At 68.1% G+C, this 57,671-nt stretch carries 48 protein-coding genes, 1 tRNA gene and 1 pseudogene (1 of these 50 only partly in view); 29 read left to right on the top strand and 21 right to left on the bottom strand.

All coding sequences use genetic code 11. From position 1 onward, the window contains the following. Positions 1 to 140: the 3' end of a lipid A export permease/ATP-binding protein MsbA gene (msbA, locus tag BM252_RS00525; protein ID WP_093382169.1), read on the top strand. Its footprint begins 1,714 nt before the window's first position; only the last 140 of its 1,854 coding nucleotides appear in the window; its start codon lies beyond the left edge, outside the window; the stop codon is at positions 138 to 140. 280 nt (positions 141 to 420) lie between these two features. On the opposite strand, the gene BM252_RS00520 is transcribed toward msbA, so the two are convergent. After that, positions 421 to 1,167 carry a 2OG-Fe(II) oxygenase gene (locus BM252_RS00520; protein ID WP_425442246.1) on the bottom strand — a complete coding sequence of 249 codons (747 nt, stop codon included), beginning with the start codon at positions 1,165 to 1,167 and terminating at the stop codon, positions 421 to 423. Further along, positions 1,116 to 2,195, bottom strand: coding sequence for a bifunctional DNA-binding transcriptional regulator/O6-methylguanine-DNA methyltransferase Ada (ada, locus tag BM252_RS00515; protein ID WP_174900391.1), 1,080 nt, complete (start codon positions 2,193 to 2,195; stop codon positions 1,116 to 1,118). Before ada ends, BM252_RS00520 begins: the two co-directional genes overlap by 52 nt. Positions 2,196 to 2,401: 206 nt before the next feature. Between ada and hutC the strand changes: the two genes are divergently transcribed. The 8 genes from hutC (at position 2,402) to BM252_RS00475 (ending at position 13,882) form a co-directional block, all read left to right on the top strand. After that, positions 2,402 to 3,121 (top strand): histidine utilization transcriptional repressor HutC, encoded by a 720-nt coding sequence (gene hutC, locus BM252_RS00510; RefSeq protein ID WP_093382161.1) that lies wholly within the window; start codon positions 2,402 to 2,404, stop codon positions 3,119 to 3,121. A 313-nt stretch (positions 3,122 to 3,434) separates the two neighbouring features. Then, complete coding sequence (locus tag BM252_RS00505; protein WP_217429853.1) at positions 3,435 to 8,099, top strand: PAS domain S-box protein; 4,665 nt, start codon at positions 3,435 to 3,437, stop codon at positions 8,097 to 8,099. A 3-nt stretch (positions 8,100 to 8,102) separates the two neighbouring features. Beyond that, entirely contained in the window at positions 8,103 to 8,561 is a 459-nt protein-coding gene (locus BM252_RS00500) for a response regulator (RefSeq protein WP_093382155.1), read from the top strand. 361 nt (positions 8,562 to 8,922) lie between these two features. Next, complete coding sequence (gene trxA / locus BM252_RS00495) at positions 8,923 to 9,249, top strand: thioredoxin TrxA (protein WP_093382153.1); 327 nt, start codon at positions 8,923 to 8,925, stop codon at positions 9,247 to 9,249. 224 nt (positions 9,250 to 9,473) lie between these two features. Beyond that, positions 9,474 to 10,736, top strand: a complete 1,263-nt coding sequence (gene rho, locus BM252_RS00490; protein WP_093382150.1) for a transcription termination factor Rho — start codon at positions 9,474 to 9,476, stop codon at positions 10,734 to 10,736. A 263-nt stretch (positions 10,737 to 10,999) separates the two neighbouring features. Then, the gene (locus BM252_RS00485) at positions 11,000 to 11,269 is read left to right on the top strand and encodes a type B 50S ribosomal protein L31 (RefSeq protein WP_093382148.1); all 270 of its coding nucleotides are present in this window, start codon (positions 11,000 to 11,002) and stop codon (positions 11,267 to 11,269) included. 112 nt (positions 11,270 to 11,381) lie between these two features. Beyond that, complete coding sequence (locus BM252_RS00480; RefSeq protein ID WP_093382145.1) at positions 11,382 to 13,106, top strand: ArnT family glycosyltransferase; 1,725 nt, start codon at positions 11,382 to 11,384, stop codon at positions 13,104 to 13,106. A gap of 179 nt (positions 13,107 to 13,285) precedes the next feature. Further along, a complete protein-coding gene (locus BM252_RS00475) occupies positions 13,286 to 13,882 on the top strand; it encodes a porin family protein (RefSeq protein WP_093382142.1) in 597 nt (198 codons plus the stop codon). A 25-nt stretch (positions 13,883 to 13,907) separates the two neighbouring features. Here BM252_RS00475 and BM252_RS00470 read toward each other — a convergent pair whose 3' ends face one another. Further along, the gene (locus BM252_RS00470) at positions 13,908 to 15,869 is read right to left on the bottom strand and encodes an APC family permease (protein ID WP_093382139.1); all 1,962 of its coding nucleotides are present in this window, start codon (positions 15,867 to 15,869) and stop codon (positions 13,908 to 13,910) included. A 147-nt stretch (positions 15,870 to 16,016) separates the two neighbouring features. Here BM252_RS00470 and BM252_RS00465 point away from each other — a divergent pair. Continuing rightward, positions 16,017 to 16,101, top strand: a tRNA-Leu gene (locus BM252_RS00465). Positions 16,102 to 16,233: 132 nt separating this feature from the next. On the opposite strand, the gene BM252_RS00460 is transcribed toward BM252_RS00465, so the two are convergent. The 3 genes and pseudogenes from BM252_RS00460 to BM252_RS00450 form a co-directional block, all read right to left on the bottom strand. Then, positions 16,234 to 17,376, bottom strand: coding sequence for a DUF4172 domain-containing protein (locus BM252_RS00460; protein WP_093382137.1), 1,143 nt, complete (start codon positions 17,374 to 17,376; stop codon positions 16,234 to 16,236). Between the two features lie 83 nt (positions 17,377 to 17,459). Then, positions 17,460 to 19,259, bottom strand: coding sequence for an amidohydrolase (locus BM252_RS00455; protein WP_093382134.1), 1,800 nt, complete (start codon positions 19,257 to 19,259; stop codon positions 17,460 to 17,462). 199 nt (positions 19,260 to 19,458) lie between these two features. After that, positions 19,459 to 19,938 (bottom strand): annotated as a pseudogene (locus BM252_RS00450) (FxDxF family PEP-CTERM protein); the annotation flags it as partial. Between the two features lie 209 nt (positions 19,939 to 20,147). On the opposite strand from BM252_RS00450, the gene BM252_RS00445 reads away from it, so the two are divergent. The 5 genes from BM252_RS00445 to BM252_RS00425 all read left to right on the top strand — a co-directional run bounded on the left by BM252_RS00445 (position 20,148) and on the right by BM252_RS00425 (position 25,315). Further along, a complete protein-coding gene (locus tag BM252_RS00445; protein ID WP_245774013.1) occupies positions 20,148 to 20,759 on the top strand; it encodes a response regulator in 612 nt (203 codons plus the stop codon). Beyond that, complete coding sequence (locus BM252_RS00440) at positions 20,752 to 22,554, top strand: ATP-binding response regulator (protein ID WP_245774012.1); 1,803 nt, start codon at positions 20,752 to 20,754, stop codon at positions 22,552 to 22,554. Before BM252_RS00445 ends, BM252_RS00440 begins: the two co-directional genes overlap by 8 nt. Before the next feature lie 103 nt (positions 22,555 to 22,657). After that, positions 22,658 to 23,428, top strand: a complete 771-nt coding sequence (locus BM252_RS00435) for a tetratricopeptide repeat protein (RefSeq protein ID WP_093382124.1) — start codon at positions 22,658 to 22,660, stop codon at positions 23,426 to 23,428. Positions 23,429 to 23,471: 43 nt separating this feature from the next. After that, positions 23,472 to 24,611, top strand: coding sequence for a sensor histidine kinase (locus BM252_RS00430; protein WP_093382121.1), 1,140 nt, complete (start codon positions 23,472 to 23,474; stop codon positions 24,609 to 24,611). After that, complete coding sequence (locus tag BM252_RS00425; protein WP_093382118.1) at positions 24,608 to 25,315, top strand: response regulator transcription factor; 708 nt, start codon at positions 24,608 to 24,610, stop codon at positions 25,313 to 25,315. Before BM252_RS00430 ends, BM252_RS00425 begins: the two co-directional genes overlap by 4 nt. A 253-nt stretch (positions 25,316 to 25,568) precedes the next feature. Here BM252_RS00425 and BM252_RS00420 read toward each other — a convergent pair whose 3' ends face one another. From BM252_RS00420 to BM252_RS00400, 5 genes are all read right to left on the bottom strand, one after another. Continuing rightward, complete coding sequence (locus BM252_RS00420; protein ID WP_093382116.1) at positions 25,569 to 26,693, bottom strand: glycosyltransferase family 4 protein; 1,125 nt, start codon at positions 26,691 to 26,693, stop codon at positions 25,569 to 25,571. Positions 26,694 to 26,732: 39 nt separating this feature from the next. Next, positions 26,733 to 27,890: a glycosyltransferase family 4 protein gene (locus tag BM252_RS00415; protein WP_093382113.1), complete on the bottom strand. Its 1,158-nt coding sequence runs from the start codon at positions 27,888 to 27,890 to the stop codon at positions 26,733 to 26,735. Then, entirely contained in the window at positions 27,887 to 28,723 is an 837-nt protein-coding gene (locus BM252_RS00410) for a GDP-mannose 4,6-dehydratase (protein WP_245774051.1), read from the bottom strand. The genes BM252_RS00415 and BM252_RS00410 overlap by 4 nt, the downstream gene beginning before the upstream one ends. A gap of 109 nt (positions 28,724 to 28,832) precedes the next feature. Further along, positions 28,833 to 29,876 (bottom strand): GDP-mannose 4,6-dehydratase, encoded by a 1,044-nt coding sequence (gene gmd / locus BM252_RS00405; RefSeq protein WP_093383208.1) that lies wholly within the window; start codon positions 29,874 to 29,876, stop codon positions 28,833 to 28,835. A gap of 284 nt (positions 29,877 to 30,160) precedes the next feature. Next, positions 30,161 to 32,479 carry an NADP-dependent malic enzyme gene (locus BM252_RS00400; protein ID WP_093382108.1) on the bottom strand — a complete coding sequence of 773 codons (2,319 nt, stop codon included), beginning with the start codon at positions 32,477 to 32,479 and terminating at the stop codon, positions 30,161 to 30,163. A 304-nt stretch (positions 32,480 to 32,783) separates the two neighbouring features. Between BM252_RS00400 and BM252_RS00395 the strand changes: the two genes are divergently transcribed. Beyond that, positions 32,784 to 33,203 carry a hypothetical protein gene (locus BM252_RS00395; RefSeq protein ID WP_093382105.1) on the top strand — a complete coding sequence of 140 codons (420 nt, stop codon included), beginning with the start codon at positions 32,784 to 32,786 and terminating at the stop codon, positions 33,201 to 33,203. A gap of 52 nt (positions 33,204 to 33,255) precedes the next feature. Continuing rightward, the gene (thiL, locus tag BM252_RS00390; protein WP_093382102.1) at positions 33,256 to 34,224 is read left to right on the top strand and encodes a thiamine-phosphate kinase; all 969 of its coding nucleotides are present in this window, start codon (positions 33,256 to 33,258) and stop codon (positions 34,222 to 34,224) included. A gap of 21 nt (positions 34,225 to 34,245) precedes the next feature. Here thiL and BM252_RS00385 read toward each other — a convergent pair whose 3' ends face one another. The 3 genes from BM252_RS00385 to BM252_RS00375 are packed head-to-tail and all read right to left on the bottom strand — an operon-like array spanning position 34,246 to position 39,493. Continuing rightward, positions 34,246 to 36,840 (bottom strand): EAL domain-containing protein, encoded by a 2,595-nt coding sequence (locus BM252_RS00385; RefSeq protein WP_093382100.1) that lies wholly within the window; start codon positions 36,838 to 36,840, stop codon positions 34,246 to 34,248. Further along, a complete protein-coding gene (locus BM252_RS00380; protein WP_093382097.1) occupies positions 36,837 to 38,873 on the bottom strand; it encodes a sensor histidine kinase, YfiR-like protein-associated in 2,037 nt (678 codons plus the stop codon). The genes BM252_RS00385 and BM252_RS00380 overlap by 4 nt, the downstream gene beginning before the upstream one ends. Continuing rightward, positions 38,870 to 39,493, bottom strand: coding sequence for a TOL_0243 family YfiR-like periplasmic protein (locus BM252_RS00375; protein ID WP_174900371.1), 624 nt, complete (start codon positions 39,491 to 39,493; stop codon positions 38,870 to 38,872). Before BM252_RS00375 ends, BM252_RS00380 begins: the two co-directional genes overlap by 4 nt. A 305-nt stretch (positions 39,494 to 39,798) precedes the next feature. Between BM252_RS00375 and BM252_RS00370 the strand changes: the two genes are divergently transcribed. From BM252_RS00370 to BM252_RS00350, 5 genes are all read left to right on the top strand, one after another. Next, positions 39,799 to 40,281 (top strand): CinA family protein, encoded by a 483-nt coding sequence (locus BM252_RS00370; protein WP_093382092.1) that lies wholly within the window; start codon positions 39,799 to 39,801, stop codon positions 40,279 to 40,281. 208 nt (positions 40,282 to 40,489) lie between these two features. Continuing rightward, a complete protein-coding gene (locus BM252_RS00365) occupies positions 40,490 to 41,218 on the top strand; it encodes a P-loop NTPase family protein (RefSeq protein ID WP_093382089.1) in 729 nt (242 codons plus the stop codon). A 3-nt stretch (positions 41,219 to 41,221) separates the two neighbouring features. Next, positions 41,222 to 41,770 carry a hypothetical protein gene (locus BM252_RS00360; RefSeq protein ID WP_093382087.1) on the top strand — a complete coding sequence of 183 codons (549 nt, stop codon included), beginning with the start codon at positions 41,222 to 41,224 and terminating at the stop codon, positions 41,768 to 41,770. Between the two features lie 174 nt (positions 41,771 to 41,944). Further along, positions 41,945 to 42,262: an ArsR/SmtB family transcription factor gene (locus BM252_RS00355; protein ID WP_093382084.1), complete on the top strand. Its 318-nt coding sequence runs from the start codon at positions 41,945 to 41,947 to the stop codon at positions 42,260 to 42,262. Then, positions 42,259 to 43,344, top strand: a complete 1,086-nt coding sequence (locus BM252_RS00350; protein WP_093382081.1) for a cation diffusion facilitator family transporter — start codon at positions 42,259 to 42,261, stop codon at positions 43,342 to 43,344. Before BM252_RS00355 ends, BM252_RS00350 begins: the two co-directional genes overlap by 4 nt. 8 nt (positions 43,345 to 43,352) lie before the next feature. Here BM252_RS00350 and cysK read toward each other — a convergent pair whose 3' ends face one another. Together cysK and BM252_RS32085 are read right to left on the bottom strand one after the other, a co-directional pair. After that, on the bottom strand, positions 43,353 to 44,285 hold the full coding sequence (gene cysK / locus BM252_RS00345; protein ID WP_093382078.1) for a cysteine synthase A: 933 nt from the start codon (positions 44,283 to 44,285) through the stop codon (positions 43,353 to 43,355). A 109-nt stretch (positions 44,286 to 44,394) separates the two neighbouring features. Beyond that, entirely contained in the window at positions 44,395 to 45,012 is a 618-nt protein-coding gene (locus BM252_RS32085; RefSeq protein WP_093382075.1) for an FKBP-type peptidyl-prolyl cis-trans isomerase, read from the bottom strand. Between the two features lie 88 nt (positions 45,013 to 45,100). Here BM252_RS32085 and thpR point away from each other — a divergent pair, with 88 nt between their 5' ends. Next, positions 45,101 to 45,616, top strand: a complete 516-nt coding sequence (gene thpR, locus BM252_RS00335; RefSeq protein ID WP_093382072.1) for an RNA 2',3'-cyclic phosphodiesterase — start codon at positions 45,101 to 45,103, stop codon at positions 45,614 to 45,616. A gap of 78 nt (positions 45,617 to 45,694) precedes the next feature. On the opposite strand, the gene BM252_RS00330 is transcribed toward thpR, so the two are convergent. From BM252_RS00330 to tcdA, 3 genes are all read right to left on the bottom strand, one after another. Then, positions 45,695 to 46,897 (bottom strand): DNA-processing protein DprA, encoded by a 1,203-nt coding sequence (locus tag BM252_RS00330; protein WP_245774011.1) that lies wholly within the window; start codon positions 46,895 to 46,897, stop codon positions 45,695 to 45,697. A gap of 116 nt (positions 46,898 to 47,013) precedes the next feature. Then, positions 47,014 to 49,089: a RecQ family ATP-dependent DNA helicase gene (locus tag BM252_RS00325; protein WP_093382066.1), complete on the bottom strand. Its 2,076-nt coding sequence runs from the start codon at positions 49,087 to 49,089 to the stop codon at positions 47,014 to 47,016. A gap of 289 nt (positions 49,090 to 49,378) precedes the next feature. After that, complete coding sequence (gene tcdA / locus BM252_RS00320; protein ID WP_093382063.1) at positions 49,379 to 50,236, bottom strand: tRNA cyclic N6-threonylcarbamoyladenosine(37) synthase TcdA; 858 nt, start codon at positions 50,234 to 50,236, stop codon at positions 49,379 to 49,381. 132 nt (positions 50,237 to 50,368) lie between these two features. Here tcdA and pdxH point away from each other — a divergent pair, with 132 nt between their 5' ends. Then, positions 50,369 to 51,547: a pyridoxamine 5'-phosphate oxidase gene (pdxH, locus tag BM252_RS00315; protein ID WP_093382061.1), complete on the top strand. Its 1,179-nt coding sequence runs from the start codon at positions 50,369 to 50,371 to the stop codon at positions 51,545 to 51,547. 65 nt (positions 51,548 to 51,612) lie between these two features. Next, complete coding sequence (locus BM252_RS00310) at positions 51,613 to 52,860, top strand: SAM-dependent methyltransferase (protein WP_093383205.1); 1,248 nt, start codon at positions 51,613 to 51,615, stop codon at positions 52,858 to 52,860. On the opposite strand, the gene msrA is transcribed toward BM252_RS00310, so the two are convergent. Beyond that, entirely contained in the window at positions 52,838 to 53,404 is a 567-nt protein-coding gene (gene msrA, locus BM252_RS00305) for a peptide-methionine (S)-S-oxide reductase MsrA (protein WP_093382058.1), read from the bottom strand. The two genes, BM252_RS00310 and msrA, sit on opposite strands and share 23 nt — an antisense overlap. Before the next feature lie 302 nt (positions 53,405 to 53,706). Here msrA and BM252_RS29820 point away from each other — a divergent pair, with 302 nt between their 5' ends. Next, on the top strand, positions 53,707 to 54,276 hold the full coding sequence (locus BM252_RS29820) for a peptidoglycan-binding domain-containing protein (protein ID WP_139236231.1): 570 nt from the start codon (positions 53,707 to 53,709) through the stop codon (positions 54,274 to 54,276). A 16-nt stretch (positions 54,277 to 54,292) separates the two neighbouring features. Continuing rightward, complete coding sequence (locus BM252_RS29815; protein WP_139236230.1) at positions 54,293 to 54,598, top strand: hypothetical protein; 306 nt, start codon at positions 54,293 to 54,295, stop codon at positions 54,596 to 54,598. Positions 54,599 to 54,685: 87 nt separating this feature from the next. Here BM252_RS29815 and BM252_RS00300 read toward each other — a convergent pair whose 3' ends face one another. Next, entirely contained in the window at positions 54,686 to 55,552 is an 867-nt protein-coding gene (locus tag BM252_RS00300; protein ID WP_217429852.1) for an alpha/beta fold hydrolase, read from the bottom strand. 216 nt (positions 55,553 to 55,768) lie between these two features. On the opposite strand from BM252_RS00300, the gene BM252_RS00295 reads away from it, so the two are divergent. Continuing rightward, positions 55,769 to 56,272, top strand: a complete 504-nt coding sequence (locus tag BM252_RS00295) for a flavin reductase family protein (RefSeq protein ID WP_093382053.1) — start codon at positions 55,769 to 55,771, stop codon at positions 56,270 to 56,272. 144 nt (positions 56,273 to 56,416) lie between these two features. Next, entirely contained in the window at positions 56,417 to 57,601 is a 1,185-nt protein-coding gene (locus tag BM252_RS00290; RefSeq protein WP_093382051.1) for an acyl-CoA dehydrogenase, read from the top strand. Positions 57,602 to 57,671 lie beyond the last annotated feature (70 nt).

The following is a 57,671-nucleotide window of genomic DNA, read 5'->3' as shown; positions in this document are numbered from 1 at the left end:
ACGCCGACCGCATCGTCGTGCTCGACGGCGGCCGCATCGCCGAGATGGGCAGCCACACGGCCCTGCTGGCCAAGGGCGGCCTGTACGCGCGGCTGTACCAGACGCAGAAGAGCGTGCAGGGCGAGGCGCAGCCGGTCTGAGCCGCCGCGCTGGGCACCGGCCACGCAAAAACGCCGCACGGTAGCAATACTGTGCGGCGTTTTTGCATGCCGGGGTATGGGCTGCCTGGAAGGGGCCACACGCCCCTCTGGTAAACCTTCTCCTTTTACTTCTCTTTTTCTCTTTTTCCTTCTCTTTTCTTCTGCTTTTCCATTCACCGGAAAAAAGAGAAGAAAAAAGAAGGAAATAGTGGAAAGCAGTGGCAAAAAGAGAGGGTTTACCAGAGGGACTTGGCGCGGCGCCCGCCCGCCTCTCCTGCGCTCAGCTGGCGTCGTGGAAGATCAGGCCCAGCGTGTGGCGTCGGCCGGAAAGCAGCCGGCTGACGCCGTGCCGCATGTTGACGCGGTACACGCCGCGCCCGCCCGACACCGGCCGCTGCGCCACCGGGAAGACGACGGCGTCGCCGCGCGTCAGCGGCACCACCTCGGCGCGCGACTGCATGCGCGGACGCTGCTCGGTCAGCACGAACTGGCCGCCGTCGAAGTCCTCGCCCGGCTGCGACAATAGCACGGCGACCTGCAAGGGGAACACCTCGTCGCCGTACAGGTCCTGGTGCAGGCAGTTGTAGTCGCCGGCGCGGTATTGCAGCAGCAGCGGCGTGGGGCGCGGCTGGCCGGCGGCGTGGCACTGCGTCAGATAATCGGCGTGTTCGGCCGGGAAGCGCGGTGCCAGCCCCAAAGCCGCCTGCCAGCGGTTGGCAATGGCGGCCAGCGGCTGGTAGAAGGCGCGGCGCAGCGCCGCCACCGGCGCCGGCAGCGGATAGGCGAAGTACTGGTACTCGCCCCTGCCAAAGCCGTGCCGCTCCATCACCACCCGGCTGCGGAACAGCGCGGGCTCGGTGTAGCTGGCCGCCAGCCGGGCGCACTCGGCCGGCGACAACAGGCCGGGCAGCAGCGCGCAGCCGAATTCGTCCAGCTCCGCTTCGATCGCCGGCCAATCCAGCTCCGCCACCCGCCTCACTTGCCGGCCTCGCGTTCGAGCAGCGCGGCCTTGCGCTCGACGCCCCAGCGGTAGCCGGACAGGGCGCCGTCGTTGCGCACCACGCGGTGGCAGGGAATCGCCACCGCCAGCGCGTTGGCGGCGCAGGCGCCGGCCACGGCGCGCGCGCCCTTGGGCAGGCCGACCAGGGCGGCCAGCTCGGTGTAGCTGACGGTGCGGCCGGGCGGAATCTCGCGCAGCGCCTGCCAAACGCGCTGCTGGAAGGCGGTGCCGCGCACGTCGAGCGGCAGGTCGAGGCCGATGCCGGGCGCCTCGACCAGGCCCACCACGCGCGCCACCACCTGCTCGTAGTCGGCCTCGGCACCGAGCAGCTCGGCGCGCGGGAAGCGGTCCTGCAGGTCGCGCGCCAGCGCATCCGGGTCGTCGCCCAGCAGGATGGCGCAGATGCCCTTGTCGGTGCTGGCCACCAGGATCGCGCCGAGCGAGCAGGCGGCGATGGCGAAGCGGATCGCCGCGCCGCTGCCGCCGGCGCGGAAGGCGCTCGGCGTCATGCCCAGCGCGGCCGGCGAGGCGGCGTAGAAGCGGCCGCTGGAGTTGAAGCCGCTGGCGTAGATCGCCTCGGTGACGGAGGCCTCCTGGTTCAAACCGTCCTGCATGCGGCGGGCGCGCTGCGCCACCGCCCAGGCCTTCGGCGTCATGCCGGTGTGCTGCTTGAAGACGCGGTGGAAGTGGAAGCGGCTCAGGCCGACGGCGGCGGCCAGGCTGTCCAGGTCGGGCGCCTGCTCGGCCTGGTCGATCAGGCGGCAGGCCCGCGCCACCAGCGCCGCCTGGCGCTCGGCCAGCGGCGGCTGCTCCGGCTTGCAGCGCAGGCAGGGGCGGAAGCCGGCCAGCTCGGCGGCGGCGCCGCTGTCGTGGAAGGCGACGTTGCGGCGCAGCGCCGGCCGCGCCGCGCAGGACGGCCGGCAGTAGACGCCGGTGCTGCGCACGGAATAGTAGAACAGGCCGTCGGCGGCGGCGTCGCGCGCCTGCACGGCGGCCCAGCGCTGCTCCTCGCTGCGGTAGGCGGCCGTGTCGGCGGCCGGCGTCGCGCTTTTCATCAGGCTGTGCTTCATGCTGCTGCTCCCTTGGATGATGTTCAATGCTGCCATCTTAGCCAGCGGCGCGGCGCCCGCCACCCCGTTGCTTGCTTTCGAATTCGCCCCGCCCGGCCCGGCCCCGGGCCGTCCCGCCACTAGGACGGCCGCGCCGGCGATGCTAAAATGGCCGCAGCCGCCCAGCTCGGGCGCGCCTTCGGAGAAGCCGTTTGGACGACCATACAACGCAAGAGCACACCCCGATCTTCCAACGCATCAAGGACTACCTGCTGGCGCAAATCGCCGCCGGCACTTGGAAGGAGGGCGACGTGATCCCCTCCGAACAGGCGCTGGTCAAGCAGTTCGGCGTCTCGCGCATGACCGTCAACCGCGCCGTGCGCGAGCTCACCACCGAGCAGGTGTTGACGCGCCGCCAGGGCGCCGGCACCTACGTGGCGCAGCAAAAATACCAGGCCACGCTGCTCGAGATCAAGAGCATCGCCGACGAAATCCGCGCCCGCGGCCACGCCCACCGCTCCAGCCTGCAACTGCTCGAACGCGGCCGCGCCGGCGAGCTGTTGGCCAAGCAATTCGACCTGGCGCCGGCGCTGCCGCTGTTCCATTCGATCATCGTACACTACGAGAACGGCGTGCCGATCCAGGTCGAGGACCGCTGGGTCAACCCGCTGTGCGCGCCCGACTACATGCAGCAGGACTTCGCCAGCATCACCCCCAACGAGTACCTGATGGCGGCCGCGCCGTTGCAGGGCGCCACCTACAGCATCGAGGCGCTGGCGGCGCCGCGCGACATCGCCGAGATGCTGGCCATCGACACGCGCCAGGCCTGCCTGGTGCTCAAGCGGCAGACCCGCTCGGCCGGCCAGGTGGCCTCGATCGCCACCATGTGGCACCCCGGCCACCGCTACCAGTTCGCCGGCAGCTTCGCCTGAGGCCGGCGGCGGCGGCGGCGCCGGCGCTTGAAAGAATATTTCATTTACTTGCTTGCGATGAAATATCCTTTCAGCGCCGCCGGCGCCCGCCGGCCTAGCATATTTCGGCCGCGCCGAATCTCTCCGTTTGTCACGCCGGGCCCCGCAAAGGCGGCCTTTTCAAGGAAACTTTCAGGCCGAAACCGACCCCGTCGCGGCGCGCGAAAAGTTAACACTATAGGCAATTCTTCAATGCTATAGTGGCCCGGATCGGCCATCGGCCGGCCGCCGCTGTGGCGCGGCGACCACCACTTCGACGTTGAAAGGGAAGCTCTTGCTGCACCGTCTTTTGCCACCTCGCGCGCTGCGCCGGCCGCCGTCCGGACGCGGCCTGGCCGCCTGCGCGGTGGCCTGGGCCGTGTTCTGCCTGGCGCCCGGCGGCGCGCTGGCGGCCGAGAAGGTCAGCGTGCAGCTGCAGTGGCAGCACCAGTTCCAGTTCGCCGGCTACTACGCGGCGCAGGACCAGGGCTACTACCGCGAGGCCGGCCTCGACGTCTCGCTGCACGAGGCGCAGCCCGGCGTCGACGCGGTGCAGAAGGTGGTCGACGGCCATTCCCAGTACGGCACCGGCAGCAGCAGCCTGCTGCTCAGCCGCAGCCTGGGCCAGCCGGTGGTGGTGCTGGCCTCGATCTTCCAGCACTCCGGCGCCGCCCTGCTGCTGCGCCTGGACGCCGACGGCAAGCGGCGCCCCTGGGCCGGCAGCCGCGTCATGCTGGCCAACAACAACGAGGAGCTCACCGCCTACCTGAAGAAGCAGGGCGTGCGCCTCGACAGCCTGTTCCTGGTGCCGCACAGCTACCGCCTCGACGACTTCCTCGAGGGCAAGGTCGACGCCTACGCCGCCTACAGCACCGAGGAGCCCTTCCTGCTGCAGCACGCCAACGTCGGCTACGAGCTGGTGTCGCCGCGCGCGGCCGGCGTCGACTTCTACGGCGACAACCTGTACACCACCGAGAGCGAGCTGCGCGAGCATCCGGCGCGCGCCGCCGCGATGCGCGCGGCGACCCTGCGCGGCTGGCGCTACGCCATGGCGCACCAGGGCGAGATCGCCGACCTGATCCGCGCCCGCTACCCCAACCGGCACAGCCGCGAGCACCTGCTGTTCGAGGCCCAGGCCACCGCGCCGCTGCTCGAGCAGGAGCTCATCGAGCTGGGCTACAGCAACCCGGAGCGCTGGCGCGCCATCGCCGCCACCTACGTCGAGCTGGGCATGCTGCCGGCCGGCTTCTCGCTGCAGGGCTTCCTGTACGCGCCGGCCGAGCCGCCCGCGCTGGCGCGCTGGGCCGGCGCCGCGCTGGCCGTGCTGCTGCTGGGCGGCGGCGTCGGCCTGCTGCGCCAGCGCCGCCTGGCCGGCGCGCTGCGCCTGGCCCGCTCGCGCCTGGACGGCGCCGAGCGCGCCGCCGCCCTGGCGCTGCAGGGCGCCGGCGAAGGCGTGTGGGACTGGCAGGTGCAGCCGCGCCGGCTGAGCCTGTCGCCGCGCTACGGCGAGCTGCTCGGCTACGCCGCCGGCGCCTTCGCCCCCGGCCCGGACGACTGGATCGAGCACGTCCACCCGGACGACCGCGAGCGGGTCGAACGCGACATCGCCGGCTACCTGGGCGCGGCGGCGCGGCCGGACGGCGCCTTCGCCAGCGAGTACCGGATGCGCTGCCGCGACGGCGGCTGGAAGTGGGTGCTCGGCCGCGGCATGGTGGTCGAGCGCGACGCCGGCGGCCGGCCGCTGCGCGCCAGCGGCACGCTGAGCGACATCAGCGAGCGCCGCGCCGCCGAGGCGGCGCGCGTCTGCGCCATCGTCGACGCCACGCCCGGCGCCATGCTGGTGGCCGACAAGGCCGGCCGGGTGCGCCACGCCAACGCCGCCGCGCTGCGCTGCCTGGGCTACGCCGGCGGCGCCCTGGCCGGCCTGTCGCTCGACCAGTTGGTGCCCGACGCCATGCGCAGCAACGGCCGCGGCCGCGAGCTGTTCGCCCGGCCGCAGCTGCCCGGCCGCGTGCTGACGGCGCAGCGCGCCGACGGCAGCCGCTTCCCGGCGATGGTGCACCTGTCGCCGCTGAGCCTGGCCGGCGAGGAGCTGGCCCTGATGGCGCTGCGCGACATGACCCAGCGCAAGCGCGCCGAGGAGGCCCTGCACGCCAGCTCGGAGCGCTACCGGCTGATCGTCCAGACCGCCGCCGAGGGGGTCTGGATGACCGGCGCCGACGACCTGACCAGCTTCGTCAACCCGACCATGGCGCGCATGCTCGGCTACCAGCCGGAGCAGATGGTCGGCCGCGCCATGCGCGAGTTCATGGACGAGGAGGGCCACGCCCTGCTGCAGGAGCACCTGCGGCGGCGCGCCAGCGGCCTGGCCGGGCAGAGCGACGTGCGCTTCTTCCGCCAGGACGGCGCCTCGGTCTGGGGCCTGCTGTCGACCACCGTGGTCAACGCCGACAACGGCGCCTACGCCGGCACCCTGGCGATGGTCACCGACATCACCGCGCGGCGCCTGGCCGAGGTGGCGCTGCGCAACTCGAGCCAGCGCATGGCCTCGATCTTCAACGCCGTCAGCGACGGCCTGGTGGTGCTCAACGCCGACGGCGCCATCCTCGAGAGCAACGCGGCGGCCGTGCGCATGCTGGCCGGCGCCGCCGGCGCCCGCCTGTGGGACGGCGTGCGCGAGGACGGCAGCGCGGTCGAGCCGGCCAGCCACCCGGTGCAGCTGGCGCTGGTGTCGGGCGTCTCGGTGCGCGACGCCGTGATGGGCGTGCGCCGCGCCGACGGCGCGCTGACCTGGCTGTCGGTCAACGCCGAGCCGATCTGCGACGAGACGGCCAGCGTCACCCTGGTGGTGGCCAGCCTGACCGACATCAGCGAGCGCAAACGCAGCGCCGACGCGCTGCGGCGCAGCGAGCAACGGCTGCAGGAGATCATCCAGATGATGCCCAGCGGCCTGTTCATCAAGGACAGCGCCGGCCGCTACCTGCTGATGAACCGCGCCTGCGAGCAGCAGTTCGGCTTCGGCTTCGCCGAGCTGGCCGACGGCGACGACAGCGCCATGCACAGCGCCGAGACGCTGGCGCGCTACCGCGCCACCGACCGCAACGCCTTCGCCGGCCGCGTGCTGATCGACTTCGAGGAGCTGATCTGGAACCGCCAGCTGAACCAGCAGCGCCACCTGCGGGTGTTCAAGAAGCCGGTCTACGACGAGCAGGGCGCGCCGGCCTATTTGATCGGCATGTCGATCGACATCACCGACAGCAAGCAGGCCGAGCACGCGCTGCGCGAACTCAACGAGCATCTGGAGGAGCGCGTGGCGCAGCGCACCGAGCAGCTGGGCCAGGCCAAGCAGCTGGCCGAGGAGGCCAGCCTGGCCAAGGGCCAGTTCCTGGCCAACATGAGCCACGAGATCCGCACGCCGATGAACGGGGTGATCGGCATGGCCTACCTGGCGCTGAAGACCGACCTCGACCCGCGCCAGCGCGACTACCTGGAGAAGATCCGCTTCGCCGGCGAGCACCTGCTCGGCATCATCGACGACATCCTCGACATCTCCAAGATCGAGGCCGGCAAGCTGGAGATCGAGCAGGTCGACTTCTCGCTCGACCATGTCATGCAGACCCTGACCACGGTGGTCGCGCCGAAGGCGGCCAGCCGCGAACTCGAGCTGGTGTTCGAGCTGGCGCCGGACCTGCCGGCCATGCTGCGCGGCGACCCGCTGCGCCTGGGCCAGGTGCTGATCAACTACACCAACAACGCCATCAAGTTCAGCGAGAAGGGCCGCATCGAGATCCGCGTGCGCCAGGTGGTGGGCGACGCCGCCAGCTGCCTGCTGCGCTTCGAGGTGAGCGACCACGGCATCGGCCTGTCCGAGGCCGAGATGGACAAGCTGTTCCAGTCCTTCCAGCAGGCCGACACCTCGACCACCCGCGAGTACGGCGGCACCGGCCTGGGCCTGGCCATCTGCAAGCAGCTGGCCCAGCTGATGGGCGGCGACGTCGGCGTCGCCAGCCGGCCCGGCGAGGGCAGCACCTTCTGGTTCACCGCCCGCCTCGGCGTGGCGCACGGCAGCGTGCCGGCGCTGATCCACCAGGTCAACGACGCCGCCGCCGCCCTGCTGGCCAGCGCGCGCAGCGCCGCCGTGATGGACGCGCTGCGCCACGCCCGCATCCTGCTGGTCGAGGACAACACCTTCAACCAGCAGATCGCGCTGGAGATGCTGGAGGAGGTCGGCGCCTCGGTGTGCCTGGCCAACAACGGCGTCGAGGCCCTCGAGCTGCTGCGCCAGACCGCCTTCGACTGCGTGCTGATGGACGTGCAGATGCCGCTGATGGACGGCCTCGAGGCGACCCGCCGCATCCGCGCCGAGCCGCGCCTGGGCGGCCTGCGCGTGCTGGCCATGACCGCCACCGCCACCAGCGAGGACCGGGTGCGCTGCCTGGCCGCCGGCATGGACGACTTCATCTCCAAGCCGATCCAGCCGGCGCTGATGTACCAGACCATCGCCAACTGGCTGCCCGAGCGCGCCGCCGGCGCCGAGGCGGCGGCCGCGCCGGCGCCGGGCGCGGCGCGGCCGGCGGCCGCCTTCAAGGCCACCCTGGGCGGCGACCCGGCGGTGATCGACCTGACCATCCTGGCCAAGCTGCTCGGCTACCACCCGCAGAAGGTGCGCAAGTTCGCCTTCAAGTTCCTGCAGACCACCCAGGACGGCCTGGCCGAGATGGACACGGCGCTGGCGCGCGGCGACATCGACGCCATGCGCGCGCTGGGCCACCGCATCAAGGCCTCGGCGCGCACCGTCGGCGCGCTCGGCATGGCCGAGCTGCTGCAGGCGATGGAGGAGCTGCCGCCCGGCCCCGACGAGGCGCTGCGCGGCGGCGCCCTGCTGGCGCGCCTGTGGCCGCTGCTCGAGCAGGTGACCGAGCACGTGATGACCAACACCACCTTCGCCAACGACGACTGAGCCATGCCATCGACCACCGCCCCCACCGCCGCGGCGCAGACCGACAGCGACGCCGCCCCCGCAACGCGCGCCGCGGCGCACCCCGGCCTGTGCGTGCTGGTGGTCGACGACGACGCCTTCCAGCGCGCCCTGCTGCGCGAGCTGCTCGCCGAGCTGGGCGTGGGCACGGTGCTGCTGGCCGCCGACGGCGCCGCCGGCGTGGCCGCCTACGACGCCACCCGGCCGCGCCCGGACGCGGTGATCTCCGACCTGTGCATGCCCGGCGAGGACGGCTTCGCCCTGCTCGACGCGCTGGCCGCGCGCCGCTTCGGCGGCGGCCTGATCCTGATGTCCGGCCAGGAGACCCGGCTGCTGCAGTCGGCCCGCCTGATGGCCCAGTTCCACCAGTTGCAGCTGCTGGCGGCGCTGCCCAAGCCGGTCAGCCGGCTGGCGCTGTGCCAGGCGCTCGAACGACTGTATTGAGGCCGACGCGCGCGCCACGGGCAACGCCCCAGGGTCAGACCCTAGGGTCTGACCCTATGCTGACCCTATGCTGCCCCCATGCTCCCGCCGCAGGATCTGCCACCCGGCCGGGGCCATATCAAGCCACACCACAATAGAAACCAACTATTTATACAATCTGGCACACATTTCCGAAAAATGGGTTATTATTTCAGCCATCCCCGCCTGCCTACCTTCTTGCCACCCCTTCCAGAACATTGAATTTGCACCCATTGCCTCCATCTGCTGCCCGTAGTCCGGCAACGTTGATGGCGATTGCAGACAAGAATGGCATGATCCCCAGGCGTTATTGATCCCACACTGACCCTCATTTGAGGAAAACATGAGCGAAAATATCAAACACATTACCGATGCCTCCTTCGACGCCGACGTGCTCAAGTCCGACCGCCCAGTGCTGGTCGACTTCTGGGCCGAGTGGTGCGGTCCCTGCAAGGCCATCGGCCCGATCCTGGAAGAAGTGGCGAAAGAGTACGACGGCAAGATCCTGATCGCCAAGATGGACGTCGACGCCAACCAGGGCGTGCCGGCCAAGTTCGGCATCCGCGGCATCCCGACCTTGATCCTGTTCAAGAACGGCGTGGCGGCGGCGCAGAAGGTCGGCGCGATGGCGAAAGGCCAGCTGACCTCTTTCATCGACAGCAATATTTAAGTAAGATCGTGGACGCGGCCGGCCGAGCGCACGCCGCGTCCATGATGTAAGGCAGCACCGGCAGCGAAAAACAAGAACACAATCGGCAGCACAGGCAGCAAACTAAGACGGCGCCGCGCCCGCGACGCCATCCGATCGGCAGGGTCGCCACGGCGCCCATATTGATTAACACCACGCAGTTCCCTCCCCTACCTTTACTTCCCGTCACGGGACACTCAACACATATGCATCTATCTGAATTGAAGGCCTTACACGTCTCGGCCCTGCTGGAGATGGCGATCGGTCTGGATATCGACAACGCGGCGCGTCTGCGCAAACAGGAATTGATGTTTGCGATCCTGAAAAAGCGCGCGAAATCCGGCGAACAAATCTTCGGCGACGGCGCCCTCGAGGTGCTGCCCGACGGCTTCGGCTTCCTGCGTTCGCCCGACGCCAGCTACATGGCCTCGACCGACGACATCTACATCTCGCCGTCGCAGATCCGCCGCTTCAACCTGCACACCGGCGACTCCATCGAGGGCGAGGTGCGCACGCCGAAGGACGGCGAGCGCTACTTCGCGCTGGTCAAGGTCGACAAGGTCAACGGCGAATCGCCGGAGATGTCGAAGCACCGCATCCTGTTCGAGAACCTGACGCCGCTGCACCCGAACGAGCCGCTGCGCCTGGAGCGCGAGATGAACGGCCAGGAAAACATCACCGGCCGCATCGTCGACCTGATCTCGCCGATCGGCAAGGGCCAGCGCGGCCTGCTGGTGGCCTCGCCCAAGTCGGGCAAGTCGGTCATGCTGCAGCACATCGCCCACGCCATCACCGCCAACCACCCCGACGTCACCCTGATCGTGCTGCTGATCGACGAGCGCCCGGAGGAAGTGACCGAGATGCAACGCTCGGTGCGCGGCGAAGTGGTCGCCTCGACCTTCGACGAACCGGCCACCCGCCACGTCCAGGTCGCCGAGATGGTGCTGGAAAAGGCCAAGCGCCTGGTTGAAATGAAAAAAGACGTGGTGATCCTGCTCGACTCGATCACCCGCCTGGCGCGCGCCTACAACACCGTGATCCCGGCCTCGGGCAAGGTGCTGACCGGCGGTGTCGACGCCAACGCGCTGCAACGTCCGAAGCGCTTCTTCGGCGCCGCCCGCAACATCGAGGAGGGCGGCTCGCTGACCATCATCGCCACCGCGCTGATCGAAACCGGCTCGCGCATGGACGACGTGATCTACGAGGAATTCAAGGGCACCGGCAACATGGAGGTGCACCTGGAGCGCCGCCTGGCCGAGAAGCGGGTCTACCCGGCGATCAACCTGAACAAGTCCGGCACGCGCCGCGAGGAGTTGCTGATCAAGCCGGACCAGTTGCAGAAGATCTGGATCCTGCGCAAGCTGCTGTACTCGATGGACGAGATCGAGGCGATGGAGTTCATCCTCGACAAGATGAAGGCCACCAAGACCAACGGTGAGTTCTTCGACATGATGCGCCGCGGCGGCTAAGCCGGCCGGGCATCGACAAGGGGCGGCGTCCGCAGGGGCGCCGCCCTTTTTTATCGTCCCGCCGGCGGCCTGTCCCGAGGGTCAGACCCTGAGGGTCTGACCCTGGCTCGGCGGCCGTGGCGGGCCAGCTTGCCGCCCCCGGCAAAGCGCTGTATAATCCACGGTTGCATTAATTTAAACCCTGGCAAGTGATCGGCAATCGGGTCAAGAAGCAAGACGACCGACGAAGTGCTGTTTGGCTACCTACCCATCTAAGGCATCCCATGAAGACCGATATCCATCCAGAATACCGCGAAGTTGTTTTCCACGACCTGTCGTGCGATTTCAAATTCGTCACCCGTTCGACCATCAACACCCGCGAAAAGATCACCCTCGACGGTAAAGAGTACCCACTGGTCAAGATCGAGGTGTCGGCTGAATCGCACCCGTTCTACACCGGCAAGCACAAGATCGTCGACACCGCCGGCCGCGTCGAGAAGTTCCGTCAGAAATTCGGTTCCGTCGGTTCGAAAACCGCCATCGCAGCAGGCTAATTTCCGCCGCTTCGAACAAAAAGGCAGCCTCGGCTGCCTTTTTTTGTCTGTCGCTGTCCGCGCCCGTGTTTTCCTGCATACTGCCGTCTACCTCCCTATTGCACACTGATCGATGAAGCCAGTCCGACTTCCCGCCGCCGCCACCCTGGCCCTGCCCCGCTGGGCGCTGTTCGCCCTCGGCCTGCTCTACATCCTGCCCGGCCTGATCGGCCGCGACCCGTGGAAGAACGACGACGCCGCCAGCTTCGGCGCGATGTGGACGATGGCCCAGGGCGGCTGGCAGGACTGGCTGTGGCCCAACATCGCCGGCCTCAGCGTCACCGACGAGGGGCCGCTGGCCTTCTGGCTGGGCGCGCTCGGCATCAAGCTGTTCGGCTGGCTGCTGGGCGACGTTCTGGGCGCCCGCGTCGCCACCGGGCTGGTGTTCCTACTCGGCGTGGCCGCCGTCTGGTACGCCGCCTTCAACCTGGGCCGGCGCCCCGACGCCCAGCCGCTGCGCCTGGCCTTCGGCGGCCAGCCCGAGCCGCGCGACTTCGGCCGCACCCTGGCCGACGCCGCCGTGCTGATCTACCTGGGCAGCCTGGGCCTGCTGCTGCACAGCCACGAGACCACCGCCGAGGCGCTGCAGGTGTCGCTGGTGGCGCTGCTGGTCTACCGCGCCGTGCGCTACGTCGAGCGGGCCTCGCTGCGCAACGCCGCCCTGGTCGGCCTGGCGCTCGGCCTGCTGAGCCTGAACCGCGGCTGGCTGACGCCGGCCGCGCTGAGCCTGGCGCTGCTGCTGTGCACCCGCTTCCTCGGCCTGCCGCCGGGCCGCGCCCTGCGCGACCTGGCCGCCGCCGCCGCCGTCGCCGTGGCCATCGCCGCGCTGTGGCTGCTGCCGGCCCATCTGCTGCGGCCCTACCAGCAAACCCCGCTGGCCGGCTGGCTGGCGCTGGGCGGCGCCCAGCTGGCGCTGCCGACGGTGCTGTCGTTGAAGTTCTTCTTCCGCGTCGGCACCTGGTTCTTCTGGCCCGCCTGGCCCTTCGCCGGCTGGGCCGTGTACGCCTGGCGCCGCCAGCGCCACGTGCTGCACATCGTGGTGCCGCTCAGCTTCGTCATCATGGCCGCGCTGCTCACCCTGTTCCACCCGAATCCCGAACAGGGCCAGTTGCTGGCCCTGCTGCCGCCGCTGGCCATCATGGCCGCCTTCGGCCTGCTGACCATGAAGCGCGGCGCCATCAACGCCATCGACTGGTTCTCGGTGATGGCGCTGACCCTGTGCGCCGCCGTCATCTGGATCTTCTGGATCGCCAAGCTGACCGGCTGGCCGGCCCAGGCCGCCAAGAACGCGCTCAAGCTGGTGCCCGGCTTCAAGCCCGAGCTGGGCCTGCTGGCCTTTATCGTCGCCGCCGCCGCCACCTGCGGCTGGATCGCCCTGGTGCACTGGCGCCTGTCGCGCCAGCCGGCCGTGCTGTGGCGCGCCGTGGTGCTGTCCTCCGGCGGCCTGATCCTGATCTGGATCTTGCTGATGACGCTGTTCCTGCCGGACATGAACTACAGCAAGAGCTACGCCAGCGTGGCGCGCCAGATCGCCGACAAGCTGCCGCCCGGCGCCGGCTGCATCGAAACCAACGTCGGCCCGGCGCAGCGCGCCTCCTTCGCCTACTACGCCCACCTGCCGTTCACCGGCGTCGAGGGCGGCCGCTGCGAACTGCTGCTGCTGCAGGACAGCGTGCGCCTGCGCGACGACCGCGAGATCGCGGCGCAGCACCGTGGCAAGCAATGGCAACTGCTGTGGGAGGGCCGCCGGCCGTCCGACCGCGAGGAACGCTTCCGCCTGTACCGCCGCGCCGACTGAGCGCGGCCCACTGAGCAGAAACAACAGGGGCGGCCGCATGGCCGCCCCTGTTGTTTCTGCTTGGTCGTTCGGTTTTATTGCACCAAGGAAAACTATTGCGAATAGATAAATGTTATCATTCGACTTCGCAATTCCCAGCAATTGCGAACACCGATCCATTTGCCTTCGCGAGATGCAACATGAAAAAAACCTTCATCGCCGGCTGCGCCGGCGCGGCGCTGCTGTGCCTGTCCAACGCCCATGCCGAAAACTACTATGTCGGCGTCGGCGTCGCCGCCGTGCCGTTCAAGTTCGACGGGCCGGGCTTCGACCAAGGCAGCGACGGCCGCAAGGCCGACGCCAAGCTGTTCGCCGGCTATACCTTCGACCAGAACTGGGGCGTCGAACTGGGCTACGTCAACTTCCGCACGGCCGCCCACCAGAGCGACACCGTGGTGCCCGGCAGCAAAGCGCACCAATACGTCTCAAACCGGGGCAGCTCCCTGTATGCCGCCGCCAAGGCCCGCGTCGCCCTCGGCGCGCAACTGTCGGCCTACGGCAAGCTTGGCCTGGCGCGCAACCACTATCGCTACGACGCCAACATCAGCATCAACGCGGAGCACCACGCCACCCACGGCAGCGAAAACCGCACCGGCGTCTACGCCGCGCTCGGCCTGCAGTACCAAGTGCTGCCCAACGTCGGCCTCGGCCTGGAGTTCGAGCATTTGGGCAAAAGCTCCCAGGTCTACGGCGTGAAGAGCAACGCCGTCTCGGCCAACCTCAGCTACGCCTTCTAAGCGACGCCGCGCCGCTGGGCGCGGCTCACACCTTCATCGGCAGGATCACCATCTGCAAGCCCTCCAGATGCAGGCGGCGCTGCACCGCCAGCGCCGCCTGGTTGTGCAGGATGCGCGTCATCCAGTTGTCGGTCGAGAAGATCAGTTTGCTGGTGAAGAAGATCGCGTGCGGGAACTCCTCGCTGATCTGCTCGCACAAGCGGGTCACCTCGTCGACCGCGTCGGTGCCGAAGCCCAGGTAGGACGCCGAGGCCATGTGGTGGCTGTGGCAGAAGTCGACGAAATACTCCAGCGTCTCGGCCGCCTCGCTGCGCATCTGTTCGAGCGCGCCCTCGCCGCCGTAGGCGTGCGAATCGACGGTGCGCGCGTTGACGAACAAAAAATTCTTGAAGTGGCCGGGGAACATGCGCTGCACCCACAGCAGCGCGTGCAGCCCGCCGCCGCGCGAGGTGCCGACGATGAACACGGCGGTCTGGTCGTCCGGCTGCGGCTCGACCGGCTCCGGGTTGGGGCCGAAGGGCTGGCTGGCGAACACCTCGTCGACCGAGTGGATGGCCTGCTTGGTCTGCTGGTAGTGCTTGCGCACGACGATGCACAGGCCGGCGATGGCGGCGATGATGACGATGGTGGCCCAGCCGCCGCCGGCGAAGCGCTCGACCAGCAATATCGCCAGGATGCCGGCGCAGATGACGAAACCGGCCGCCGACAGCATCAGCCGGCGCAGCCAGTGCGTGCCACGGCGGCGGTTGCGCGCCCAGTACAGGCACAGGCCGAACAGCGAGATGGCGAAGGTCAGGAACACCGAGATCGAATACAGCACCACCAGCAGGGTCACGCTGCCGCCGGTCCAGAACAGGATGGCCAGTGCGGCCAGGCCCATCACCAGGATGCCGTTCTGCGTCACCAGCCGGGTCGACAGGTAGCGGAACTTGTGCGGCACCCAGGAGTCCGCCGCCATGTTCGACAGCACCGACGGGCCGCCGAGGAAGCCGGTGTTGGCGGCGACGAACAGCAGGCCGGCCTCGAAGGCCAGCACCACCACCAGCAGCACCTGGTTGAGCAGCGGCCCGCCCAGGCCCATGCTGGCGATGATGGTCTTGAAGGTCGAGGCGTTGAGGGTCTCGCCGGCCACCGGCTTGGCGTCCCACAGCAGGTACAGCAGGATGATGCCGCCGGCCGTGAAGGCCAGCGACAGCGCCATGTACAGCATCGTCACCTTGCCGGTGCGCACGCGCGGCTCGGCCAGCAGGTTGACGTTGTTCGACACCGCCTCCAGCCCGGTGTAGGTGCCGCCGCCCTGCGAATAGGCCAGCAGCAGCATGCCGGCCACGCCGGTCCAGCCGATCTGCGTGGCCAGCTGGCCGGTCTCGGCCAGCGTGGTTGGCACCAGCTCGGGCAGGTGCGAGGCGTGGGCGACAATGCCGTAAACGATCAACACCAAATGGGTGGCGACGAAGCCGAGGAAGATCGGCAGCAGGATCTGGATCGCCTCCTTCAGGCCGCGCAGGTTCATCACGATCAGCAGGCCGATGAAGAAGGCCTCGGCCCACAGCTTGTAGGGCTGGAAGCCGAGCGGCAGGAAGGAGGCCAGCGCGTCGACGCCGGAGGCGATCGAGATGGCGATGGTGAGCACGTAGTCGAGGATCAGGGCGCAGCCGGAGATCAGGCCCATGTAGGGGCCGACCAGGCGCGTGGCGACGCGGTAGCCGCCGCCGCCGGTGGGGAACAGCTCGATCACCTGGTTGTAGGCCAGCGCGATGATGAACACCGTGACGGCGGTGGCGATGGCCATGTACAGGCCGAGGTGGGTGTGGGCGCCGAGCGCCTTGAAGGTCTCCTCCGGGCCGTAGGACGAGGAGGACAGGCCGTCCGCGCCGAGGCCGACCCAGGCCAGAAAGGCCACCAGCGCCATCGAGTGGCGGGTTTCGCTCTTCATCGGGTCGAGCGGCTTGCCGAGGATGATCTCGCGGATCTTGCTGTTGTTCATGCGGGAACGCCGGACCTGCCGGCCGTTGCGGGGGGGGGAGCAGAGATGATACCCGCTTCGCCCGGGCCTGGAATGTTTGCACAAATATAAAAATTCCGAACCAGGGTTGCCGGATGCGGCTAAATCAGTGATAATGCCAGTCGCGTTGCCCGAGTGATGGAATTGGTAGACGTAGCGGACTCAAAATCCGCCGCCGCAAGGCGTGCCGGTTCAAGTCCGGCCTCGGGCACCACCAAACACCGACAGACGGCCCTCAGCGATGAGGGCCGTTTTGTTTTGTGGCGCGCTGCCGCAAACGCCCCCGCCGTTTGGCCGCTCGGCGCCAGCAAACTCCGCCTACCGTACGCAGCACGTATGCCTACGATCACTCCTGCCGCCAGCCGGGCACATTGACGTAATACTTTGTCGCCTTGCCTATGCCGCGCGAGATCAGCGCGCCGTTGCCCAGCAAGTCGCCCAAGTCCCGTGTCGCGCTCGCCTTCGACGTGCCCGTGATCTTGCAATACTTCTCCGCCGTCAAACCGCCGAGGAAGCCGCCGTCGCCGGCGTCGAGCAGCTTGCGCAGCGCTTTGCATTGCCGCTCATTGAAACGATGCGCCGCGTGCGCGGCCCAAAAACGCGCCTTCTCCAGCGCCCGGTCGATCACCGCCTCGGACTTGACGCAGGCCTCGGAAAACTGGTCGGCGAACCACCGCACCCATGCCGTCACATCGCCGTCGCCCCGCTGCGCCGCATTCAGCGCCGCATAGTAGGCCTTGCGATTCTGCTCCAGTTGGTGCGACATGCAGTAGATCCTGGTCCCCGAGCGCGCGTCCTGCGCAATCGCCATATCCATGATCGCGCGGCCGATCCGGCCGTTGCCGTCCTCGAAGGGATGTATCGCCTCGAACCACAGATGCGCGATGGCCGCGCGCACAATGCCGTCCTCGCCGCCAGACGCATTGAACCATGCCAGGAAGCGCGCCATCTCGGCCGGCACGCGGCGAGAGTCCGGGGCGAGGTAATGCACCTGCTCATGTCCGGGACGGCCACTGACGATCTGCATCGCATCGCTAAAGCTGCGAAATTTCCCCACCTCGATATGCTGGATACCGGAAGTACCACCAGGGAAAAGCGCCGACTGCCAGCGGCACAAGCGATCCGCGTCCAACGCAACGGTATAATTGTGCAAGGCGTCCTGCATCACGTCGACCAATCCATCAATATGCCGCGACGACTGGCCGGCACTCGCGATGCCCAGCATGCGCATGACCGACGAACGCACCTGCTCGACATCGAGCTGCTGCCCCTCAATCGCGGCGGTCGCGACAACCTCCCCCACCCAGATGTCGTTGACCACCTGGGCGAATGCGTCGGCGGCCAAGCCGACCGCCTGCGCCTTGCCGAGCACCCGCCCCTGTTGCAGCCGCGCCCGCGCCAAGGCGTCGGCCAAGGCCTGAGTGTCATAGGTCCAGGCGGGCCAGGTCGGCAGTTGCCACACATAGGCATTGCCAGGAGAGGTAGCCATAGTCAATTCACATCAATTTATGAGCCGTATTTCGAGTATATACGGCTCACACCAACGCAGCCTGCTGTGTTGTCGTGTTGCCTTCAGTGCAGCGCCTCGTCACGGTAGACTTCCTTGCCGCCCACCACGGTTTGCAAGACCTTGATGTTGGCGATGTCCTCGGCCGGGATGGTGAAGAAGTTGCGGTCGAGGACGATCAGGTCGGCCAGCTTGCCCACCTCCAGCGAGCCGGTTTGCGCCTCCTGGCGCAGCGTGTAGGCGGCGTTGATCGTGATGGCGCGCAGCGCGGCGGCGCGCGGCAGGCCGGGCTGGGCGCCGAGCCGGCCGGCGAACTCGGCGCCGGCGTCCGGCGCCGCCGTGCGCGTCACGCCGACCTTCAGCGCGAACCACTGGTCGAGCGCGTCGACCGGCCAGTCGCTGCCGAAGGCGACACGGGCGCCGGCGTCGAGCAGCAGCGCCTGCGGCTCGACCAGGGCGTAGCGCTGCGGCCCCATGTACGGTTGCAGCGCGCCCACCGTGTCCGGCGCCGGCTTGGCCCACTGGAAGGACAGCACGGCGGTGGTGTCGAGCGCGGCGAAGCGGGCCAGGTCGGCCGGGTCGACGATCTCGTCGTGCGCCAGCGCCGGCCGCGCGGCGCGGCCCTCCGGCGTGGCGCGCAGCGCGGCGATGGCGTCGAGCGCCTGGCGCACGGCGCCGTCGCCGTCGACGTGGATGTGCGGGTCGATGCGCGCCCGGGCCAGCTCGCCCAGCACGCCGCGCAGCGCGGCCGGCGCGAAGTAGGCGGCCGGTCCGGTGCTGTCGCCCGGCACCCAGTGCGGCTGCTGCGGCGTGCCCTTGTCGACGTAGTAGGGCGCCAGCATGGTGCCGCTCAGCGCCGGCGCGGCGATCACGCCGTCCATGAACAACTTGGCGTGGCGCACCTGCATCGACGGCGCGACGCGGGTCGGCCCCTGGTCGTAGCGGCGCGCCTGCGCCAGCAGCGCGGCCACCGCCTTGGCCGGCGCGGCGCCCTGCTCCGGCGCGATCAGCACGGCGAAGTGGCCGCGCGCGCTCAGCTCGCCGCGCCGCTGCAGCTGGCGGAAGGCGGTCATGGTTTCCGGGTCGGTGTAGGCGTCGAGGAAGCTGGTCACGCCCTGGCGGCGCATGGCGGCCAGCGCGGCGCGCGAGGCGGCCAGGTTCTCGGCCGGGGTCAGCGGCGGCAGGTGCTGCATCACCAGCTCCTGGGCGGCGTCCTCCAGCAGGCCGCTGGCCTCGCCGCCGGCGTCGCGCACGATCTTGCCGGCCACCGGGTCGGGCGTGTCGCGGCCGATGCCGGCCAGCTCCAGCGCGCGGCGGTTGACCAGCGCCGAGTGGCCGAAGGACGAGCGCACCACCACCGGGCGCGCGGTGTTCAAGGCGTCGAGCGTGGCGGCGCTGGTGGCCACGCCGTCCGGCTGCATGCCCTGCTGGAACCAGTTGACCACCACCAGCCAGCGCTTGGCGTCGGCGCCCTTGTCCCGGTCGAGGCAGGCCTGGATACGCGCCTGGAACTGCGCCACCGTCAGCGCGGCGTAGTTCAGATTGCAGTTGAGCAGACGCGCGCCGCCCGATTGCGGATGCATGTGGCCGTCGACCAGGCCGGGCATCAGCATGCGCCCGCCCAGGTCGACCACCTTGCTGCGCTTGCCGATGTGGGCGGCGGCGCCGGCGTCGTCGCCGACGTAGACGATGCGTCCGCCACGCACCGCCAGCGCTTGGCGCACGCTGTCGTGCGCGTCGACGGTGTAGACGTAGCCGTTGCGGTAGACCGTGTCGGCGGCCGGCGCGGCGCCGGCGGCACTAGCGGCGCTGGCGGCCAGCAGCAAGGACAGGGTGGCGGCGTTGCGCAGCGTGCTAGAGGTCATGCAAAATCCCTTCGGGCCGGTGGATGGAATCGGGGCGTACCGCCGTGAGTGTAGCCGGCCGACGCGGCGCGGTGTTCAACTTTTGCCGGCCGGCGCGCCGCGGCGCCGGCCGCAACGACGAAGGGCCGCGGCGCTGACGCGCCGCGGCCCTTCCCCTTGCTGCCGATGACTTGGCGCTGACTTGGTCCCTACCTGGCGCTTACTTGGCCTTGCGGCGGCGGGCGACGGCGCCCACCAGGCCCAGGCCGGCCAGCAGCATGCCGTAGGTTTCCGGTTCCGGCACGGCGGTGGTGATGTTGAAGTTGCCCGAGTAGCTGGCCGAGCTGCCGGCGAAGCCGGAGACCTGCAGCGTCAGCGGGCCGCTCAGCGAGATGTTGCCCAGCCGCGCCTTGCTCTCGCCGTCCTCGTTGCTCAGCTTGAGTGCCTTGTGGTTCAGCGACACGCTGCTGAACTGGATCTGTTCGGAATCGAAGCCGTAGAAGTTGATGACGCCGCCGTTGACCTTGAACTCGCCGTCCAGCACCGGGCTGAAGGTGTAGGTGTCGGAGAAGTAGTTGCCCTCCATCGGCGTCGGCTGGCTCAGGTTGAAGCTGCCGGTCCACTGATGGGGATTGCTCTTCGACTGGTGCAGTTCGACGGTGTAGTCTTTTGCCATCGCCGACGAGGCGAAAACGGTGCTCAGAACAAGTGCGAGTACGCTGGATTTCATTATTTGTTTCCCTAAAAGTAAAAAAGATCTCAGAATGGCATCGGGCCGGCCGACTTGATACTTGCTCGCCGAATAATAGTGATAATAAATTGACACTAGACATTCGGAAATAGTCCATTTGGACTGAATTGCCCCCCCACCCCTTGCCGACGCCGCCGCGCCATAGTGAAATGCTTGACATGAACCAGACCATCATTCTGATCGACGACCACTCGCTGTTCCGCGCCGGCCTGCGCCTGATGCTGGCCGAGGCGCTCGGCGGACTCGACGTGCGCGAGGCGGCCTCGCTCGACGAGGCGCTGGCCGGCGCGCGCGACTCCGCCGCGCCGCAGCTGGTGCTGCTCGACATCCAGCTGCCCGGCGTAAACGGCCTGGACGGCATGGCGCTGATCCGCCGCCGCTGGCCCGACTGCGCCATCATCGTGCTGTCGGCCGACGCCGCCAGCGGGACCGCCCACGACGCGCTGGCGCGCGGCGCCGCCCGCTTCGTCTCCAAGGCCGAGCCGGCCGGCGCCATCCTGGCCGCCATCAGCGCGGTGCTGCGCGGCGAGGCCGGCGCGCCCCTGCCGCCCGGCGCCGGCGAGCGCGGCGAGCAGCTGCGCCTGACGCCGCGCCAGTGCGAGGTGCTGGCGCTGATCTGCCAGGGCCTGTCGAACAAGCTGATCGCGCGGCGCCTGAACCTGTCGGAGAACACCGTGCGCGGCCACGTCCAGGCGCTGCTGGCGCTGCTGGGCGTGGTCAGCCGTTCCGAGGCCGCCTTCGCCGCGCGCAGCCGGGGGCTGGTTGGCTAGCCCGGCCGGACCGGCGGCCGCCGCCGACACCGAGCGGCTGATCCGCGCCGAGCAGGCGCGCCTGTTGATGGGCAACATGGGCAGCTCGCTGCTGCCGGCCATTGTCGTCGCCCTGCTGCTGGTCTACACGCTGGCCACGCCGGACAACGCCGTCGCGCTGCGCCTGTGGTGCGGCGCCGTGATCGGCTCGAAGGTGTTCGCCAGCTGGGACGCGCGGCGCCTGCTGCGCGCGCCCATCCTGCCGGAGCACGCCGACCGGCTGACGCGCCGGCTGATCGTGCTCAACGCCGTCGACGGCGCCGCCTGGGGCGCGCTGGCCTTCGCCGGGCTGGACCCGGCGTCGGCGGCCAACAGCATCCTGGTGGTGGCGGTGCTGGCCGGCATCGTCGGCAACTCCATGTCGCTGCTCTCGCCGGTGCTGCCGGTGTTCGCCGTGTTCTGCGTGTTCGAGTTGGGCGCCTTGGCGGCCAAGGTGTGGTCGCTGGGCGACCTGGCCTTCCAGGCGCTGGGCATGGCGGTGCTGGTCTACCTGATGAGTTTGCTCAGCCAGGGCCGCAACAGCTCGCGGGCGGCGCGCGCGGCGATCCAGCTGCGCTTCGACAACATCGAGCTGATCGACCAGCTGCGCGTCGAGAGCGACAAGGCGCAGCGGGCGCTGCGCGCGGCCGAGCAGGCCAACCTGGCCAAGTCGAAGTTCCTCGCCGCCGCCAGCCACGACCTGCGCCAACCGATCCACGCCCAGGGCCTGTTCCTCGAGGTGCTGGCGCGCTCGCCGCTGACGCCGGCCCAGCACGAGGTGCTGGCCAGCGCCCGCTCGGCCTCCGAGGCCTCGGCCAGCATGCTGCACACGCTGCTCGACTTCTCGCGCATCGAGGCCGGCGTGGTCGAGGCGCACCCGGCGCCGTTCCGCCTGCAGCCGTTGCTGGCCAAGATCGAGAGCGAGCTGGCGCCGCAGGCCGACGCCAAGGGCCTGATCTACCGCACCCGCGACAGCGAGCTGGTGCTGCAGTCGGACCCGGCGTTGGTCGAGCTGGTGCTGCGCAACCTGGTGTCGAACGCGGTGCGCTACACCGAGCGCGGCGGCATCCTGGTCGGTTGCCGCCGCCACGCCGGCGCCGCCGTGGTCGAGGTGTGGGACACCGGCATCGGCATCGCCGCCGGCCAGCAGCAGGAGATCTTCCAGGAGTTCCACCAGCTCGGCAACCCCGAGCGCGACCGCCAGAAGGGCCTCGGCCTGGGCCTGTCGATCGCCCGCGGCCTGGCGCGCATCCTCGAGGCGCCGCTGGCGCTGGCCTCGCGGCCGGGGCGCGGCAGCGTGTTCCGCCTGACCCTGCCGCTGGCCCTGCGGGCGGCGCCGGCCGAGGCGGACGAGGCGGCGCCGCAGCAGCTGCGCCCGCTGGCGATGCGCGTGCTGCTGATCGACGACGACGCCATCGTCCGCGCCAGCATGCAGGCCCTGCTGCGGGAATGGGGCTGCGACTGCGCCGCCGCCGACGGCGTCGAGCAGGCGCTGGCGCTGGCGCCGGAGCTGCGCCCCGAGCTGATCGTCAGCGACTACCGGCTGCGCGGCCAGCACACCGGCGCCGAGGCGATCGCCGCGCTGCGCCAGCAGGCCGGGCGCGCGCTGCCGGCCCTGCTGATCACCGGCGACACCGCGCCGGTGCGCCTGCGCGAGGCGCGCAACAGCGGCGTGCCGCTGCTGCACAAGCCGGTGGCGCCGGCCCAGCTGCACCGCGAGCTGGCGCGCATCGCCGCCGCGCTGGAGGCGGCGCCGGCGCCGGCCGGCCCGGCATGACAAAAGTCACCCGCCGGCGCTGATCCGCATCACTACCGGGAAGCGGCGCCGGCGTCGACAATGGCACCAGTGCATCCAGCACACACCCCACTTGGAGCCACCCATGTCGCACACCACCCGCCCCACCCTGCTCGCCCGCGCCCTCGGCCTGGCTTTCGGCCTGACCCTGGCCCTCGCCGGCCCGGCCCGCGCCGCCGCCGCGCACGACTACCTGCCCGACTACCAGCGCATCGAGGCGGCCAGCTGGCAGGCCGACGTCGCCACCCTGGGCGCCGTCAGCGGCGAGTTGAACGCGCTGGCCGGCGACGGCGCCGAGGCCGAGCTGGCCGCCGCCTACGCCGACTACCGCCTGGCCAACGCCGGCCTGGCCGACGCCAAGCGCAACGACGCGGCGATCGGCGCCGCCCTCGAGCGCGCCCGCCTGCGCCTCGAAGGCCTGGCCGGCCGCGCCGAGCCGCAGCAGGCCGAGGCGCTGGCCATGCTGGCCGGCGTCTACGGCCTGCAGATCTCGCGCAGCCCGCTCAAGGGGCCGCTGCTCGGCGTCAAGGCCAACCAGGCCATCGCCGAGGCGCTGCGGCTGGCGCCCGAGCAGCCGCGCGTGCGCCTGTTCGCCGGCATCTCGCGGCTGTACACGCCGGCCCTGTTCGGCGGCGACCGCGCCCTGGCCCTGGCCGACTTCGACAGCGTCATCGCCCACCTGCCACGGGCCGAGGCCTCGGCCGCCAACTGGGGCCTGAACGACGCCCTGCTGTGGCGCGCCGTCGCCCTGAAGGCGGACGGCCGGCGCGACGAGGCGCGCGCCAACGTCCAGCAGGTGCTCGACGCCGCGCCGCAGCACGGCTGGGCCAAGCGCTTGCTGGCCGGCCTGCGCTGAACCGATTGGCGCGGCGGCGCCGGCGCCGCTACAATGCCCCCCATTGCCATCCAAACAAGACGGCCCGCGCGCCGCCGTCGCCACCTCGAAAGCCCGCATGCGCTTGACACTGCTGCCCTCCACGCCGGAAACCGGCCGCACGCCCTACCTCTGGCTGGTCTACCTGGGCATCTACGTGGTCCCCTATTTCCTGCGGCCGCACAGCGCCTTCCAGCTAGCCCTGGCCGCCGCCACGCTACCGCTGTTCCTACTGCTGTACTTCCGCGGCTACTGGCTGGACGGCGCCGCCCTGTGGCGCAACGCGCTGATGATCACCGCGCTGGGCATGTTGTCGGCGCCGCACAACCCCGGCGCGGCGGTGTTCTTCATCTACAGCGCCTGCGCCGGCGCCGGCTTCGAACGGCCGCGCCAGGGTTTCCTGCTGGTCGCCGCCAACGTGCTGCTGGGCGCGCTGACCGCCTGGCTGCTGCAGCCGCGGCAGACCTTCCTGTTGCAGGTGCTGGTCCTGCCGGTGTTCATCGCCGGCCCGCTGATCCACTTCCACGAGAGCCGGCGCGCCGCCGGCCGTTTGCTGCGCAAGCAGGAGGAGGTCGAGCACCTGTCGAAGATCGCCGAGCGCGAGCGCATCGCGCGCGACATGCACGACGTGCTCGGCCACACCCTGTCGCTGATCGCCCTGAAGAGCGAGCTGGCGCGGCGCCTGGTGGCGAGCGAACCGCAACGCGCCGAGGCGGAGATGCGCGAGGTCGAGGACAGCGCGCGCGACGCGTTGCGCCAGGTGCGCCAGGCCATCGTCGGCTACCGCAGCGCCGGCCTGCCCTTCGAGCTGGCCCAGGCCGACAAGGCGCTGCAGACGGCCGGCGTGGCGCTGCAAACGCGGATCGAGCCGCTGGCGCTGCCGGCGGCGGTGGAGAACGTGCTGTCGCTGGCGCTGCGCGAGGCGGTCACCAACATCGTGCGCCACGCCGGCGCCAGCACCTGCCACATCGCGCTGCGCCAGGCGGACGGCCGGGTGCACTGCGACATCAGCGACAACGGCGCGGCGGCCGCGCCGGTCGTGCCGGGCAACGGCCTGCGCGGCATGCGCGAGCGCGTCGAGGCGCACGGCGGCGCCATGGCGCTGGCGGCCGGCCCCGGCCTGCGGCTCAGCCTCTCGCTGCCCGCCACGGCGGCGCTGCCATGAGCGGCGCCACGCCGAACCAGGCGCCGCCGCGCGCGGCCGAACCGAGCGCGGCCCGGCCTGGCGAGGCCCGGCCTAGCGAGGCCCGACCGATCGCGGCCCGACCGATCCGCATCCTGATCGCCGAGGACCAGGCGCTGGTGCGCGGCGCCCTGGCCGCCCTGCTGGCGCTGGAGCCGGACTTCGTCATCGCCGGCCTGGCCGGCGACGGCGCCGAGGCGCTGCGCCAGATCGCCGAACTGGCGCCGGACATCGTCCTGTCCGACATCGAGATGCCCGGCATGGGCGGGCTCGAGCTGGCCCAGCAGATCCGCGCGCAGAACCGGCGCGCCCGCGTCATCATCGTCACCACCTTCGGCCGCGCCGGCTACCTGCGCCGCGCCCTCGACGCCGGCGTGGCCGGCTACCTGCTCAAGGACGCGCCGGCCGAGGCGCTGGCGCGGGCCATCCGCACGGTGCACGGCGGCGGCCAGGTGGTCGATCCCGAGCTGGCGGTGCAGTCCTGGGGCCAGCGCGATCCGCTCACGGCGCGCGAGCGCCAGGTGCTGCAGCTGGCCGCCGACGGCGCCGGCTCGCTGGAGATCGCCCGCATCGCCTGCCTGTCCGAGGGCACGGTGCGCAACTACCTGTCGGAGGCGATCAGCAAGCTGGGCGCGGCCAACCGCACCGAGGCGGCGCGCATGGCGCGCGACCAGGGCTGGCTGTAAGGCGGGATGGCGAGGACGGGGATGGCGTCGCGGAGTGCCGCTTGCGGCGGGCGGATCGCGGACAACGGATGACGGCGGGCGGCGGACGGGGGTGAACTCCCGCGTCCGGCCATGTCGTTGCGTCACACAGTGGGCCGCCGATAACATTGTTGTTGGCGTTGCTGTGACCACAACCGGGGCCGGGAGTTCGACGCAATGTTAGCGTCATATCAAGATCGCGGTTTGCGCAAAATCAAACCTTGCGCCGATGACCTCAGCGCTTGGCCGGGCGCGCCGCCAGTTCGCGGTACAGCCCGGCATAGTTCTCGGCCATCTTCTCGGCGGTGAACAGCTCCCAGTAGCGCGCCTCGGCGCGCTCGCCCATGGCGGCGGCCAGCGCCGGCTGCTCCCACAGGGTGCGCATGGCCGCGCCCAGCGCCGCCGGGTCGTCCGGCGGCACCACCAGGCCGGTGTCGTTGTCGATGTTGATGTAGGTGGTGCCGGTGCCGATCTCGCTGGAGATCATCGGCTTGCCGAACATCGCGCCCTCGAGCAGCGAGATGCCGAAGGCCTCCGAGCGCAGGTGCGACGGGAAGACCATGGCGTAGCACAGCTGCAGCAGGGCGATCTTGTCGACCTCCTCGAGCGCGCCGACGAACATCACGTGGTGCAGGCCGAGCCGCTCGGCGTGGGCCTTGAGCTCGCGCTCGATCGGGCCGGCGCCGACGATCACCACCGGGTAGTCCAGCGCGGCGACGGCGTCGAGCAGGATGTGCAGGCCCTTGTAGTAGCGCAGCACGCCGATGAACAGGAAGAAGCGCCCGCCGCACTGGGCGCGCCACTTGTCGCGCACCGCCTGGCCCGGCTCCGGGTAGATGCTCTTGTCGAGGCCGTAGGTGATGGTGCGGACCTTGTCGGTGTAGCGCGCCAGCACCGGCGACGAGGCCAGGTAGTTGGGCGAGGTCGCCACGATCAGGTCGACGCTGCGCAGGAAACGCTGCTTGAGCGGCGTGTAGACGCGCAGCAGGTTCTTCTGCCGCACGATGTCGGAGTGGTAGGTCACCACGCTGGGCTTGTCGATGCGCGCCATGAAGTGGGCCAGGTCCATGAACGGCCACGGGAAGTGGTAGTGGATCACGTCGGCCTGGCGCGCCAGGCGCGCCAGCTTGCGGATGGCGGCGAAGGAGAAGCCGGTCGAGGCGATCTCGAAGTCGAGCGGCATGCGGTGCACCATGTGGCCCTCGAACTCGAGGTCGGACGGGTCCTTGTCGCGGGTCAGCGTGAGCACCTCGTTGCGCACGCCGAGGCGGCCGGTGCCGACGCACATCTGGCGGATGACCTGCTCGATGCCGCCCCAGGAGTCGGGGTAGTAGGTCTTGTAGAAGTGGAGGACGCGCATGGTAGGGGGCAAGGGGCTGGCGGATCGCGGCGGGCGCGGTCAGGATGAAAGGACGGAATGATACACGGCGCTGGTGCGGCGGGCCGTCTCGGCCCAGGTCAATTCGAGCGCGCGGCGGCGGCCGGCGGCGACGTGGCGCGCGCGCAGCGCCTCGTCGCGCGCCATGGCGGCCATGGCGGCGGCCAGCTCGGCCACCGAGCTCGGCTCGACCTCCAGCGCCGCGCCGCGGCACACCTCCGGCAGCGAGGTGGCGTTCGAGCTGACCACCGGCACGCCGGCGGCGAAGGCCTCGACCACCGGGATGCCGAAACCCTCGTACAGCGAGGGGAAGACGAACACGCCGCTGCCGGCGTACAGGTGGCGCAGCTGCTCGTGCTCGGTCAGGGCGCTGAGCCAGACCACGTTCTCGCCGTTCTGGCGCGCCGCAGCCAGGCGCCGGGTCAGCTCGGCGCTGCGCCAGCCGGGCGCGCCGACCACCACCAGCTGGCGCGCCGCGCGCAGCACCGGCGGCAGCGCCAGGTAGGCCTCGAGCAGGCGCTCGACGTTCTTGCGCGGCTGCAGCGTGCCGACGAACAGGAAATAGCCCGGCCGCAGGCCGTACCGGGCCAGCGTGGCGGCCACGGCGGCGGCGGCCGGCGCCTCGAACCACTCGTCGCCGACGCCGTTGGGCACCACGCTGATGCGGCGCTGGTCGACGCCGAAGCACTCGACCAGCTCGGCCACGGCGTACTGCGAGACGGCGATGACGTGGTCGGCCCGGCGCGCCGCCCGGCCCTGCAGCCAGTTCTTCAGGCGGCGCAGGCGCGGGTTGCACCATTCCGGATGGGCGATCGGCAGGGCGTCGTGCAGCGTCGCCACCACCGGCCGGTCGATGCGCACGATGCGGTAGTCGGTGGCGTGGAACAACTCGGGCACGCGGCCGTCGGCCGGGTCGGCCGGCAGGCGCAGCGGCGCCAGCGCCGACGGCAGCAGCAGGTCGCGCAGCGTGGCGCCGGCGAAGGAGCGCGGCAGCGCCCGGCCGACGCTGAGCGCGGCGGCGCCGCCCGGCGGCGCGAAGGAGAACGGCCGCACCTGCCAGCCGGCCTGCGGCAGCGCGCCCAGCAGCGCCCGGCTGTAGACGCCGATGCCGTCGAGGCGGCCGCCGGTCAGGCCCGGTTCGGCGGTGGTGGTGGACAGCGCGACGCGCGGCGCGCTCACGCCAGGTACATCCAGCGCAGCGTGTCGGCCAGCGGCGGCGCGGCGATGGCGCCGACGGCGGCCTCCAGGCGGCGCTTGTCGCCGACCAGGCGGGCCACCTCGTTGGCGCGCACGAAGGCCGGGTTGACGTGGACCTTGATACGGTAGCCGGCGATGTCGGCCATCATGGCTAGCGCCTGGCCCAGCGAATAGGCCTGGCCGGAGCAGATGTTGAAGGTCCGGCCGGCCGGCGCGGCGGCCAGCAGGCGGCGGTAGCTGGCCGCCACCATGCGCACGTCGGAGAAGTCGCGCGCCACGTTCAGGTTGCCCAGCTCGATGTCGGTCTCGCCGCGGCGGAAGTGGCCGACGATCTTCGGCAGCAGGAAGTTGTCGTGCTGGCCGACGCCGGTGTAGTTGAACGGCCGGGTGACGACCAGCGGCAGCTTGTCGCGCCACAGGCCGGCCATGTACTCCATCGCCAGCTTGCTGACGGCGTAGTCGTTGGCCGGCGCGGCGCGCACGTCCTCGCCGATGACTTCGACCTCGGTGTTGCCGTAGATGTTGGCGCTCGACGCCAGCAGCACCGCCGACGGCTTGTGCGGCTGGGCCGCCAGCGCCTCGAGCAGGTTGCGCGTGCCGACCACGTTGACGCGGTAGATTTGCTCGACGTCGGCGTGGCCGACGAAGGCGATGCCGGCCAGGTGGGCCACCACGTCCGGCCGCACCTCGGCCACCATGGCGGCGACGCCGGCGCGGTCGCACAGGTCGACGGCGTAGCAGTCGGCGTCGGCCGCGTGGCCCGGCGTGGTGGTGCCGAACACGCGGTAGCCGGCGGCGGCCAGCTCGGCCGCCATGTAACGGCCGGTGAAACCGGCCAGGCCGGTGACCAGGGCGCGCTTGCCGGCGCCCTCGCGCTGCGGCGAGAGGAACTGCAGCTGGGTCGGGCTGGCCACGGCGTCCACCTTAGAAGGAGAAGCCGGCGGCGTTGCGGCGCAGGTCGGCCTCGACCATCATCAGGCACAGCTCCTCGAGCGTGGTCTTGGGCGCCCAGCCCAGCTCGGCCAGCGCCTTGGCCGGATCGCCGATCAACAGCTCGACCTCGGACGGACGGTAGAATTTCGGGCTGACGCGCACCAGCACCTTGCCGCTGCGGGCGCAGGTGCCGATCTCGTGGTCGGCCGCGCCGCTCCACTCGATGGCCACGTCGATCGCCTTGAAGGCCATGCTGACGAAGTCGCGCACGGTCTCGGTGCGGTTGGTGGCCAGCACGTAGGTGTCGGGCTGCGCGGCCTGCAGGATGCGCCACATGCCCTCGACGTACTCCTTGGCGTAGCCCCAGTCGCGCTTGGCGTCGAGGTTGCCCAGTTCAAGCACGTCGAGCTTGCCCAGCTTGATCTTGGCGACCGAGTCGGTGATCTTGCGGGTGACGAACTCGCGGCCGCGCAGCGGCGACTCGTGGTTGAACAGGATGCCGGAGGTGGCGAAGATGCCGTAGGACTCGCGGTAGTTGACGGTCATCCAGTGGGCGTACAGCTTGGCCACGCCGTACGGGCTGCGCGGGTAGAACGGCGTGTCCTCGACCTGCGGGATGGCCTGCACCTTGCCGAACATTTCCGAGGTCGAGGCCTGGTAGAAGCGGATCTTCGGGTTGACGATGCGGATCGCCTCGAGCAGGTTGACCGGGCCCAGGCCGGTGATCTCGGCGGTGGTGATCGGCTGCTCGAAGGAGACGCCGACGAAGCTTTGCGCGGCCAGGTTGTAGACCTCGTCGAAGGCGGCCGACTGCAGCAAACGGATGCTCGAACTGAGGTCGGTCAGGTCGTACTCGACCAGATTGAGGCGCGGATGGGCCTCGATGCCGAGTTCCTCGATGCGCCAGAAGTTGACCGAGCTGGTGCGGCGGTAGGTGCCGGTGACTTCGTAGCCTTTTTCCAACAACAGTTGCGCCAGATACGCGCCGTCTTGACCGGTGATGCCCGTGATGAGTGCTTTTTTAGTTTTTTGCATGGTGTTCACATTCAATTCCTGGAGTGGCCGAAAGGCGGCGGACCGGCCTTCAATTAACCCGATATTGTAACAGAGCGGCTTGCGGCCACTTTGGCCGCGCTGTGGCTATTACAACAATTACATCTTGTTACAGGGTAATTTTCAGCGTCGATGCAATATTGTTTGACATGCATCAATATGGCGCCCCGCGCCGGTGCCGGCGCAAAAAAAAAAAGCCAGCACCCGGACGGGTGCTGGCCTTGGCGCCGCCGCGCTGGCGCGGCGGGCGCGGCGGGCGCGGCCGCTTAGGCCTTGCGCTGGGCCACCGCGTCGACCACGCACAGCGCGGTCATGTTGACGATGCGGCGCACCGTCGCCGACGGCGTCAGGATGTGCACCGGCTTGGCGCAGCCGAGCAGGATCGGGCCGACCGCGATGCCGTTGCCGGCCGCCGTCTTGACCAGGTTGTAGGCGATGTTGGCGGCGTCGATGTTGGGCATCACCAGCAGGTTGGCGTCGTGCTGCAGGTCCGAGCCGGGCATGATGGAGTTGCGCAGCTTGGAGTCGAGCGCGGTGTCGCCGTGCATCTCGCCGTCCACCTCCAGCTCCGGCGCCTGCTGGCGGATCAACGCCAGCGCGGCGCGCATCTTCTGCGCCGAGGCGCTGTTGGACGAGCCGAAGTTGGAGTGCGACAGCAGGGCGGCGCGCGGCGACAGGCCGAAGCGCTTCATCTCCTCGGCGGCCATGATGGTGATCTCGGCGAGCTGCTCGGCGTCCGGGTTCTCGTTGACGTGGGTGTCGACCATCACCAGTTGGCGCTCCGGCAGGATCAGCACGTTCATCGCGGCGTAGACCTTGGCGCCGGCGCGCTTGCCCAGCACCTGGTCGATGTAGTGCAGGTGCAACTGGGTGGTGCCGAAGGTGCCGCAGATCATACCGTCGGCGTCGCCCTTGTGGATCATCATGGCGCCGATCAGCGAGTGGCGCCGGCGCATTTCCAGCTTGGCGTACTCCTGGGTGACGCCCTTGCGCGCGGTCATCGCGTAGTAGGCGTGCCAGTAGTCGCGGTAGCGCTCGTCGAAGTCCGGGTTGATGACGTCGAAGTCGACGCCCTGCTTGAGGCGCAGGCCGAACTTCTCGATGCGTGTGGCCAGCACGGCCGGGCGGCCGACCAGGATCGGCCGTGCCAGCTTCTCGTCGACCACCACCTGCACGGCGCGCAGCACGCGCTCCTCCTCGCCCTCGGCGTAGACGATGCGCTTGAGTTCGGCGGCGGTGCTCTTGGCGACCTGGAACAGCGGCTTCATGAAGGTGCCGCTGCGGTAGACGAACTGCTGCAGGCTGTCGGCGTAGGCCTGCAGGTCCTTGATCGGCCGCGTCGCCACGCCCGACTCGAAGGCCGCCTTGGCCACCGCCGGCGCGATCTTGATCAGCAGGCGCGGGTCGAACGGCATCGGGATCAGGTACTCGGGGCCGAACGACAGGTTGCTGATGCCGTAGGTGGTGGCGACGATGTCGGACTGCTCGGCGTGGGCCAGCTCGGCGATGGCGTGCACCACCGCGATCTCCATCTCGCGGGTGATGGTGGTGGCGCCGCAGTCGAGCGCGCCACGGAAGATGTAGGGGAAGCACAGCACGTTGTTGACCTGGTTCGGATAGTCCGAGCGGCCGGTGCAGATGACGGCGTCGCCGCGCACCGCCTTGACGTCCTCCGGCAGGATCTCCGGGCTGGGGTTGGCCAGCGCCAGGATCAGCGGATTGGGCGCCATCTTCATGACCATGTCCTGTTTCAGCACGCCGCCGGCGGAAACGCCGAGGAAGATGTCGGCGCCGGGGATCACCTCGGCCAGGGTGCGCGCCTCGGTCTCGCGGGCGAAGCGTTCCTTGTCGGGATCCATCAGCTCGACGCGGCCCTTGTAGACCACGCCGGCCAGGTCGGTGACGAAGATGTTCTCCAGCGGGAAGCCGAGGTCGACGATCAGGTCGAGGCAGGCCAGCGCGGCCGCGCCGGCGCCCGACACCACCAGTTTGCAGTGCTTGATGTCCTTGTTGACGACCTTGATGCCGTTCAGGATGGCGGCGCCGACGATGATGGCGGTGCCGTGCTGGTCGTCGTGGAAGACCGGGATCTTCATGCGGTCGCGCAGCTGGCGCTCGATGTAGAAGCACTCGGGCGCCTTGATGTCTTCCAGGTTGACGCCGCCGAAGGTCGGCTCGAGCGAGGCGATGATGTCGCACAGCTTGTCCGGGTCCATCTCGTTGATCTCGATGTCGAACACGTCGATGCCGGCGAACTTCTTGAACAGCACGCCCTTGCCCTCCATCACCGGCTTGGCCGCCAGCGGGCCGATGTTGCCCAGGCCGAGCACGGCGGTGCCGTTGGTGATGACCGCCACCAGGTTGCCGCGCGCGGTGTACTTGTAGGCGTTGGCCGGATCGATGACGATCTCCTCGCAGGGCGCCGCCACGCCGGGCGAATAGGCCAGCGCCAGATCGCGCTGGTTGGTCAGTTGCTTGGTCGGCGTGACGCTGATCTTGCCTGGTCTAGGGCACTCGTGGTATTCCAATGCGGCAAGGCGCAATTGTTGACGAAGTTCCTCTTTTTGATCAGATGACGAATCCATGTGCTGCCTTCCTGTTTGTACGATCGGAAAGCTTACGATTTTATCAGACCAATTCTTTCAATTAGCTAGGTATTTTTACCAAGTCCTGTGACGAAATGAGGCGTGGACGGCGAAAAACCGGGGTTTTACCGAATGATGAGCGGTAAATGGCTATCGAATCGGCAAATATGATCGGTTTCCCAAATTGATCATTTTTGTCTATTGTTGCTGGAATAGCGATTGTAGACATCAATAAGCCGACCCCTCCTGCCGGGCCCGGCTTTGTTGTATGCTCGTCCACATCCCCCTTGCTGTGGAGAGTGTCATGACGGCTCTGATCAATCCGCCCGCCGGCGCGCCGGCCACCCCGCCGGCCCGGCCCTCGGCGCAGCCGCCGGCCATCGCCGGCGCCGACGGCCCGGCCTGGCGCCAGCTGCGCCAATGGCAGCAGGACGGCAAGGAGCTGGCCTTCGTCTACAGCCGTTCGCTCGGCGGCCTGATGCAGACCGGCCGCGGCCGCCTGGCGCGGCTGTCGGCCGAGGCGCTGGCCATCGAGGCCGGCCTGTGCAAGATGTTCGTGGTGCTCACCGGCGCCGGCTACGAGGCCGGGCCGCAGCTGTTCTTCACCCCCGACCTGCTGGGCCGCTTCAACGTCGAGGGGGTGGCGGTGCGGCTGGCCAACCACGACTGGCTGTTCCTGTCGGCCGAGGCGGTGCCGGCCCACCTGACCATCGGCAACACCTAGCCCGGGCCGGGACGGCGCGCGCCGGCCGGCGCCGTTTCGGTACAATGGCGCCATGCTCTCCGAATTCGACCTCATCAAGCAATACTTCGTGCGCCCGCGCCACCCGGCCCGCGCCACCCTGGGCATCGGCGACGACTGCGCCCTGCTCACCCCCACGCCCGGCCGGCAGACGGCGATCTCGTCGGACATGCTGGTCGAGGGCCGCCACTTCTTCGCCGGCGCCGACCCGGTGCAACTGGGCCACAAGAGCCTGGCGGTGAACCTGTCGGACCTGGCGGCGATGGGCGCGCGGCCGGTCGGCTTCACGCTGGCGCTGGCGCTGCCGGCCGCCGAGCGCGACTGGCTGGCCGGCTTCTCGCAAGGCCTGTTCGCGCTGGCCGACGCCTTCGACTGCGAGCTGATCGGCGGCGACACCACCAAGGGCCCGCTGACCATCTGCATCACCGTGTTCGGCGAGCTGGCGCCCGGCCAGGCGCTGCGGCGCGACGCCGCCCGCGCCGGCGACGACATCTGGATCAGCGGCACCTTGGGCGACGCCCGCCTGGCGCTGGCCGGCTACCGTGGCGAGGTCGAGCTGCCGGCCGAGCTGCTGCGCGCCGCCGCGCCGCGCATGCACGCGCCGATCCCGCGCGTCGAGCTGGGCATGCTGCTGGCCGGGCAGCGCCTGGCGCACGCCGCCATCGACATCTCGGACGGCCTGGTCGGCGACCTCGGCCACATATTGGAACGCTCCGGCGTCGGCGCCACGCTCGACGTCGACGCCCTGCCGGCCGGGCCGGTGCTGAGCACCCGGCCGGCGGCGCTGCGGCGCGCCTACGCGGCGGCCGGCGGCGACGACTACGAGCTGTGCTTCACCGCGCCGGCCGGCGCCCGCGCCGCCATCCTGGCCGCCGCCGCCAGCGTCGCCACGGCGGTGACGCGGGTCGGCCGCATCGAGCCGGCCGCCGGCCTGCGCCTGGTCGACGCCGCCGGCGCCCCGCTCGACCTGCGCCTGGCCGGCTTCGACCACTTCGCCGGCTAGGCCGGCCGCGCCGGCGCGCCGCTACAGCGCGGTGGCGTCCTCGCCCGGCTGGCCGACGCGCCGCCCGCTGCCGTGCATCAGCCAGTAGTGGTGGAAGGCCAGGCGGATGTTGTCGCGCAGCTGGGTGTCGTCCCAGGGCTTGGTGTAGAAGCGGTAGATGGCGCCGCGGTTGATCGAGTCGAGCACCGCCTCCAGCCCGGTGTAGCCGGACAGGATGATGCGGATGGTGTCCGGGTACATCTCCTTGACCTTGCTGAGGAACTCGGTGCCGCTCATGATCGGCATGCGCTGGTCGCAGACGATCACCTGCACCGCGTGCAGCGCCAGCAGCTGGAAGCCCTCGGCCGGCGTGGCCGCCGTCAGGATCTGGTAGCCGTCGCGGCGGAACAGGCGGTGCAGCGCGGCCAGCACGTTGATGTCGTCGTCGACGATGAGCAGGGTCTGCGCCGGCTGGGCCGGCGCGTCCGGCCCGGCCGGCAGGCACTTGCCGGCCTCGACCAGCTGGCCCATCTCGCCGGCCGGCAGCGGCCGGCTGAAGTAGTAGCCCTGGATCTCGTCGCAGCGGTTGCGCCGCAGGTATTCGAGCTGCGGCCGGGTCTCCACCCCCTCGGCGATGACGCGCAGCTTGAGGCTGTGCGCCATGCTGATGATGGCCAGCGCGATGGCGGCGTCGTTCGGGTTGGTGGTGATGTCGCGCACGAAGGCGATGTCGATCTTCAGCTTGTCGATCGGGAAGCGCTGCAGGTAGGCCAGGCTGGAGTAGCCGGTGCCGAAGTCGTCGATCGCCACCTTGATGCCGAGCGCCTTCAGGTTGCCCAGCACGACGATGGTGCGCTCGGCGTTGGACATCAGCGCCGTCTCGGTCAGCTCGAGCTCGAGCAGCTCGGCCGGCACCTTGTGCTTGTCGAGCGCCTGGCGCACCTCGCGCTCCAGGTCGCCCTCGACGAACTGGCGGCTCGAGACGTTGACGGCGACGTGCACCGGCCCCACCGGCGAGCGGGCCCAGGCGGCGATCTGGCGGCAGGCGGTGTCGATGATCCAGGCGCCGACCCGCACGATCAGGCCGGTGTCCTCCAACACCGGCACGAACTCGGCCGGGAAGACCATGCCGTAGCCGGGCCGCTGCCAGCGCAGCAGCGCCTCGGCGCCGGCCACGCGGCCGGTGTGCAGGTTGACCTTGGGCTGGTAGTACAGCAGCAGCTCGTCGTTGTCGAGGGCGCGGCGCAGCGCCATCTCCAGGTCGAGCCGGGCCAGCACCTGCACGTTCATGCCGGCGGTGAAGAAGCGGTAGCCGTCGCGGCCGGCCTGCTTGGCGCGCGCCATCGCCGTGTCGGCGTTGCGCACCAGCGTCTCCGGGTCGGTGGCGTCGTCCGGATACATGGCGATGCCGATGCTGGCGGTCAGCGCGGCGGCGTGGCCGTGCAGGTCGAACGGCGCGCGCAGCGCCTCGCGCACCTCGTTGGCGACGTAGACGGCGTCCTGCTGGTCGCGCGTCATGGTCAGGATCAGGGCGAACTCGTCGCCGCCCAGCCGGCCCACCGTGTCGCGCAGGCGCACGCACTGCACCAGCCGGTTGCTGAACTGGCGCAGCAGCTCGTCGCCCTGGCCGGGGCCGAGCGAGTCGTTGATGTTCTTGAAGCGGTCCAGCGCGATGAACAGCACCACGATGCGCCAGCCCTTGTCCTGCGCCAGCTCGATCGCCTCGCTCAGGGTCTGGTAGAACAGCGAGCGGTTGGGCAGGCCGGTCAGGCTGTCGTAGCGCGCCATGTGGGCCAGCCGCTCGCGCGCCTGGCGCCGCTCGCCGATGTCGCGCGCCACGCCGAGCAGCACGGCCGCCGCGCCGTCGCCCTGCTGCAGCTGCCAGTAGATCTCCACCGGCACCAGGGCCAGGTCCTGGCGGGTCAGCTCGAGCTCGGCCAGCTCGGGCGCGCGCGCCGGGCCGATGCAGGCGGCGTAGTCGGCCAGCCGGGCGGCCTGCCCGCGCAGCGCCTCGGCCGTGCCCAGGCCGAGCCGCTGCGGCGCCAGCGCCAGCAGCTCGGCGCGGCCGTAGCCGAGCATGCGGCAGGCGCCCTCGTTGGCGTCGAGCAGGGCCAGGCTGGCGGCGTCGAGCAGGAAGATGGCGTCGGCGGTGGCGTCGAGCGCGCTGCGGAAGCGCTGCAGCTCGGCGGTGCGCTGGCGCACCGTCTGCTCCAGGCGGCTGTTGTACTGCACCACCTCGCGGTGCAGCAGGCGCACCTCGAGCATGTTGCGGATGCGCGTGAGCACCTCGACCGGGTCGAAGGGCTTGCTGACGAAGTCGCGCGCGCCGGCCGCGAGCGCGGCCAGCTTCTGCTCCGGCTCGGCCGTCACCACCAGCACCGGCAGGTAGCCGTCGCTCTCGAGCGGCTTGAGCTGCTCCATCACGCCGAAGCCGCTCAGGCCGGGCATGTGCAGGTCGAGGATGATCAGGTCGTAGCGCCGCTCGGCGTGCCAGGGCGCCACCTGGCGCGGGTCGGTGGTGGCGCTGACGGCCGTGTAGCCGCTGCTGGCGAGCAGGTACTCGAGCAGCTCGACGTTGACCGGCTGGTCGTCGACGATGAGGATCCTGGCCTGCAGGATGTCGTGCTGGCTGATCATGGGCGGGCCTCCCGCGCGGCGCCGGCGCCGGCGCGGCCGGCCGCGGCGGCCAGCGCGCGGTCGACGGCGGCGCCGAACTCGTCGATGTTGATCGGCTTGGTCAGGTAGTCGGCGAAGCCCAGCGCCAGGCCGCGCTCGACGTCGCGCGGCATGGCGTTGGCGGTCAGCGCGATGACCGGGATGTGCGCCGTGCGCGGGTCGCCGCGCAGCACGCGCAGGGCCTCGGCGCCGCCGACGCAGGGCAGGTTCAGGTCCATCAGGATGACGTCGGGCAGGTGGGCGCGCGCCATCTCGATGCCGAGGTGGCCGTCGGGCGCGGCCAGCAGGCGCAGGCCGGGGCGGAAGCGGACGATCTCCTCGACCAGGCGCAGGTTGGCCGGGTTGTCCTCGACGTAGAGCAGGGTGGCGCTGGCGGCGGCGGCCGGCGCCGGCGCCGCCGCCGCCACCACCGCCAGCGCCGGCGCGGCGACGGCGCGCAGCTCGATCCAGAACAGGCTGCCGACGCCGACGCTGCTCGACACGCCGATGGCGCCGCCCATCAGCTCGACCAGGCGCTTGGTCACCACCAGGCCGATGCCGCTGCCCTCCTCGCCGCCGCCCTCCTGGCCGAGGCGGTTGAAGGGCTGGAACAGGCGCTCGATCTGCTCGGCGGTCAGACCGTGGCCGGTGTCCTGCACCGCCAGGCGCAGCCGGCCGTCGGGCCGCGCGGCGATGTCGAGCACCACGGCGCCGCCGGCGCGGTTGTACTTGATGGCGTTCGACAGCAGGTTCAGCAGGATCTGCTTGAGGCGGGTGCGGTCGGCCTCGACGCTGCCCTCGACGCGCTCGGGGAACAGCAGGTGCACGCCGCGCGCGCCGGCCAGCGGCTCGGTCATGTCCCGGCACTCGTGCAGGATCTCGGCCAGCGCCACCGGCTCGAGCGACAGGGCGACGGCGCCCGACTCGATCTTGGCCAGGTCGAGCACCTCGTTGATCAGGGTCAGCAGGTGGCGCCCGGACTTGAGGATGTGGCCGGCGAACTCGCGCTTTTGCTCGGCCGTGGTGGGCAGCTTGTCGCTGCCGAGGATCTGGGCGAAGCCGAGGATGGCGTTGAGCGGGGTGCGCAGCTCGTGGCTCATCGACGACAGGAAGGCGGTCTTGGCCTGGTTGGCGCGGCTGGCCTCGGCCATCGCCAGGGCCAGCTCGCCGTTGGCGCGCTCGAGCTGGCCGGTGCGCTCGTGGACCCGCTGTTCCAGTTCCGCGTTCAGCCGCATCACCTCGTGCTGGGCGTCGGCGCGCTGGCCGGCCTCGCTGGCCAGCGCCCGGTTCGAGCCCTCCAGCGCGCCGGTGCGCGCCTCGATCTCGCCGAGCATGCGGTTGAACGAGTCGACCAGGCGGGCCACCTCGTCGTCGCTCAGGCGCGGCGCGCGGCGCGAGTAGTCGCCGGTGGCCACCACCTCGCCGGCGATGGCGGCGATGGCCAGGATCGGCTGGGTCACCAGGTGGTGCAGGCGGCGCATCACCAGGTAGGCGATCAGCATGGCCAGCAGCATCGCGCCGGCCGAGATGGCCAGGTAGTCGGCGGCGCGGCCGAGCAGGCCGTCGTCGGCGCGCAGGTAGACGGTGCCGAGCGGCTCGCCGTTGTCGACGATGCGGCGCGACAGCGTCAGCGTGCCGCCGGCGAAGCTGGCGTCGTCGGCGGCGGCGCGGCGCGGGAAGGCGCCGGCCTGGCCGGGCGCGGTGTAGCTGGCGAACAGCGCGCCGGCGGCGGTGTAGATGGCGCCGGCCTGGATGCCCGGGCGCAGCCGCAGCAGCGCCAGGTTCTCGCCGGCCAGGCGGCGGTCGTCGAAGGCCAGCGCGGCGGCGCTGATGTGGCCGATCAGCTCGGCCTGGGTGCGCATGTCGCCGAGCAGGCCGCGCTGGTAGGCGCGCAGGTCGTAGGCGATGACGCAGCCGGTCGCCACCAACAGCGCCGCCAGGGTGGTCAGCAGCACCACCGCCAGCAGCTTCTGGCGCAGCAGGCGCGGCCGCCACCAGCGCGCCACCGCGCTCATGTCGCCCCCTGCACTTTGTAGGCGGCCGACAGCATGCGCGCGCTGATCTTCAGACGCGCGCCGGCGGCCGGGCGCAGCGCCACCTCGAAGCGCAGGCGGTCGTCGGCGGTGACGAAGTTGACCATGCTGCCCAGCGCGTGGGCCTCGGCGCTGTCGGAGACGGTCAGCATGGCCTGGTTCTGCGCCGCCGCCAGCAGCTCCTGCGTGGCGCCGCGCTCGAGCGCGCCGAGGAACAGGATGTGGGCCGGGCCGGGCGGCTCGCCGTGGCGCAGCCGGCGCACCAGCAGCGGGTGGCCGTTGGCGCTGCGCCCGGCGACGCTGCGCTCGAGCTGCTCGGCCAGCGCGTCGGCGCCGGCCACGGCGATCACCAGCGGGCTGTCGGCGCGGGCGAAGCTGCCCTCGGGCCACTCGACGAAACCGGCGAACTTGTACAGGTAGGCGGCCTTGACCTGCAGCGCCAGGCTGGCAGCTGCCGGCGCCTGGGCGCCGGCCGGCGCCGGCCACCAGGCCAGCAGCAGAACCAGCAGACCCGGCAGGACAGGCAGAACCAGCAACGCCAGCGGCCACGGCGCGGCGCCGCGGCGCGCGGCCGGCATCAGCACAACGGTCGACCTGTTCAACAGCGCCATAGCGGACGAGCCAGAAACCTGCGGTCTAGGGAGGGGTGCGCACGGCGGCGCCGGGCGCGCGCGGAGTAGCCAACTGCAAGCGAGTCGACGCGCGACGGCATCGGCGCGGCGGCTCAAACGAGTGTACGCATTTTCAAATCGCTTGGGTATCTTTTTTCACAAGCTTGGCGCGGTGGCAAGCGCGGCGCCCGCCACGGCGGCGCCGCGCTGGCCGCCGTGGCGGCGCCGTGCTACAGTGGACGGGCACGCCGGCCCGGCCCGGAACCCCGACCCCGTCCACGCGAAGGAGCCCACAAGTGAGCACAGACATACTCGAATTGGCCGCCCAGGTCGGCCGCGCCCTGCACGCCCGCGGCCTGCTGCTGGCCACGGCCGAATCGTGCACCGGCGGCGGCGTGGCCTGCGCCGTCACCGAGATCGCCGGCTCGACCGGCTGGTTCGAGTGCGGCTTCGTCACCTACTCGAACGCCTCGAAGACCGAGCTGCTCGACGTGCCGGCCGCGCTGATGGCCCAGCTGGGCAGCGTCAGCGAGGAGGTGGCGGCGGCCATGGCCACCGGCGCGCTGGCCTCGAGCAACGCCCACATCGCCGTCTCGACCACCGGCATCGCCGGCCCGAGCGGCGCGGTGCCGGGCAAGCCGGTCGGCACCGTCTGCTTCGGCTGGGCCAACGCCGACAGCGTCCACACCGAGCGCCTGGTGTTCGCCGGCGACCGCGCGGCGGTGCGCGAGCAGACCGTGCGCCACGCCCTGCAGGGCCTGCTGCGCTTCATCGAATAGGCGGCGGCGCCGCCGCCGGGTTGCCTTCCGGTCACAAACCCATTACCCTGAGGGCCGTTGGCTATTCGGCCAAGCGCCCCCGCGCGCCCGGCCGCGCCGCACCGCCGGCCTGCGGCCGGCACGCCGTGCCCGCCGCCGCCTCGCTTGGCGGCACGGCGCGCCGTCATTGAAGGTTTTGATTATCCAGTTCGACTCAGGGAGCAATTCGATGCAAAACACGGTACATTTCATCCTCCAGGGCAAGGGCGGCATCGGCAAGACCCTGGTGTCGACCATCCTCGCGCAATGGCTCGCCGGCAAGGACGAGACGCCGTTGCGCTGCTACGACACCGACCAGGAGAACGCCACCTTCTCGCGCTACAAGGCGATGGGGGTCAAGCATGTGCCGGTGATGACGGACAGCCGCACCATCGACCCGAAGCGCTTCGACGCGCTGATGATCGACCTCCTCGAGGAGGACGGCAACTGCGTCGTCGACAACGGCGCCAACACCTTCTCGCCGCTGATGGGCTACCTGATCGAGAACGACTGCTTCGCGCTGTTGCAGGAATCGGGCCGCAAGGTCTACATCCACACCATCGTCGGCGGCGGCGACACGCTGCACGACACGGCGATGGGCTTCGTCTCCACCGCCAAGGCCACCACGGTGCCGCTGGTGCTGTGGGAGAACGAGCACTTCGGCCTGCTGCAGTCGGCCGCCGGCAAGCAGTTCAACGAGTCGCAGACCTACGCCGACAACTCGGCGCGGGTGTGCGGCCGGGTGGTCCTGTCGGCGCGCAACAACGACACCTTCGGCGCCGACATCAAGAAGATGAACACGGCGCGCCTGACCTTCGACGAGGTGCGCGCCAGCGACAAGTTCAACCTGATGGAGAAGCAGCGCATCAAGGTGGTGTTCCGCGACCTGTTCGAGCAGCTCGACAAGGTGCAGTGGTAAGCCATGGACCAGCTCAAGCTGCGCAGTCTGGTCTTTGAGAAAACCGGCGTGCGGATCGACGTCGACGATCCGATCTTCGCGCTGGTGGCCCTGAACGAGGCGGTGCTGGCCGAGGCGGTCGAGCGCCACATCGCGCTGCTCGACGCCGCCTCGCGCGAGCTGCTGGCGCAAAGCCGGACGGCGGCCGGGCTGGCGCCGGCCGCCGCGGGGGCGCCTGCGGCAACGGCGCCCGACGTTGCGGCGGCGGCAAGCGCCGGCCCCGCCGCCATCGTCCCGCCGCTCCTGTCGCGCCCGATCGCCACCCGCCCGGGCGCCTTCCAGCCCGGCGAACTGCGCCTGTTGGCGGCGGCGGCCGGCGTGGCCGTGCTCAGCGCCGTGCTGGCGCTGGCCGGCCAGGCGCTGCTGTTCCAGCCGGCGCCGGCGCCGCAGGCGCCGGCCCTGACGGCCGCGCAGGCCGGCGCCCTGCGCGACGGCGAAAGGCTGGCCCGCGCCGTCGCCAGGCTCGACGCCAAGACGCGCGCCCAGCTCCAGGCCGAGCTGCAAAAACCCTGAACGCCCCCGGCGCCGGCGTTCTCCACCCCGCACTACGCTACGCCACGGGGTCTGACCCCGCACGGGGTCAGACCCCTTCGCTTGCGGGGTAAGGCCGTCGCCCCGGGCCAAACCTTTTTCTTGCGGAAACCCGAAAACATGACTAACATGTGAACACCTATTCACATGTTAGCTATGACATCCTATCCCGAATCCGACCCCGCCATCGCCCAACTGGCCGATCTATTCCACCTGCTGGGCGACCCGACGCGGCTGCGCATCGTGCTGAGCTGCCTGCACACGCCGATCGCCGTCAGCGACATCGCCGGCGGCCTGCAACTGAGCAGCTCGCTGGTCAGCCACCACCTGCGCCTGCTGCGCGCCGCCCGCATCGTCAAGTCCGAGCGCCACGGCAAGCAGGTCTTCTACAGTGCCGCCGATGCCCACATCAGCGGCGTCCTCAGCGACATGCTCGAGCATATCGCCGAACCCTCCAGCGGAAACGACGCATGAACAAGCAGCCACACGGGCCGGACCACGGCCACGACCACCCGCACCAGCACGGCCACGACGACGGCCATGACCACCAGCACGGCCGGCCGGCCGCCGGCCAGGCCAAGCCGGCCGCCAAGGCTTGTGGACACGACCACGGCCACGCGCACGGCCACGGCCACCACCACCACGGCGACCCGAACAGCCACGGCCGCGCCTTCGCCATCGCCATCGTGCTCAACACGGTGTTCGTCGGCGTCGAGTTCAGCTACGGCTTCATCGCCAACTCCACCGCGCTGATGGCCGACGCCGGCCACAACCTGTCCGACGTGCTGGGCCTGATGCTGGCCTGGGGCGCGGCCATTCTGGCCAAGCGCGCGCCGAACCGGCGCTACACCTACGGCCTGCGCGGCAGCTCGATGCTGGCGGCGCTGTTCAACGCCATGCTGCTGATGGCCGCCTGCGGCGCCATCGCCTGGGAGGCGGTGCAACAACTGCTGCAGCCGAACCCGGTGGCCGGCCTGACGGTGTCGCTGGTGGCGGCGGTCGGCATCGCCATCAACGGCTTCTCGGCCTGGCTGTTCCTGGCCGGCAGCAAGGGCGACATCAACATCCGCGGCGCCTACCTGCACATGGCGGCCGACGCCGCCATCTCGCTCGGCGTGCTGGTGGCCGGCCTGGTGGTGATGGCGACCGGTTGGAGCTGGCTCGACCCGCTGGTCAGCATGGCCATCGTCGCGCTGATCGTCTGGAGCACCTGGTCGCTGCTGCGCGAGTCGCTGCGCATGGTGCTGGCGGCCGTGCCGGACAATGTCGACGCGCCCTCGGTCGAGCGGTTCCTGCGCGAACACGCCGGCGTGGCCGGCGTGCACGACCTGCACATCTGGGCGATGAGCACCACCGAGACGGCGCTGACGGCCCACCTGGTGATGCCCGACGGCCATCCCGGCGACGAGATCGTCGACCGCATCGGCCTGCGTTTGAAGGAGGAGTTCGCCATCCACCACAGCACCTTGCAGATCGAGCGCGGCACCACCAGCCACGCCTGCTGCCTGAGCGAGCCGCCGCCGGCCGCGCCGGCCGGCCACGGCCACGCCCACTAGGACGACGCTCAGTCGGCCAGGTTCAGGTACAGCGCGGTGCTCAGGTAGCGCTCGCCGAACGAGGGGATGATGGTGACGATGATCTTGCCCTCGTTTTCCGGCCGCCGCGCCACCTGCAGCGCGGCCCACAGCGCCGCGCCCGACGAGATGCCCACCAGCAGCCCCTCCTGCCGCGCCGCCAGGCGCGCCGTGGCGAAGGCGTCGTCGTTGCTGACGGCGATGATCTCGTTGTAGACCCGGGTGTTGAGCACGGCCGGCACGAAGCCGGCGCCGATGCCCTGGATCTGGTGCGGCCCCTTGGTCCCCTTCGACAACATCGGCGAGCCCTCCGGCTCCACCGCCACCACCTGCAGCGCCGGCTTGTAGGCGCGGATCACCTCGCCCACGCCGGTGATGGTGCCGCCGGTGCCGACCCCGGCCACCAGAATGTCGACGCGGCCGTCGGTGTCGCGCCAAATTTCCTCGGCGGTGGTGCGGCGGTGCACGTCCGGGTTGGCCGGGTTGTTGAACTGTTGCAGCATCAGGTAGCGCGGGTCGGACTCGACCAGCTCCTCGGCCTGGCGGATCGCCCCCAGCATGCCCTCGGCGCCCGGCGTCAACACCAGCTCGGCGCCGTAGGCGCGCAGCAGCATGCGCCGTTCGCGGCTCATGGTGTCGGGCATCACCAGGGTGCAGCGGTAGCCGCGCGCGGCGCACACCATGGCCACGGCGATGCCGGTGTTGCCGCTGGTCGGCTCGAGGAGGATGGTGTCGGGACGGATCTGGCCGGCCGCCTCGGCCGCCTCGATCATGGCCAGGCCGATGCGGTCCTTGACGCTGTGCGCCGGATTGCAGTATTCGAGCTTGGCGAGGATTTGCGCCGGGCTGCCGGCGGCGAGCCGGTTGATGCGCACCAGGGGCGTGTTGCCGATCAGTGCGGTGACGTCGTTGGCGATGTTCATGGTGGTTCTCCGCGCGGGAAAGTCGATGGAAGGCTTGCACAGCCAGTCTACCGCGTTTTTCCCTCCCCGCGCAGGGGGCCGCCGCCGGCGTGGCGGCGGCGTGACGGGCTTACTTGACGTCGAGCAATTCCACGTCGAAGATCAGCGCCGAGTTCGGCGGAATCGCGCCGCCGGGCGCACCGCGCGAGCCGTAGGCCAGCTCGCCGGGGATGATCAGGGTGCGCTTGCCGCCCACCTTCATGCCGGCCACGCCCTGGTCCCAACCCTTGATGACCTTGCCGCCGCCGAGCGGGAAGACGAAGGGCTCGCGGCCCGGGTCGCGCGAGGAGTCGAACTTATTGCCGTGCCAATTCTTGCCCATGGGACGGTACAACCAGCCGGTGTAGTGCACCACCACGTTGCTGCCGGTCAGCGCCTCCTTGCCGCCGCCGACCTTGAGGTCGGTGATGATCAGGCGGTCGGCCTCGGGGCCGGGCGCGGCCGAGCCGGCCAGCACGGGCGCGGCGGCGGGCGCCGCCTCGGCGGACGCCGCCGGGGCGGCAGCTGCGGCCGACGCGGCCGGCGCGCCTTCAACCGCCTTGGCCGGCTTGGCCGGCTTGGCGGCTTTGGCCGGCTGGGCCGCCTTGGCGGGCGGCGCGGACGGGTCGGTCTGGTCGGCCGGGGCGGCCTGGACGGAGTTGGCGGCCAGCGCCAGCAGCGCGGCGCATAAAACGGAGCAAGGCTTCATAATGTAATCTTTCGACGAGTTGTAGACTATCTCCGTCCGCCCGTGGCGGACAAAGCGCGGCCCAATCATAGCAAAAGCCCGATACGAAATGAGCCAGACCGACGCCGCCCAGCGGCTTTTTTTCGCCCTCCTGCCCGACGCCGCCACGCGCGCCGCGCTGGCGCGGCTGCAGCCGCTGGCGCCCGGCCGCGCCGTGCCGCTGGAAAACCTGCACCTGACGCTGGCCTTCCTCGGCCGCCAGCCGGGCGCCGCCGTGGCGCCGCTGGAGCGGATCCTGGCGCGGCTGGCGCTGCCGCCGTTGGCCTTGCGCGTCGATACTCTGGGCTATTTCACCGGTCCGCGCATCGCCTGGGCCGGCATGACGCGGCCGCCGGCCGCGCTGCTCGACCTGCAGGCGCGGCTGATGGCGGCGCTGCAACAGGCCGGCTTCGCGCCGGACAGCCACGCCGGCTTCCGCCCCCACGTGACGCTGGCGCGCCAGGCGGCGGCGCCGACGGCGGACGCGGCCTTCGCGCCGCTCGACTGGCGGGTCGGCCGCATCGCGCTGCTGGCCTCCGGCGCCGCCGACGGCCTGTACCGCACGCTGGCCGAACGCGCCTTCTGACGCACACCAATTACTCCGTCGTACAGCCGCCCAGGCGTATCGGACAATCCTAAGTTTGAGCCAAGAATAGAACTATTCCTATAGCTTCGCTCCCTTATAGGTTCCTTGTCCATGTTTGACCAAAGTACCTTCATTTGCGAGGCGCTCAAGCCAACAGCGCGCTTGGGCTGGCATTACGTCTAGTGCCTCAGCAACTTCTAGCTCAGAAAGTGTTGCATCTTCAACATTTAACAACAGATCTCTTACAAAGTTGAATAAAGTATCTGCGGCTACATGAGTCGCAAACTCAGTGCCTCCTAGAGTGGCTGTTGTCGTCGAACTCACGTCCACTCTATCGCCTCTCTTTACTGACAGTCTCGCTGCACCAACGGTATCTAATTCTTTGGATTGGGGTGGATTTGCGAATAGGTCATTCACTAATTCGGAACTCGAAAGGTGAACTTCCTTTTTCCTAAAAACATCTAATTTCTCAAATATATTTTTAAAGCTGAGTACATCTTGAGGTTCAGGCCAGGAAATGGCACCTCGTTCCTGAAGGGCACTAAGCCCAAGAGATGGCTGGCCTTGGGAACGAACAAACACAGGAACGAAATGGAATTTCTCAAGCTGTTCACTCGCCCCTGCCCAAGTTCCACCTGCGTTCAGATCCGAGTTGACTACTAGTGCGGCATCCGCCATTGCATAAATTAGTTTATTCCTTTGCATGGCATGACCAACACTGAAGCTAGAGCTAGGATCGTATGGTGATATGAGAAGCAACCTTTCCGACATCAAGGCATCTCTGTAAGAACGATCTATAGACGCCTTAAACAAATCTTCCGCATGCACTTCGCAGCCATAGCCACCAGCCTCAAGAACTCCTTGCATCGCAGCTTGGTCAACACCTTTAGCACCGCCAGAAACAATGGGCTTGCCAGCCTGCGCAGCAAGTTTTCCTACCATTCTCGCATACTCAATTTCCGAATTTCCGACTTTCCGAGGACCGACAACTGCAAGTCCACCAGTCTCCAACAGCGAAATACTTCCACAGCCATACAGCAATGGGGGCGCATCCGCACGCATACGTGCCTTGAGTCGGCTAGGGTATGTTGAGTCAGCGCGGCTGATAACCCATATTGCTCTTGCTCGCCACTGCTCTAATGCCTGACTTAATAGAAATCCTCGGGCAAGTAGCTCTCGAATTCGCTCTTTTTCAACGACTGTTGAACATTCGCTAGCTAGCTCTACGCCTTCGAATGATAGCAAATCTGCCGGCTGACGCTTTAGGTCACGTAATATCAAGGCTAGCGCCTTGTATTCCTTTGGCGTCAATAGAGGCGCGCGTGACTGCGAAGCTCCAACTTTTAGCGGCGCAGTTAATAGCAGGATAGCCTGCGTATTGGGGGATAGACTAGGTATCATTCTTCAGCGCTAGATTGAGCAAGAGCTAATGGCCAAACCTCTCCACTACCATGTTTTCGGAGCAGCATAGCGGCGACTGTAACCGTCCAACGCGAGTTAACAATGTCGTCGACCAACAGAACCGGACCAGCTAAAACCATATCTGGGTTTACTGCTAACGCCCCATCAAGATTTAAAGCCTGCTGCGAACTATTCGCCATAATTTTTTGCTCTTTGGTATGTAAAATCTTTAAAAGTGCTTGGCGATATGGCAATCCCAGCCTCAACGCAAGGCGCTCGGCAAAGCTAGGGACCAAGTTAGGATGTCTGAGTGAGGGAGTCGCCGTAACCCAGGTCGGCGCTGGCTGCGGTGACCATTTCTCAAACATCACAGCACAAGCCTCTACTAGTTCCTCGCTGAAATACTGGGCATTATAGCGATCTGCTTTGACCAATTTCCCCCAACCCGCATCCCCCCACATTGAAAGACTAATGCCAACATTTGCTCGGTGCACCTCTGGGATATTCCCTTTGACACCAAAACTTGGCAAACCTCCAGTTGGCCATTTCATTCTTGGCTGAATTGGTAAATTGCTTCGCTTAAGAAATGCAATGGCGGCATGAATTGAGGCTGGATCGACGAACGTTGTAAGCTGAGGAAGCAAGGCAGGCTTCGCCATGGACACATTTCCATCAAGAGCCGCTATCAGATAGTCCATGTGAGCGCCGTACGGCAACTCCACGTAACGACGCATCTCTTTAAGCTCGTCCCGACGCAAAGCCGTCAGTCGTTCGGTACGATCCCAAAACGAATCACCGAGCGTAGCCGCCGTCAGAGTCCATTTGCTTCCCGCCTTAGCGATAGGAGCTGGGGACTCTAGCTTCAAAAGGTCTAACGCTTTATTGATTCGTGCTTGACTAATATTTACAACGCCTAAAAGCTCTGGAACTGAAAGGCCATGTGGCGCATCCGCAAGTGCATTAAGCAGCAGCTCAACTTCATCTTTTGTAGGAAACGCACTACCGATAAACCATTCTGCTATTTCCAACTCCTCAGTACCGCTAAGCAAGACTCCATATGCGCTATCAAGCGCGCGCCCAGCCCGTCCTACCTGCTGATAGTACGCGACAACTGATGCAGGCATTTGAAAGTGAAAGACGAAAGCCAAGTCTGGTTTATCGTACCCCATACCTAACGCGGTAGTAGCAACCAGTGCTTTCACTTGATTATTGAGCAGAGCATCTTCCAATGCAGGACGATCCTCAGTTGCGCCGGTGTAGCAAGCGACATTGTGGCCAAGGCTTTTCAGCCATGCAGTCAGTTGCAGTGCATCACGCACTGTTAGTGTATAAATAATTCCACTACCAGCTATTTGACTAAGTTGCTCCCCAATCCAAGCCATACGTTCAGCTTGAGTCGGCAGTTTAATTGTTTGAAGCGAGAGTGATGGGCGACTAAGGTCGCCCTTTAATGTTGCAAGATCTGGCCCCAGAATATTAATCAGGTCGCCCATCACCCTGTTGTTCGCCGTTGCGGTAGTAGCTAGAAGGCGCAAATTTTTCGGAAGTGACTTGACAATTCTTTCAAGCAATCGGTATTGAGGACGGAAATCATGTCCCCAGTCTGAAATGCAATGTGCCTCGTCAACTACCAACAACGATATTCGGCCGGCCAACTCGGAGAGCACCTCTTCGTTAAATCGCGCATTTGCTAGCCTCTCGGGTGAAATAATCAGCACATCCACTTCATCTCGCCTTAACTGCGCGATGATATCTTCCCACTCATCTACATTATCAGAGTGAATGGCAACTGCCGACACCCCCATTGCTTGAGCCGCAGCAACCTGGTTGCGCATGAGGGAAAGGAGAGGTGAAATTAACAAAGTCGGACCACCTCCTTGCTCACGTAACAGTTTTGCAGCAATGAAATATACGAAACTTTTCCCCCAACCAGTCTTTTGTATAACAAGTAACCGCCCCTGTCCTTCGACCAAATGTCGGATCGCTTCGGACTGTCCCTCGCGAAAGTCTGCGTTGGGCCGTGCGGCTCCAACTCTAAGTAATGCGACGGCGCGCTCATGATCGTATTTCATTGGCATCTCTCTTTTTTATATTCTGTAAGCCATCTCCGTCGACTGCCAGCCCCCCCTTGTTCGGCAGCAATGGGGGCAAATGTAGACGCTAATTATGACCAATAACATTGTATAGAACTTCTCACGCCATGAAGCTTAGCTTAGCGCGCTGCTTCGGGATGATTTTTTGGTCAGGGGAGGGGCATACTCCGCGCGGGGCCCGACACCCCGGTCTGACACAGCGGTCGGCTGTGGAGTAACACTCAATACCCCTCATGCCGCGACAGGCGCGGCGAAAGTTCGATCAGCCCTATTCGGCCTCGGCCGGCGCCCCGGCCGGCTGCGGCGCCACCTCGGCGGCCAGCTTGCGCAGCAGATGCCCGGCCGCCACCATGCCGAAGGTGGCGGTGACCACCATCGCCGAGCCGAAGCCGGCGCAATTGAGGCCGGTCACGCCGGCGCTGGCGGCGCCGTCGGCCTCGCCGTCGCCCGCGGCGTCGACGCTGCACACCTCCGGGCTCTCCGGCATCACCAGGCGCTCCATCGAGAACACCGCGTCGACGTTGAACTTGTTCTTCAGCCCGCGCGGGAAGCCGTATTGGGTGCGCATCAGCTTGCGCACCTTCTTCAGCATCGGCTCCTGCTCGGTGCGCGACAGGTCGCGCACCTCGATCTGGGTCGGGTCGGTCTGGCCGCCGGCGCTGCCGATCATGATCAGGGGAATCGACTTGGCGCGGCAATAGGCCAGCAGCGCCGTCTTCGCCTTGACCGAGTCGATCGCGTCGACCACGTAGTCGTAGCCCTGGCCGCCGATCATCTGGTCGAGGTTGTCGGGCTCGACGAAGTCCTCGATCTGGCGCACCCGGCAGGCCGGGTTGATCTGCGCGATGCGCTCGGCCAGCGCGGCCACCTTGGCCTGGCCGATGGTGCCGCTCAGGGCCTGGATCTGGCGGTTGATGTTCGACTCGGCCACGTTGTCCAGGTCGATCAGCGTGAGCTTGCCGATGGCGCTGCGCGCCAGCGCCTCGACCACCCAGGAGCCGACGCCGCCGACCCCGACGACGCAGACGTGGGCGCCGCGAAAGCGCGCCAGCGCGGCGGCGCCGTACAGCCGGCCGATGCCGCCGAAGCGGCGTTCGAAGTCGATATCGTCGGCATTGTCTGGCATATTCTTGATGTCCGTTATTTTCATTCCGCCATTTTAACGGACGCGGCGGGGAGATTATTCTACAATGGTTTTTTTGCCGGTTCCGCCGGCCACGGCAGCCCGTCCGCGCCACCCACTTTGTCGAGAACCCCCATGAGCGAATCCCTGATTGACACCGCGCCCGGCTTTGACCAGCCCATCGCCGTCCTCAAACACTGCCACGACCGCATCCGCAAGCAGTTGCTGACCCTGAACAACCTGCTCGGCCACCTACCGCTGCACGGCTCGGACGCGGCGGCGCAGAAGGCCGCCCAGGCGGTGTTGAAGTATTTCAACCACGCCGCCCACCTGCACCACGCCGACGAGGAGCAGAACCTGATGCCGATGCTGCAGGCCACCGCGCGCGACGCCGACGCCGACCTGCTGGAGGCGCTGGTGCCGGAAATCCTGGCCGACCACGTCCGCATGGACGCCGACTGGGCCGTGCTGCAGGCCCAGCTCAACGACGTCGCCAACGGCATGGAGGGCCGCCTCGAGGCGGCCGACGTGCAACGCTTCGTCGCCGCCTACGAGGGCCACATGGCCAAGGAGGAAGGCAATCTGGCACCGATGGCCAAGCGCATCTTCAGCGCCGAGCAGATGGCCGAGCTGGGCAAGGCGATGCAGGCGCGGCGCGGCCTGGCGCCGGCCAGCGGCGAGGCGCTGGCCAACCTGCGGCTCGACTACAGCCAGGCCACGCTGATGGAGAGCGACGTGCTGGCCGACCCGATCGCCCAGTTCGCCAAGTGGTTCGACGAGGCCATCAAGGCCCAGGTCAACGAACCCAACGCGATGAGCGTGGCCACCGTCGGCGCCGACGGCAAGCCGAGCTCGCGCATCCTGCTGATCAAGCAATACGACCACCGCGGCTTCACCTGGTACACCAACTACGACAGCCACAAGGGCCACCAACTGGGCGACAACCCGCACGCCGCTCTGCTATTCTTTTGGAGCGAGGTGGAACGCCAGGTGCGCATCGAGGGCCGCGTCGTCAAGACCTCCGACGAGGAAAACGACAAGTACTTCTACAGCCGCCCGGTGCAAAGCCAGCTCGGCGCGATCGCCTCGCACCAGAGCGAGCCGGTCGCCAGCCGCGCCCAGATGGAGGCCAACTTCGACGCCGTCAGCGCCGCCAGCGGCCCGCAGCCGGTCAGGCCGGCGCACTGGGGCGGCTACCGCCTGCTGCCCGAGCGCATCGAGTTCTGGCAGGGCCGCCGCTCGCGCTTCCACGACCGCATCGTCTACCTGCGGCAGGAGGACGGCAGTTGGGTGATCGAACGCCTGCAACCGTAAGGACGGACGGCCGGTCGCATTGATCCACCGGCGGCGCCGCGCGCGCCGCCATGCGGGAGGCCGGCATGTTTCTACAGAACCGACTGAGTAGCTGGATCGCCGGCGTGCGCCGGCAAATCGCGCTGCCGCTGCGCATCGAACTGTGGAACGGCCAGCAGATCGACTTTTCCACCGAGGCGCCGCGCGTCACCATCCGTTTGCCGCGCGCCTCGGCGGCGCGCTACCTGCTCACGCCCTCGCTGGCCAAGCTGGGCGGTGCCTACGTCGAGGGCGACATCGAGGTGCACGGCCGCGCCCACGACATGATCGCCATCGTCAACGCGCTGGCCCGCGCCAGCCTGAAGGCAGAGGGCCGCGTCACCCGCGTGGTGCGCGGCTTCGGCCACAGCCGGACGCGCGACGCCGAGGCGATCCGCTACCACTACGACGTCTCCAACGAGTTCTACCAACAATTCCTCGACCCGGCGATGGTCTACTCCTGCGCCTATTTCGAGACCGGTGCCGAGGACCTGGCCGCCGCCCAGACCAAGAAGATCGACCACATCCTGCGCAAGGTCGAGCTGCGGCCCGGCCAGCGCCTGCTCGACATCGGCTGCGGCTGGGGCGCGCTGCTGCTGCGCGCCGCCGAGCAGTACGGCGCGCGCGGCGTCGGCGTCACCCTGTCGCAGAACCAGTACCAGCTGGCGCGCCAGCGGGTGCGCCAGGCCGGCCTGGAACACTTGGTCGAGATCCGCCTGCAGGACTACCGCGACGTGCGCGGCGAGTTCGACCGCATCACCAGCGTCGGCATGTTCGAGCACGTCGGCCTGCGCCAGCTGCCCGCCTACTTCGCCGCCATCGGCAAGCTGCTGGCGGCGGACGGCCTGGCGCTCAACCACGGCATCACCTCGACCGATCCGGACAACGGCGCGACGCCCTACGGCGGCGGCGAGTTCATCGAAAAATACGTGTTTCCGCGCGGCGAGCTGGCGCACCTCGGCCAGGTGCTCAAGGCGATGCAGCAGGGCGAACTGGAGGTCTACGACGTGGAGAACCTGCGGCGCCACTACGCCCGCACCTGCGCCATCTGGACCGACAACTTCGAGGCCAACGCCGAGCGCGCGCGCGCCTTGGCCGGCGACAAGCGCTTCCGCATCTGGCACATCTACCTGGCCGGCTGCAGCTACGCCTTCAAGCACGACCTGATCAGCCTGTACCAGGTGGTGTGCGGCAAGGCCGGGCGCGATCCGGCCGCCCTGCCCTGGTCGCGCCACTACATGTATCCGGCGGCACCGGCCGAGGCGGCGGCGCTCAGCGCGCCGCGTCCGGTTTGAGGCGGTGGGCGAAGACCTTGCGCAGCTTGACCACCTTGGGCGCGACGACGAAGGCGCAATAGCCCTGTAGCGGATGCTGGCGGAAATAGTCCTGGTGGTAGTCCTCGGCGCGGTAGTAGGTCTGCGCCGGCGACAACTCGGTGACGATGGGCGCGTCCCAGACGTTGGCCATCTCGGCGATCACCTGGCGCGCGGTGGCCTCCTGCTCGGGCGACTGGTGGTAGATCACCGAGCGGTACTGGGTGCCGACGTCGTTGCCTTGGCGGTTCAGCGTGGTCGGGTCGTGCAGGGTGAAGAAGATCTCCAGCAGGTCGCGGTAACTGATGACGGCCGGGTCGAAGCTCAGCTTGACCACCTCGGCGTGGCCGGTGGCGCCGGCGCACACCGCTTCGTAGGTCGGGTCCGGCTGCTGGCCGCCGGTGTAGCCGGACTCGACCCGCACGACGCCGTCGACCTCGAGATAGACCGCTTCCAGACACCAGAAGCAGCCGCCGCCCAGCACGGCCGTTTCTAACGCCGAGCCCGGCGCGGAATTGCTAGTCATGACTCCCCCTGCGTGAACGATTGCCAATGAATGCACTGTAACGCAAACCAGCACCGCGCGCACCTGCATTCGACGGCACCGCCGCACCCTCGCGGCAGAGGCCTTGTTTGCAAATCTGCCTCGTTTTCTTATTCTTTAATTCGCTACGATAACGATTTAACAAGGTTATTGATGCGAGTCTCATTTGCAATGGTGTCGAAATGAAGACGAACTAAACCATTAATCATTAATCATTATCAAACCAAAATTCTTTCGCCTGCCGTAAATTGTAATTTTTCACACAAACGGCGGGAGATTGAAAAATGGAAGAGAAACTGGAATTGAGTGGGGCGCAATGGGCAAATAGATTCCGTGGAAGCACTGGCACGAGGGAATTGTCAGGAAATTTCCGCCAAGCCGTAGAAGATTTTATATATGCAATGAAACAAGCCGGAATGAAAGTTGTGATTAATTCGACTTACAGAGCTCCGAAACGTTCTTACCTCATGCATTACTCTTGGAGAATTGCAAAAAACGGGCTTGACCCTGAGAAAATTCCATCGATGCAAGGTGTAGATATAAACTGGAATCATGGAACAAAAGAAAAATCAGTTAAAGCAGCCAAAGATATGACGTTGGCTTTCGATACTCATACTTTGCAAACTAAACCGGCGCTTCGTTCCCAACACAACTCCGGGCTTGCAATTGACATAAATGTTAGCTGGGGAAAAACAGTTGAAATAAAAGATGCCGACGGCAACCTAGTAAAAATCAACACACTGCCTAGGACAGGAATGAATAAACAACTTATAGCTGTCGGCAAAACTTACGGCGTTCAAAAATACAGAGGCCCGGGGAGGGATTTTCCTCACTGGTCAAACAATGGTCTTTAGATTTCAAGGGAAAATCATGCGGACATATCACCTATTTTTTATCTCTTTTTTGCTTTCCCAATCGGCCATTTCCAGCGAAAATTTACCAAAAGATGTAAGGAATTATATCTATAATTCTGGGGCATGTGAACACTTAGGCGGCGAATATGATGGAGAGCTGCCAAAAGAGCAGAAAGAGCAAATAATAAGAGATATTGATAAATATTGCGGAGGAGCAAAAAAACAATTCAGAATTTTAAAAGAAAAATACAAAGACAATCCAACATTACTGAAAAGAATAAAAAATAATTACAACGATACGGTTGATAGCTACACAAAATAGCTCTCGCGACGAGGTTTTTGGCTGCGCCTGTTTGATTCGACTTGGTATTTTTCCTCGCCCCGGCTTGTTCGGCGCGCGGCGGCGGAATCAACGGCCGGCCGCGACGGCGCGGATGGCGGCCAGCACCGCCTCGGGCCGCTCGAGCGGAATGTCCGGGCCGCTGTCGACCCACTGCAGCTGGGCGCCCGGATACAAGCGGACGATGTCCTTGCGCTTGGCGTTGGCGTCGTCGGCGTAGGCCGAGCGCTCGCCCAGCGGACGGGCGGCGCTGAGCACCATCACCCGCACGCCGGCCGGCGCCGGCAGCGCCAACACCTGCCCGCCGGTGGCCGTGGCGGCCTTGAACTCGCTCATCTCGATGGACGAGCTGAGCAGCTTGAAGCTGGTGCGCACCAAGGTCGGCCACTGCTCGTAGGCGCCGGCGCCGAGGTATTGCTGCGGATGGGTGGAGTCGACCAGCACCAGCGCCTTAACCTCGTCCGGATGGCGGCGCGCGTACAACTGCATATACAGGCCGCCCACCGAATGGCCGACCAGGATGTAGGGCGGATTCAGCCCCTTGCTGCGTAGCAGCGCGCGCAGCTCCTCGACGATGTGCTCGCCGTCGCGCGCACTGGCCACCGCCGCGCTGTTGCCGTAGCCGGGGCGGTTGTAGGCGAAGGCGCTACGCTCCTGGCTGACGGCGCGGAACACCTTCTCCCACTGGCCCAGCTTGGCCGCCAGGCCGTTCTCGAACACCACCGGCACGCTGCCGTCGCGGCGCACCAGCTCGTATTCGACCTGGCGCGGTTCGGCCAGGCCGGCCACCAGCTCGACCAGCGGCGCCGCCGCGACGTTGCCGGCGACGCCGGCCAGCGCCAGCGCCAGCAGCAGCGCCGCAGGCCGCCGCCCGGCGGACGCGGCGGACACGGCGGGCACGGCCGGCGCGGCGGGCAAGGAATATTGTCGCTCCATTCGGGAGTCCTCCATTGATCATTGCGCGGCGCCGGGGACGGCACCGGACGCCACTGTAACGCAAAGCCGCGCCGACCGCATCGGCGGGCCGCCGGCCCGACCGGCGGAGCGGCCGCCGAAGCTGTTGCCATTCCGGCCGCCGGGCCGGCCGGGCCGGCCGGTTTTTAGCGACGGCCGCCGATCTTTGGCATAATGGCAAAAAGACTCAGGCAGATCATGAACACACGCTCCCCCCGCGCGCCGGCGCCCGCTTTCGATACCGGCCATTTTCGCCAGGCCCTGGCGCAATTTGCCACCGGCGTGACCGTCATCACCACCCGCCTGGCCGACGGCAGCTTTCGCGGCCTGACGGCCAGCTCCTTCAACTCCGTCTCGCTGACGCCGCCGCTGGTGTTGTGGAGCCTGGGCGGCAGCGCCAACAGCCTGCCCATCTTCAGCGGCAACTCGCACTACGTCATCAACGTGCTGGCGGCCGACCAGGCCCATCTGGCCAAGCTGTTCTCCACCCGCAGCGAGGACCCGTTCGGCGCCGTCGAATACGAGCTCTCGCGCACCGGCCAACCCATCCTCAAGGGCGCCACCGCGTGGTTCGAATGCCACAACCGCAGCCGCTACCCGGAGGGCGACCACGTCATCTTCGTCGGCGAGGTCGAGCATTGCGAAATCACCCCGGCGCAGCCGCTGATCTTCCACGGCGGCCAGTTCCGCGACCTGGCCTAGCCCGAACCAGCGCTGTCATTTTGCCATCGCCGCCGCCGCGACGGCGGGAAAACGGAAATTGGTGTCGCCATTAGAAAAGCCGGGCGGGTGGCGAGGTCTTAGAATAATGGCACCAGCCACTATAACCAGAGACTAGGAAACACCATGAGCCAAGCCCGCGCCCAATTCCACTGGGATGACCCCCTCCTGCTGGACCAGCAGCTGACCGACGAAGAACGCATGGTGCGCGACGCCGCCGCCGCGTATTGCCAGGACAAGCTGGCGCCGCGCATCCTCGAGGCCTTCCGCCACGAAAAAATGGACACCAGCATCTTCCGCGAGATGGGCGAACTGGGCCTGCTCGGCCCGACCATCCCGGAACAGTACGGCGGCCCCGGCCTGAACTACGTCGCCTACGGCCTGATCGCGCGCGAGGTCGAGCGCATCGACTCGGGCTACCGCTCGATGATGAGCGTGCAGTCCTCGCTGGTGATGGTGCCGATCTACGAGTTCGGCACCGAGGAGCAAAAGCAAAAATACCTGCCGAAACTGGCCAGCGGCGAATGGATCGGCTGCTTCGGCCTGACCGAGCCGAACCACGGCTCCGACCCCGGCTCGATGATCACCCGCGCCAAGAAGGTGGCGGGCGGCTACTCGCTGAGCGGTGCCAAGATGTGGATCACCAACTCGCCGGTGGCCGACGTGTTCGTCGTCTGGGCCAAGGACGACGAGGGCGCCATCCGCGGCTTCGTGTTGGAGAAGGGCATGGCCGGTTTGAGCGCGCCGGCGATCCACGGCAAGTTCGGCCTGCGCGCCTCGGTCACCGGCGAGATCGTCATGGACAACGTCTTCTGCCCGGAAGAGAACGCCTTCCCCGACGTGCGCGGCCTGAAGGGTCCGTTCACCTGCCTGAACTCGGCGCGCTACGGCATCGCCTGGGGCGCGCTGGGCGCGGCCGAGGCCTGCTGGCACATCGCCCGCCAGTACACCATGGACCGCCTGCAGTTCGGCCGTCCGCTGGCGGCCAACCAGCTGGTGCAGAAGAAGCTGGCCGACATGCAGACCGAGATCACGCTGGGCCTGCAGGGCTGCCTGCAGCTGGGCCGCATGAAGGACGCCGGCACGGCGGCGGTGGAGATCACCTCGATGATGAAGCGCAACTCCTGCGGCAAGTCGCTCGACATCGCCCGCGTCGCCCGCGACATGCTCGGTGGCAACGGCATCTCCGACGAGTTCGGCGTGATCCGCCACATGGTCAACCTCGAGGTGGTCAACACCTACGAGGGCACGCACGACATCCACGCGCTGATCCTGGGCCGCGCCCAGACCGGCATCCAGGCCTTCCAATAAGACCAGGGGGTGCGCGCCGCCCCGCTGCAAATGGACGAAAAAAACCCGCCACGGCAGCGCTGCCGTGGCG

Source organism: Rugamonas rubra, assembly GCF_900114705.1.
Taxonomy (GTDB): Bacteria; Pseudomonadota; Gammaproteobacteria; order Burkholderiales; family Burkholderiaceae_D; genus Rugamonas; species Rugamonas rubra.
This window is presented reverse-complemented; position numbering and strand designations above follow the sequence as displayed.

Coding starts and splice junctions, on each gene's coding strand:
- BM252_RS00470 (WP_093382139.1), bottom strand. CDS start 15,869: ATGAACAACAGCAAGATCCGCGAGATCATCCTCGGCAAGCCGCTCGAC.
- BM252_RS00310 (WP_093383205.1), top strand. CDS start 51,613: ATGTTTCTACAGAACCGACTGAGTAGCTGGATCGCCGGCGTGCGCCGG.
- BM252_RS00485 (WP_093382148.1), top strand. CDS start 11,000: ATGAAGACCGATATCCATCCAGAATACCGCGAAGTTGTTTTCCACGAC.
- BM252_RS00385 (WP_093382100.1), bottom strand. CDS start 36,840: ATGATCAGCCAGCACGACATCCTGCAGGCCAGGATCCTCATCGTCGAC.
- BM252_RS29815 (WP_139236230.1), top strand. CDS start 54,293: ATGCGGACATATCACCTATTTTTTATCTCTTTTTTGCTTTCCCAATCG.
- BM252_RS32085 (WP_093382075.1), bottom strand. CDS start 45,012: ATGAAGCCTTGCTCCGTTTTATGCGCCGCGCTGCTGGCGCTGGCCGCC.
- BM252_RS00500 (WP_093382155.1), top strand. CDS start 8,103: ATGCCATCGACCACCGCCCCCACCGCCGCGGCGCAGACCGACAGCGAC.
- BM252_RS00295 (WP_093382053.1), top strand. CDS start 55,769: ATGAACACACGCTCCCCCCGCGCGCCGGCGCCCGCTTTCGATACCGGC.
- BM252_RS00350 (WP_093382081.1), top strand. CDS start 42,259: ATGAACAAGCAGCCACACGGGCCGGACCACGGCCACGACCACCCGCAC.
- BM252_RS00360 (WP_093382087.1), top strand. CDS start 41,222: ATGGACCAGCTCAAGCTGCGCAGTCTGGTCTTTGAGAAAACCGGCGTG.
- BM252_RS00365 (WP_093382089.1), top strand. CDS start 40,490: ATGCAAAACACGGTACATTTCATCCTCCAGGGCAAGGGCGGCATCGGC.
- cysK (WP_093382078.1), bottom strand. CDS start 44,285: ATGAACATCGCCAACGACGTCACCGCACTGATCGGCAACACGCCCCTG.
- BM252_RS00380 (WP_093382097.1), bottom strand. CDS start 38,873: ATGAGCGCGGTGGCGCGCTGGTGGCGGCCGCGCCTGCTGCGCCAGAAG.
- BM252_RS00355 (WP_093382084.1), top strand. CDS start 41,945: ATGACATCCTATCCCGAATCCGACCCCGCCATCGCCCAACTGGCCGAT.
- BM252_RS00445 (WP_245774013.1), top strand. CDS start 20,148: ATGAACCAGACCATCATTCTGATCGACGACCACTCGCTGTTCCGCGCC.
- BM252_RS00460 (WP_093382137.1), bottom strand. CDS start 17,376: ATGGCTACCTCTCCTGGCAATGCCTATGTGTGGCAACTGCCGACCTGG.
- thiL (WP_093382102.1), top strand. CDS start 33,256: ATGCTCTCCGAATTCGACCTCATCAAGCAATACTTCGTGCGCCCGCGC.
- BM252_RS00290 (WP_093382051.1), top strand. CDS start 56,417: ATGAGCCAAGCCCGCGCCCAATTCCACTGGGATGACCCCCTCCTGCTG.
- trxA (WP_093382153.1), top strand. CDS start 8,923: ATGAGCGAAAATATCAAACACATTACCGATGCCTCCTTCGACGCCGAC.
- BM252_RS00480 (WP_093382145.1), top strand. CDS start 11,382: ATGAAGCCAGTCCGACTTCCCGCCGCCGCCACCCTGGCCCTGCCCCGC.
- tcdA (WP_093382063.1), bottom strand. CDS start 50,236: ATGCCAGACAATGCCGACGATATCGACTTCGAACGCCGCTTCGGCGGC.
- BM252_RS29820 (WP_139236231.1), top strand. CDS start 53,707: ATGGAAGAGAAACTGGAATTGAGTGGGGCGCAATGGGCAAATAGATTC.
- BM252_RS00425 (WP_093382118.1), top strand. CDS start 24,608: ATGAGCGGCGCCACGCCGAACCAGGCGCCGCCGCGCGCGGCCGAACCG.
- BM252_RS00435 (WP_093382124.1), top strand. CDS start 22,658: ATGTCGCACACCACCCGCCCCACCCTGCTCGCCCGCGCCCTCGGCCTG.
- thpR (WP_093382072.1), top strand. CDS start 45,101: ATGAGCCAGACCGACGCCGCCCAGCGGCTTTTTTTCGCCCTCCTGCCC.
- BM252_RS00455 (WP_093382134.1), bottom strand. CDS start 19,259: ATGACCTCTAGCACGCTGCGCAACGCCGCCACCCTGTCCTTGCTGCTG.
- BM252_RS00420 (WP_093382116.1), bottom strand. CDS start 26,693: ATGCGCGTCCTCCACTTCTACAAGACCTACTACCCCGACTCCTGGGGC.
- pdxH (WP_093382061.1), top strand. CDS start 50,369: ATGAGCGAATCCCTGATTGACACCGCGCCCGGCTTTGACCAGCCCATC.
- gmd (WP_093383208.1), bottom strand. CDS start 29,876: ATGCAAAAAACTAAAAAAGCACTCATCACGGGCATCACCGGTCAAGAC.
- BM252_RS00395 (WP_093382105.1), top strand. CDS start 32,784: ATGACGGCTCTGATCAATCCGCCCGCCGGCGCGCCGGCCACCCCGCCG.
- ada (WP_174900391.1), bottom strand. CDS start 2,195: ATGAAAAGCGCGACGCCGGCCGCCGACACGGCCGCCTACCGCAGCGAG.
- msrA (WP_093382058.1), bottom strand. CDS start 53,404: ATGACTAGCAATTCCGCGCCGGGCTCGGCGTTAGAAACGGCCGTGCTG.
- BM252_RS00400 (WP_093382108.1), bottom strand. CDS start 32,479: ATGGATTCGTCATCTGATCAAAAAGAGGAACTTCGTCAACAATTGCGC.
- rho (WP_093382150.1), top strand. CDS start 9,474: ATGCATCTATCTGAATTGAAGGCCTTACACGTCTCGGCCCTGCTGGAG.
- BM252_RS00300 (WP_217429852.1), bottom strand. CDS start 55,552: ATGGAGCGACAATATTCCTTGCCCGCCGCGCCGGCCGTGCCCGCCGTG.
- BM252_RS00410 (WP_245774051.1), bottom strand. CDS start 28,723: ATGGCGGCCGAGCTGGCCGCCGCCGGCTACCGCGTGTTCGGCACCACC.
- BM252_RS00475 (WP_093382142.1), top strand. CDS start 13,286: ATGAAAAAAACCTTCATCGCCGGCTGCGCCGGCGCGGCGCTGCTGTGC.
- BM252_RS00325 (WP_093382066.1), bottom strand. CDS start 49,089: ATGAAATACGATCATGAGCGCGCCGTCGCATTACTTAGAGTTGGAGCC.